Source organism: Westiellopsis prolifica IICB1 (assembly GCF_004323185.1).
In the GTDB taxonomy this organism is placed as follows: domain Bacteria; phylum Cyanobacteriota; class Cyanobacteriia; order Cyanobacteriales; family Nostocaceae; genus Pelatocladus; species Pelatocladus prolificus_A.
In genome coordinates, this window is sequence record NZ_NAPS01000002.1 from 414,052 (window position 1) to 471,722 (window position 57,671).

Annotated in this window: 56 protein-coding genes, 1 tRNA gene and 1 pseudogene (1 of these 58 running past the window's edge); 29 read left to right on the forward strand and 29 right to left on the reverse strand. The window is 40.3% G+C overall.

Going from position 1 to position 57,671, the window contains the following annotated elements; genetic code table 11:
* Positions 1 to 315 precede the first annotated feature (315 nt).
* The 5 genes from B4U84_RS16020 to B4U84_RS31625 all read left to right on the forward strand — a co-directional run bounded on the left by B4U84_RS16020 (position 316) and on the right by B4U84_RS31625 (position 5,634).
* Positions 316 to 1,590, forward strand: a complete 1,275-nt coding sequence (locus B4U84_RS16020; protein WP_017310112.1) for a glycosyltransferase family 4 protein — start codon at positions 316 to 318, stop codon at positions 1,588 to 1,590.
* Positions 1,591 to 1,886: 296 nt separating this feature from the next.
* Positions 1,887 to 3,602, forward strand: coding sequence for an Rqc2 family fibronectin-binding protein (locus tag B4U84_RS16025; RefSeq protein ID WP_131119404.1), 1,716 nt, complete (start codon positions 1,887 to 1,889; stop codon positions 3,600 to 3,602).
* Between the two features lie 597 nt (positions 3,603 to 4,199).
* Entirely contained in the window at positions 4,200 to 4,655 is a 456-nt protein-coding gene (locus B4U84_RS16030; RefSeq protein WP_242677649.1) for a hypothetical protein, read from the forward strand.
* 93 nt (positions 4,656 to 4,748) lie between these two features.
* On the forward strand, positions 4,749 to 5,396 hold the full coding sequence (locus B4U84_RS16035; RefSeq protein WP_242677650.1) for a transposase: 648 nt from the start codon (positions 4,749 to 4,751) through the stop codon (positions 5,394 to 5,396).
* Positions 5,368 to 5,634, forward strand: a complete 267-nt coding sequence (locus B4U84_RS31625) for a hypothetical protein (protein ID WP_242677651.1) — start codon at positions 5,368 to 5,370, stop codon at positions 5,632 to 5,634. Before B4U84_RS16035 ends, B4U84_RS31625 begins: the two co-directional genes overlap by 29 nt.
* Positions 5,635 to 5,795: 161 nt before the next feature.
* Here B4U84_RS31625 and B4U84_RS16040 read toward each other — a convergent pair whose 3' ends face one another.
* Complete coding sequence (locus B4U84_RS16040; protein ID WP_131119406.1) at positions 5,796 to 7,400, reverse strand: iron uptake porin; 1,605 nt, start codon at positions 7,398 to 7,400, stop codon at positions 5,796 to 5,798.
* 470 nt (positions 7,401 to 7,870) lie between these two features.
* On the opposite strand from B4U84_RS16040, the gene B4U84_RS16045 reads away from it, so the two are divergent.
* Both B4U84_RS16045 and B4U84_RS16050 read left to right on the forward strand, forming a co-directional pair.
* Positions 7,871 to 8,890, forward strand: a complete 1,020-nt coding sequence (locus B4U84_RS16045; RefSeq protein WP_131119408.1) for a metal ABC transporter solute-binding protein, Zn/Mn family — start codon at positions 7,871 to 7,873, stop codon at positions 8,888 to 8,890.
* Positions 8,891 to 9,093: 203 nt separating this feature from the next.
* Positions 9,094 to 9,870 carry a metal ABC transporter ATP-binding protein gene (locus B4U84_RS16050; protein WP_131119410.1) on the forward strand — a complete coding sequence of 259 codons (777 nt, stop codon included), beginning with the start codon at positions 9,094 to 9,096 and terminating at the stop codon, positions 9,868 to 9,870.
* Between the two features lie 139 nt (positions 9,871 to 10,009).
* Here B4U84_RS16050 and B4U84_RS16055 read toward each other — a convergent pair whose 3' ends face one another.
* On the reverse strand, positions 10,010 to 10,330 hold the full coding sequence (locus B4U84_RS16055) for an ArsR/SmtB family transcription factor (RefSeq protein WP_017310117.1): 321 nt from the start codon (positions 10,328 to 10,330) through the stop codon (positions 10,010 to 10,012).
* A gap of 84 nt (positions 10,331 to 10,414) precedes the next feature.
* Between B4U84_RS16055 and B4U84_RS16060 the strand changes: the two genes are divergently transcribed.
* The 3 genes from B4U84_RS16060 to B4U84_RS16070 all read left to right on the forward strand — a co-directional run bounded on the left by B4U84_RS16060 (position 10,415) and on the right by B4U84_RS16070 (position 11,900).
* Entirely contained in the window at positions 10,415 to 11,284 is an 870-nt protein-coding gene (locus B4U84_RS16060) for a metal ABC transporter permease (protein ID WP_131119412.1), read from the forward strand.
* A gap of 76 nt (positions 11,285 to 11,360) precedes the next feature.
* A tRNA-Phe gene (locus B4U84_RS16065) sits at positions 11,361 to 11,433 on the forward strand.
* A 200-nt stretch (positions 11,434 to 11,633) separates the two neighbouring features.
* Positions 11,634 to 11,900, forward strand: coding sequence for an Arm DNA-binding domain-containing protein (locus B4U84_RS16070; protein WP_510650806.1), 267 nt, complete (start codon positions 11,634 to 11,636; stop codon positions 11,898 to 11,900).
* Here B4U84_RS16070 and B4U84_RS31200 read toward each other — a convergent pair.
* Positions 11,857 to 12,234: a hypothetical protein gene (locus tag B4U84_RS31200; protein WP_207390960.1), complete on the reverse strand. Its 378-nt coding sequence runs from the start codon at positions 12,232 to 12,234 to the stop codon at positions 11,857 to 11,859. The genes B4U84_RS16070 and B4U84_RS31200 overlap by 44 nt on opposite strands.
* 25 nt (positions 12,235 to 12,259) lie before the next feature.
* The gene (locus B4U84_RS16075) at positions 12,260 to 13,240 is read right to left on the reverse strand and encodes a transposase (RefSeq protein WP_207390961.1); all 981 of its coding nucleotides are present in this window, start codon (positions 13,238 to 13,240) and stop codon (positions 12,260 to 12,262) included.
* A 93-nt stretch (positions 13,241 to 13,333) separates the two neighbouring features.
* On the opposite strand from B4U84_RS16075, the gene B4U84_RS16080 reads away from it, so the two are divergent.
* The 3 genes from B4U84_RS16080 (at position 13,334) to B4U84_RS16090 (ending at position 14,376) form a co-directional block, all read left to right on the forward strand.
* Positions 13,334 to 13,534 (forward strand): hypothetical protein, encoded by a 201-nt coding sequence (locus tag B4U84_RS16080; RefSeq protein WP_242677652.1) that lies wholly within the window; start codon positions 13,334 to 13,336, stop codon positions 13,532 to 13,534.
* A 238-nt stretch (positions 13,535 to 13,772) separates the two neighbouring features.
* Positions 13,773 to 13,970 (forward strand): hypothetical protein, encoded by a 198-nt coding sequence (locus B4U84_RS16085; RefSeq protein ID WP_131119414.1) that lies wholly within the window; start codon positions 13,773 to 13,775, stop codon positions 13,968 to 13,970.
* 187 nt (positions 13,971 to 14,157) lie between these two features.
* Positions 14,158 to 14,376, forward strand: a complete 219-nt coding sequence (locus tag B4U84_RS16090) for a hypothetical protein (RefSeq protein WP_131119416.1) — start codon at positions 14,158 to 14,160, stop codon at positions 14,374 to 14,376.
* Between the two features lie 421 nt (positions 14,377 to 14,797).
* On the opposite strand, the gene B4U84_RS16095 is transcribed toward B4U84_RS16090, so the two are convergent.
* The 5 genes and pseudogenes from B4U84_RS16095 to B4U84_RS16115 all read right to left on the reverse strand — a co-directional run bounded on the left by B4U84_RS16095 (position 14,798) and on the right by B4U84_RS16115 (position 18,663).
* Positions 14,798 to 15,226 (reverse strand): type II toxin-antitoxin system VapC family toxin, encoded by a 429-nt coding sequence (locus B4U84_RS16095; RefSeq protein WP_131119418.1) that lies wholly within the window; start codon positions 15,224 to 15,226, stop codon positions 14,798 to 14,800.
* Positions 15,219 to 15,473 carry a YlcI/YnfO family protein gene (locus B4U84_RS16100; protein WP_131119420.1) on the reverse strand — a complete coding sequence of 85 codons (255 nt, stop codon included), beginning with the start codon at positions 15,471 to 15,473 and terminating at the stop codon, positions 15,219 to 15,221. The genes B4U84_RS16095 and B4U84_RS16100 overlap by 8 nt, the downstream gene beginning before the upstream one ends.
* A 145-nt stretch (positions 15,474 to 15,618) precedes the next feature.
* Positions 15,619 to 16,581: pseudogene (locus B4U84_RS16105) on the reverse strand (WD40 repeat domain-containing protein); the annotation flags it as partial.
* A gap of 395 nt (positions 16,582 to 16,976) precedes the next feature.
* Entirely contained in the window at positions 16,977 to 17,450 is a 474-nt protein-coding gene (locus B4U84_RS16110; RefSeq protein WP_207390962.1) for a protein tyrosine phosphatase family protein, read from the reverse strand.
* Positions 17,451 to 17,772: 322 nt separating this feature from the next.
* Entirely contained in the window at positions 17,773 to 18,663 is an 891-nt protein-coding gene (locus B4U84_RS16115; RefSeq protein ID WP_017310120.1) for a LysR family transcriptional regulator, read from the reverse strand.
* 166 nt (positions 18,664 to 18,829) lie between these two features.
* Between B4U84_RS16115 and B4U84_RS16120 the strand changes: the two genes are divergently transcribed.
* A complete protein-coding gene (locus tag B4U84_RS16120; protein WP_131119422.1) occupies positions 18,830 to 19,102 on the forward strand; it encodes a hypothetical protein in 273 nt (90 codons plus the stop codon).
* 6 nt (positions 19,103 to 19,108) lie between these two features.
* On the forward strand, positions 19,109 to 19,762 hold the full coding sequence (locus tag B4U84_RS16125; protein ID WP_131119424.1) for a glutathione S-transferase family protein: 654 nt from the start codon (positions 19,109 to 19,111) through the stop codon (positions 19,760 to 19,762).
* 327 nt (positions 19,763 to 20,089) lie between these two features.
* Here B4U84_RS16125 and B4U84_RS16130 read toward each other — a convergent pair whose 3' ends face one another.
* The 3 genes from B4U84_RS16130 to B4U84_RS16140 form a co-directional block, all read right to left on the reverse strand.
* A complete protein-coding gene (locus B4U84_RS16130; protein ID WP_131119426.1) occupies positions 20,090 to 20,521 on the reverse strand; it encodes a GNAT family N-acetyltransferase in 432 nt (143 codons plus the stop codon).
* Positions 20,518 to 21,339, reverse strand: a complete 822-nt coding sequence (locus tag B4U84_RS16135) for an alpha/beta fold hydrolase (RefSeq protein WP_131119428.1) — start codon at positions 21,337 to 21,339, stop codon at positions 20,518 to 20,520. Before B4U84_RS16135 ends, B4U84_RS16130 begins: the two co-directional genes overlap by 4 nt.
* A 132-nt stretch (positions 21,340 to 21,471) precedes the next feature.
* A complete protein-coding gene (locus tag B4U84_RS16140; protein WP_017310126.1) occupies positions 21,472 to 22,194 on the reverse strand; it encodes a lysophospholipid acyltransferase family protein in 723 nt (240 codons plus the stop codon).
* 661 nt (positions 22,195 to 22,855) lie between these two features.
* On the opposite strand from B4U84_RS16140, the gene metG reads away from it, so the two are divergent.
* The 3 genes from metG to lptC all read left to right on the forward strand — a co-directional run bounded on the left by metG (position 22,856) and on the right by lptC (position 26,525).
* The gene (gene metG, locus B4U84_RS16145; protein ID WP_131119430.1) at positions 22,856 to 24,451 is read left to right on the forward strand and encodes a methionine--tRNA ligase; all 1,596 of its coding nucleotides are present in this window, start codon (positions 22,856 to 22,858) and stop codon (positions 24,449 to 24,451) included.
* Positions 24,452 to 24,603: 152 nt separating this feature from the next.
* Entirely contained in the window at positions 24,604 to 25,233 is a 630-nt protein-coding gene (locus B4U84_RS16150) for a LabA-like NYN domain-containing protein (RefSeq protein WP_016864519.1), read from the forward strand.
* Positions 25,230 to 26,525, forward strand: a complete 1,296-nt coding sequence (gene lptC, locus B4U84_RS16155) for an LPS export ABC transporter periplasmic protein LptC (RefSeq protein WP_131119432.1) — start codon at positions 25,230 to 25,232, stop codon at positions 26,523 to 26,525. The genes B4U84_RS16150 and lptC overlap by 4 nt, the downstream gene beginning before the upstream one ends.
* A 250-nt stretch (positions 26,526 to 26,775) precedes the next feature.
* On the opposite strand, the gene B4U84_RS16160 is transcribed toward lptC, so the two are convergent.
* Positions 26,776 to 28,239: a flavin monoamine oxidase family protein gene (locus tag B4U84_RS16160; RefSeq protein WP_242677653.1), complete on the reverse strand. Its 1,464-nt coding sequence runs from the start codon at positions 28,237 to 28,239 to the stop codon at positions 26,776 to 26,778.
* Positions 28,240 to 28,316: 77 nt separating this feature from the next.
* On the opposite strand from B4U84_RS16160, the gene B4U84_RS16165 reads away from it, so the two are divergent.
* Entirely contained in the window at positions 28,317 to 28,922 is a 606-nt protein-coding gene (locus B4U84_RS16165) for a TetR/AcrR family transcriptional regulator (RefSeq protein ID WP_196797861.1), read from the forward strand.
* A gap of 188 nt (positions 28,923 to 29,110) precedes the next feature.
* Here B4U84_RS16165 and B4U84_RS16170 read toward each other — a convergent pair whose 3' ends face one another.
* Positions 29,111 to 30,433 carry a D-alanyl-D-alanine carboxypeptidase gene (locus B4U84_RS16170; RefSeq protein WP_131119434.1) on the reverse strand — a complete coding sequence of 441 codons (1,323 nt, stop codon included), beginning with the start codon at positions 30,431 to 30,433 and terminating at the stop codon, positions 29,111 to 29,113.
* 593 nt (positions 30,434 to 31,026) lie between these two features.
* On the opposite strand from B4U84_RS16170, the gene plsX reads away from it, so the two are divergent.
* From plsX to B4U84_RS16195, 4 genes are all read left to right on the forward strand, one after another.
* On the forward strand, positions 31,027 to 32,070 hold the full coding sequence (plsX, locus tag B4U84_RS16180) for a phosphate acyltransferase PlsX (RefSeq protein WP_131119436.1): 1,044 nt from the start codon (positions 31,027 to 31,029) through the stop codon (positions 32,068 to 32,070).
* A 113-nt stretch (positions 32,071 to 32,183) separates the two neighbouring features.
* Positions 32,184 to 33,176, forward strand: coding sequence for a beta-ketoacyl-ACP synthase III (locus B4U84_RS16185; RefSeq protein ID WP_131119438.1), 993 nt, complete (start codon positions 32,184 to 32,186; stop codon positions 33,174 to 33,176).
* Positions 33,177 to 33,317: 141 nt separating this feature from the next.
* A complete protein-coding gene (gene fabD / locus B4U84_RS16190) occupies positions 33,318 to 34,196 on the forward strand; it encodes an ACP S-malonyltransferase (RefSeq protein WP_131119440.1) in 879 nt (292 codons plus the stop codon).
* A gap of 59 nt (positions 34,197 to 34,255) precedes the next feature.
* Positions 34,256 to 34,519 carry a Uma2 family endonuclease gene (locus B4U84_RS16195; RefSeq protein ID WP_278248353.1) on the forward strand — a complete coding sequence of 88 codons (264 nt, stop codon included), beginning with the start codon at positions 34,256 to 34,258 and terminating at the stop codon, positions 34,517 to 34,519.
* Here B4U84_RS16195 and B4U84_RS16200 read toward each other — a convergent pair.
* Positions 34,460 to 35,770: an IS701 family transposase gene (locus B4U84_RS16200; protein ID WP_131119076.1), complete on the reverse strand. Its 1,311-nt coding sequence runs from the start codon at positions 35,768 to 35,770 to the stop codon at positions 34,460 to 34,462. The two genes, B4U84_RS16195 and B4U84_RS16200, sit on opposite strands and share 60 nt — an antisense overlap.
* Before the next feature lie 96 nt (positions 35,771 to 35,866).
* On the opposite strand from B4U84_RS16200, the gene B4U84_RS16205 reads away from it, so the two are divergent.
* Both B4U84_RS16205 and B4U84_RS16210 read left to right on the forward strand, forming a co-directional pair.
* Positions 35,867 to 36,430: a zinc ribbon domain-containing protein gene (locus B4U84_RS16205; protein WP_020479984.1), complete on the forward strand. Its 564-nt coding sequence runs from the start codon at positions 35,867 to 35,869 to the stop codon at positions 36,428 to 36,430.
* Positions 36,431 to 36,768: 338 nt separating this feature from the next.
* Positions 36,769 to 37,977 carry a site-2 protease family protein gene (locus tag B4U84_RS16210; protein WP_131119442.1) on the forward strand — a complete coding sequence of 403 codons (1,209 nt, stop codon included), beginning with the start codon at positions 36,769 to 36,771 and terminating at the stop codon, positions 37,975 to 37,977.
* A 43-nt stretch (positions 37,978 to 38,020) separates the two neighbouring features.
* Here B4U84_RS16210 and hypB read toward each other — a convergent pair whose 3' ends face one another.
* From hypB to B4U84_RS16270, 12 genes are all read right to left on the reverse strand, one after another.
* Positions 38,021 to 38,908, reverse strand: a complete 888-nt coding sequence (hypB, locus tag B4U84_RS16215; RefSeq protein WP_131119444.1) for a hydrogenase nickel incorporation protein HypB — start codon at positions 38,906 to 38,908, stop codon at positions 38,021 to 38,023.
* Positions 38,899 to 39,240 (reverse strand): hydrogenase maturation nickel metallochaperone HypA, encoded by a 342-nt coding sequence (gene hypA, locus B4U84_RS16220; protein WP_026081851.1) that lies wholly within the window; start codon positions 39,238 to 39,240, stop codon positions 38,899 to 38,901. Before hypA ends, hypB begins: the two co-directional genes overlap by 10 nt.
* 254 nt (positions 39,241 to 39,494) lie before the next feature.
* Positions 39,495 to 40,577 (reverse strand): hydrogenase expression/formation protein HypE, encoded by a 1,083-nt coding sequence (hypE, locus tag B4U84_RS16225; RefSeq protein WP_131119446.1) that lies wholly within the window; start codon positions 40,575 to 40,577, stop codon positions 39,495 to 39,497.
* A 270-nt stretch (positions 40,578 to 40,847) separates the two neighbouring features.
* A complete protein-coding gene (locus B4U84_RS16230; protein WP_017310141.1) occupies positions 40,848 to 41,621 on the reverse strand; it encodes an SDR family NAD(P)-dependent oxidoreductase in 774 nt (257 codons plus the stop codon).
* 9 nt (positions 41,622 to 41,630) lie between these two features.
* On the reverse strand, positions 41,631 to 42,758 hold the full coding sequence (hypD, locus tag B4U84_RS16235) for a hydrogenase formation protein HypD (protein WP_131119448.1): 1,128 nt from the start codon (positions 42,756 to 42,758) through the stop codon (positions 41,631 to 41,633).
* Between the two features lie 47 nt (positions 42,759 to 42,805).
* Complete coding sequence (locus B4U84_RS16240) at positions 42,806 to 43,060, reverse strand: HypC/HybG/HupF family hydrogenase formation chaperone (RefSeq protein ID WP_131119450.1); 255 nt, start codon at positions 43,058 to 43,060, stop codon at positions 42,806 to 42,808.
* Between the two features lie 168 nt (positions 43,061 to 43,228).
* The gene (gene hypF, locus B4U84_RS16245) at positions 43,229 to 45,628 is read right to left on the reverse strand and encodes a carbamoyltransferase HypF (RefSeq protein WP_131119452.1); all 2,400 of its coding nucleotides are present in this window, start codon (positions 45,626 to 45,628) and stop codon (positions 43,229 to 43,231) included.
* A gap of 39 nt (positions 45,629 to 45,667) precedes the next feature.
* Positions 45,668 to 46,843, reverse strand: coding sequence for an NHL repeat-containing protein (locus B4U84_RS16250; RefSeq protein ID WP_131119454.1), 1,176 nt, complete (start codon positions 46,841 to 46,843; stop codon positions 45,668 to 45,670).
* A gap of 120 nt (positions 46,844 to 46,963) precedes the next feature.
* Positions 46,964 to 47,440: a NifU family protein gene (locus tag B4U84_RS16255; RefSeq protein ID WP_044450093.1), complete on the reverse strand. Its 477-nt coding sequence runs from the start codon at positions 47,438 to 47,440 to the stop codon at positions 46,964 to 46,966.
* A 328-nt stretch (positions 47,441 to 47,768) separates the two neighbouring features.
* Entirely contained in the window at positions 47,769 to 47,993 is a 225-nt protein-coding gene (locus B4U84_RS16260) for a hypothetical protein (protein WP_017310147.1), read from the reverse strand.
* Between the two features lie 8 nt (positions 47,994 to 48,001).
* Entirely contained in the window at positions 48,002 to 48,241 is a 240-nt protein-coding gene (locus B4U84_RS16265; protein ID WP_017310148.1) for an asr0689 family protein, read from the reverse strand.
* A 19-nt stretch (positions 48,242 to 48,260) separates the two neighbouring features.
* Positions 48,261 to 49,211, reverse strand: a complete 951-nt coding sequence (locus B4U84_RS16270) for a hypothetical protein (RefSeq protein WP_017310149.1) — start codon at positions 49,209 to 49,211, stop codon at positions 48,261 to 48,263.
* A gap of 915 nt (positions 49,212 to 50,126) precedes the next feature.
* On the opposite strand from B4U84_RS16270, the gene B4U84_RS16275 reads away from it, so the two are divergent.
* The 3 genes from B4U84_RS16275 to B4U84_RS16285 all read left to right on the forward strand — a co-directional run bounded on the left by B4U84_RS16275 (position 50,127) and on the right by B4U84_RS16285 (position 53,329).
* Complete coding sequence (locus B4U84_RS16275) at positions 50,127 to 51,089, forward strand: hydrogenase small subunit (RefSeq protein ID WP_017310150.1); 963 nt, start codon at positions 50,127 to 50,129, stop codon at positions 51,087 to 51,089.
* 54 nt (positions 51,090 to 51,143) lie between these two features.
* Positions 51,144 to 52,739, forward strand: a complete 1,596-nt coding sequence (locus B4U84_RS16280) for a nickel-dependent hydrogenase large subunit (RefSeq protein WP_131119456.1) — start codon at positions 51,144 to 51,146, stop codon at positions 52,737 to 52,739.
* A 167-nt stretch (positions 52,740 to 52,906) separates the two neighbouring features.
* Positions 52,907 to 53,329 (forward strand): hypothetical protein, encoded by a 423-nt coding sequence (locus B4U84_RS16285; protein ID WP_131119458.1) that lies wholly within the window; start codon positions 52,907 to 52,909, stop codon positions 53,327 to 53,329.
* Between the two features lie 221 nt (positions 53,330 to 53,550).
* Here B4U84_RS16285 and B4U84_RS16290 read toward each other — a convergent pair whose 3' ends face one another.
* Together B4U84_RS16290 and B4U84_RS16295 are read right to left on the reverse strand one after the other, a co-directional pair.
* A complete protein-coding gene (locus B4U84_RS16290; protein WP_131119461.1) occupies positions 53,551 to 54,231 on the reverse strand; it encodes a class I SAM-dependent methyltransferase in 681 nt (226 codons plus the stop codon).
* A gap of 574 nt (positions 54,232 to 54,805) precedes the next feature.
* A complete protein-coding gene (locus tag B4U84_RS16295) occupies positions 54,806 to 56,728 on the reverse strand; it encodes a heavy metal translocating P-type ATPase (RefSeq protein ID WP_131119463.1) in 1,923 nt (640 codons plus the stop codon).
* Positions 56,729 to 56,886: 158 nt separating this feature from the next.
* Between B4U84_RS16295 and B4U84_RS16300 the strand changes: the two genes are divergently transcribed.
* A protein-coding gene (locus tag B4U84_RS16300) for an SLC5/6 family protein (protein ID WP_131119465.1) crosses the window boundary here: on the forward strand, positions 56,887 to 57,671 show its 5' portion. The gene runs 514 nt beyond the window's last position; the window shows 785 of its 1,299 coding nt (coding positions 1-785); the start codon lies at positions 56,887 to 56,889; its stop codon lies off the right edge, out of view.

Sequence of the window (57,671 nt, forward strand, 5' to 3'; positions counted from 1 at the left end):
AAAATCAAAAATATTTCCATTTATTATCAAATAAGTTCATAAATTACATTTAGTTAACTCATTTTTAGGGATTTTCTGCAAAAAAATTCTTTCCTGAGCGAAACTATCAAATAAAAATATCACCAATTATATATAAATAAAACAAATAGAAATATGTAATTTAGCAGATGACTTCTAGTCATTGGTGTATAAAAATATTTGACATATTAAATTAAAATAAAGATTACTTAAACTTTCGACATAAATAATGAGGTGAAAAAATAAACAGGACTAAAGCTTGCTTAACACCTCGTTCAAATCAAAAACCAACAAACTATGAACTCTAGAACTGAACAACGCATAGCCTTGATTTCAGTCCATGGCGACCCAGCAATTGAAATAGGTAAAGAAGAAGCTGGAGGACAAAATGTTTATGTGCGCCATGTGGGCGAAGCTCTAGCCCAGCTAGGATGGCAAGTAGATATGTTTACCCGTAAAATCAGTCCAGAGCAAGATACTATTGTTCAACATCATCCAAATTGTCGAACAATACGTTTGGAAGCGGGTGCTGTTGAATTTGTCCCTAGAGACAATTTATTTCCCTATTTACCAGAATTTGTAGATAATTTTCTTGATTTCCAAAGAGAAAATAATCTTAATTATCCATTAATTCACACAAACTACTGGCTTTCTAGCTGGGTAGGAATGCAGTTAAAGAAAATAAAAGGTAGCAAGCAGGTTCATACATACCACTCATTAGGGGCGGTCAAATATAACACTATAAAGACTATTCCTCTAATCGCCAGTACACGGTTAGCAGTGGAAAAAGAAGTATTGGAAACAGCAGAACGGATTGTGGCGACAAGTCCACAGGAAAAAGAACATATGCGATCGCTCGTTTCCACAAAAGGTAACATCGATATTATCCCCTGCGGTACTGATATTGAGCGGTTTGGTTGTTTTGATCACAAAACAGCAAGAGTTCAGTTAGGTCTTAATCCCGAAGACAAAGTAGTTATGTATGTGGGGCGTTTTGACTACCGTAAAGGTATAGAAACCTTGGTACGTGCTGTAGGACAGTCTCGATTCCGTGGTGAGAATAATGTTAAGCTAATCATTGGCGGTGGTAGTCGTCCGGGACAAAGCGATGGTATGGAACGCCAACGAATTGAAGGTATTGTTGCTGAATTAGGAATGAGCGACTTTACCATCTTTACAGGTCGTCTGAGTCAGGACATCCTACCTACTTATTATGCTGCGGCTGATGTTTGCGTTGTTCCCAGTCACTATGAACCATTTGGATTGGTAGCCATAGAAGCGATGGCGTGCTATACACCAGTTGTAGCAAGTGATGTTGGTGGACTTCAGTTTACTGTCGTGTCTGAAGAAACTGGTTTGCTAGCACCACCACAGGATGAAGAAGCTTTTGCTGTGGCGATTGATCGAATTCTTGCCAATCCCCTATGGCGAGATAAACTAGGTCAAGCTGCGAGAAAGAGAGTTGAAACCAAATTTAGTTGGAATGGTGTAGCAACTCAACTGAGTGAACTCTACACCCAGTTATTACAACCAAAAGTTCAAGAGCAAGAACCAGTATTACTGAGTTCGTAGTTTTTCAGTAATTCATCATATACAGGACTTACGCAAAAATTGCCAAAAAGGTTAATTTATCTAACGGCCAAGACGCCAACAAGCCAAGAATTCGTAGAGTGTGCGTAAGTCCTAATATAGCCTTTCTGAACTACAAGATCTCCGACTTCTTCTGTGAAGTAGGGGATCTGATTCTCTTAAAAGTCAATTGCCGTTACCATAAAAGATGCACGTCGATACGATATCTCTATCTATGTGCATCTCTTGTTTTCAAGAGCTATGTCAACCATTTAAAGTTAATTGAGCGAAAAATTGTTGTGCAAACATTTGATTTTACCACTCTCAGCGCTGTTTGTAGCGACATCCGCGCTCACTGGTTACCATCGCGCTTGGAACAAGTTTATCAGCGCGATCGCCATACTATTTGTGTTGCGCTACGTACCCTCAAACAGCGCGGTTGGCTAGAAATTTCTTGGCACCCCCAAGCTGCGCGTCTGCATATCGGTGATCCACCACCGCGATCGCCAGACACATTTACTTTTAGTCAACAGCTAGTTCATCAGTTGGGTAATTTAGCCTTAATCGCAGTTGATGCGATCGCACCTTGGGAACGGGTTGTTGATTTACAATTTGCTCGTCGTCCGGGAGAGGAACCTCTGTATCACCTGTATGTAGAAGTCATGGGTAAATACAGTAATGTGATTCTCACTGATGCGAATAATATTATTATTACTGCTGCTCATCAGGTCAACCAACAAAAATCGAGTGTTCGTCCCATCCTCACCGGACAACCTTATGAAACCCCACCTAGTCTGACTAATGCTATACCTAGTTTGAGCGAATCCCAACAACGTTGGCAAGAACGAGTGAGTTTAATTCCAACAGCGATTAAGCGACAGTTGTTGAAAAACTATCGTGGTGTTTCTCCAGCTTTAGTACAGTCAATGCTGTTGGCTGCGAATATAGATCCAGAAACAAATACTGACACTCTGACACCCCAAGATTGGCAAAAATTGTTTACACTTTGGCAAGAATGGTTGCAAAATCTAACAGACGAGAAATTTCAACCAGCTTGGACAACAGAAGGATACACTGTGATTGGTTGGGGTGGAATTGAGCCAGCAACGGATATTCAAGAATTACTCAACCGCTACTACACAGATCAACTTAATCAACAAACCTTCTCACAACTGCGTCATCAACTGAGTCAGAAAGTCAGTAATCTTTTAGAAAAACTGCGGCTAAAAGCACAAACTTTTCAACAACGCTTACAGCAATCGGATCGAGCCGATGAGTATCGTACCAAAGCTGATTTGTTAATGGCGTACCTGCAAAACTGGGAACCAGGAATGAAAGAAATTACCCTTCCTGATTTTGAAACTAGTGAGCCAGTACAAATTGGACTCGAACCAGATAAAAATGCTGTACAAAACGCCCAAAATCTGTATAAACAACACCAAAAACTCAAACGCGCTCGTGCTGCTGTCGAACCATTACTAGCAGAAGTCAACGCCGAAATCGAGTATTTAGAACAAGTCGAAGCTGCGATCGCTCAAATAGACAATTACACAACAGCGGCAGATTTGCAAGCCCTAGAAGAAATCCGCGAAGAATTAATTCAACAGCAATATTTAGAAGAGCAAGAATACCGTAGTCGTAGTAGTAACGAAACCCCTGATAACTTTTATCATTACCGCACCCCTAACGGTTTTGAAGTCTTAATCGGTCGTAATAATCGACAAAATGACCAATTAACCTTCCGTATCGCTGGCGATTATGATCTGTGGTTCCACACTCAAGAAATTCCAGGTAGTCATGTACTATTACGACTAGAACCCGGTGCTGTTCCAGACGAAGCAGATTTACAATTCACTGCTAATCTGAGCGCTTACTACAGTCGCGCTCGTCAAAGCGACCAAGTACCAGTAGTTTACACTCAACCAAAACACGTCTATAAACCCAAGGGAGCTAAACCGGGAATTGCTATTTACAAGCAAGAACGTATTATTTGGGGACAACCGCAGTTACTGTAGAGACGCGATATATCGCGTCTGGTACAAAATTTATGTGTATCGTGATTAACGTGAAATGGTATTAGCTATTAGCCAATCTATTGAACCTATATTTTCCAGATCCACAAAATAATCAATCAGAAATCAACTTAACAAATCTTATTCTGGCATGATGCGACAGAATCCTTTTCTCAAATCCCGTTTTCTGTTGAAAGTGTTTCTTCAGAGTTAAATTATTCTTAAAGATAGAAGCTAAATTTTTTGGTCTATTTCTTTTTTTGATAAAAATTAACTAAAAATCTGTGTTGGCTGCTACAATCTTGTTAAGAAAGATTGCTCGTTGCGTTTTAGAAACGCAATGTTTGGATTTCACTCTACATGAGAAGAGAACATAAAGGATAGCCTTGTTTATAGACCAGTCTGTTACGGCTGGTCTTTTTTTATATCAACAAGTAAAAATTTTTCAGTAATTCCTACATTATATTTATAGGACTTACGCACACACCTGGAGTTTAGACTAAATTAGGTAACCTCAAAAAAAAAATAGAGGGTGTGATTGAACACAGTCCCCCTATTAGCAGAAGCTGAGAGAAGAACCACCTACTCTCACCTGCCAATATGAAACGTGCCAAATTAGAAGAATTTCGTCAAGCGGCGTACAAGCATTTAGGTAGAGCGCATGATGTGACTTTTGAACTGATGGATGCAATATTACTGACTCGGAACGCCTACAGTTTGGCAGATTTATCGCTATCACCAGTATTTAGACGTAAGTGGCCAAGCATCTATGAAGCATTACAAGATAGCAGACCACAGCGACAGAAATTGATGCAGTTATACATCAAACAAATACCAACCCAGGGTAGTCCGTTGTTAGCAGGCGACCACACTGCTTGGTCACGCCCAGATGCGGTAACTCTACAGGAGAGGACAATTGAACACAGCAGTGTGACAATAGCAGGCAACAAACCAATTACCATAGGTCAGGGATATAGGCACTTACTCGTAATAAAAGCAAGCGCCGTATTAAATATATTTTGGCATCCGCCCAAAGTAGAGCGCGCTTTCGCCTAAGAGGCGAAAGCGACGGCTGGGCATTTTATTATTTGGAGATCCCATAGCACCATTGCTTGGATACCAGAAACTGAAGGCAGTTGGGCATTACCCTTGAGACATGAGCGAATTACCAGTTGGGAAAACCCGATACAGAAGGCAACATGGCAATTACAACAAGTGTGTGAGAATTTACCAACTAGACCAATTTCTGTTTGGGATAGTGAGTACGGGTGCGCCCCTTTCGTTTTGAAAACAGCCAACATCAAAGCAGATATTCTTGTCCGTTTGCGTTCAAACCTGTGTTTATGGGGCGCACCACCACCATATTCTGGCAAGGGACGACCAAGGAAACATGGTGACAAATTCAAACTAAATGAACCGGATTCATGGGGCGAAGTTACTCAAAGTATAGAAGTTGGCGATGCAAAACTAGGTCGAGTCAAAGTGAGCTTATGGTCAAATTTACACTTTCGCAAAGCTGCTAGACGTCCCATGTCCCTCATCAGGGTTGAACGCTTAGATGAGCAAGGAAATTCACGGGTATCAAAACCTTTATGGTTGGCTTGGGTAGGAGAACAAATGCCTCCACTATCTGAAGTTTGGCAACTCTATTTGCGTCGCTTTAGTGTTGACCATTGGTATCGTTTTTTGAAGCAACGTTTACACTGGACACTGCCGAAATTCAGTACTCCTCAGCAATGTGAGCGTTGGAGTGACCTGATGCCTAGGCGTGACTTGGGAATTGTGGCTGGCGCGTGATATCGTTGCCGATAACCCTTTACCTTGGCAAAAGTCATTAGACAAAATGACCCCTGGAAGAGTTGCCCAAGCGATGGGGAGCATTTTTGCAGTGATTGGTACTCCTGCCCGCTCACCTAAACCTCGTGGAAAGTCTCCAGGCTGGAAACCAGGAAAACCACGACAACGTAGAATTCGCTATCCGATAGTCAAAAAAACTACAAATAAGCCCCGCAAAGAGCAACCAAAATCTGCTTAGGATTGTAGATTTTCATGTCTGAAGTCTGTTTGTTTTCAACTCAGCTTTGCTGGGTCGTTTCTTGTTGCTTAGTCTAAACTCCAGACACACACAATTATCATTTTTCGTTTGTAGTGAGGACTTTAGTCCTCAGAATAAGGACTAAAGTCCTCACTACAAACTTAGAAACTAAAGGTAGTTCTCAGTGCGCCAATGATAACGTTATCATTGTCACTGTTATGATCTGGTGCAGTTAGCCAAATCACACCGGGGGTAATGGTGATGTTCTCGCTTAACTGATACTGGTAAAAAGCTTCGACGTGATATGAGGTATCTTCGTCCTCATCGATTTCATTGATGCTGGAATTAGTAACTTTCGGCTCCATACCAACAATGATACCCGCTACGCTACCTTTACTACCGAGGTCGGGAAATCCTAGAGTTACTGCCCAGTTCCAGATATCCAGTTTACCACGGTCAATTGTTCCTCCTTCTGTAGATAGGTTCTGAGCATTGGTGTAACCAACCCAACCACCCAAAATAAAATTATCGTTGAGTTGATAAGTTGCTTCTAGACCATAGGAATTGCTGGAGAAAGGTACATCTACATTAAAATTGGAGTTAAAGAAGGATATTGGATTTGCTCGATTGCTACCAGCACCCAATTCTTGATTGTAAGCATTGATGTAGGTTAAGCCAACGGTTAAGCGATCGCTCGGTTGAAAGGTTAGCTGTGCTAGTGCGCCGTAAGGACCATTAAACAAACCGTTACTACCGGATGGATCATTGGGTGAACTCGCCAAATACCCTAAACTGAGCGCTAATGTATCGCCAAAGTTTTGCGTGACACCCAAACCCGCACCATCCATTTGGTAATAAATTGGGTTGCGTGTACCAAAGGTTGATAACGCACCAAACGCACCGTCTCCATCAAACTGGTTGATTGTATTTGTAATGTCGTCTGCTGCACCTGCGTTAGCGATCGCAATTACTTCAGTACTATCACCAAGAGAGAATCTATACCATAATGCATCTATGAAAGCATCAGTCGTGCCATCTTCACCAGCAAAGAACAGACTACCTTCTGGTGTGCCAATATCTGGATTGAGGATATTATTAGCTTGAATCCTGGTAAACAGAGTATCTTTCCCTGTGAAGCTGGTGTTTAATTCTATACGCGCTCTTACCCCAAGGGTTGTATTGTTTCCTTTAGCATCCACACCATTGACATCATCTCCTCCCAGAACATCGGTAATCGCCATTACCACTTGTCCAGTTAATTTGGTTGTGGTAGAAAATTGATTGGCTACCAATTCTGCGGTATGTGCTTCTAATGTATCCACACGACCCCGCAGAGTTGCCAACTCTGCTGAAAATTCTTCTTGCAGTCTTTGGAGTGCGGCTAAATCTTCTTTTGTCACCAACTCTGATGTAGCGGTAGCGATGATTTCGTTGACCCTATCCAAACATGCATTCAAACCTGCGGCGAACTCATAGCGCGTCATCGGCCGATTACCGCGATAAGTACCATTTGGATATCCAGCGATACAACCATAGCGTTCTACCAGTGATTGTAAAGCTTGAAAAGCCCAATCTGTGGGTTGCACATCTGACAATTGAGAAACCGAAGTTACTTGACCAGCGCTTTGGTTTGGAGTGACTACCAATTGCGGTTGAGTATTTTCTGAAGTTTTTATTGTTTCTTCTGCGAATGCAGTAGCATCAACCAGTAAGATAGCGCCGAGAATTGCTGGACTTACCAACAGAGATTTCCAAAATTTTTGCATTTTTCCTCACACTAATTAAAAAAAGCCATAGTGACAACCACTAGCTCCCTAGCCTGAATCGTCACCAGCCTAAAGTGCTAACCACAAATTGAAGTATATTTTTGATAGATTACCACTATGCTTGTTGAAAGCAGCTTTATTAAAAATAATTCTCAAATAATCTACCAGTTATTAGGAATTTTTTTAATACAACATTTGTCAACCGCCCCACCCACAAGGGGATGGGTTTTACGCGCGATCAATAAAATACAGTTCACACAAACATAATTTTGGGGTTGTACCAGACGTGCGATGGCACGTTTCTACAGAATTTAAATGTCAATTGATTTATTTTATCCGAACCATATTCTTATAGTGTGTCGTTTTGCGTTAGTTCTCAAATATTTAATGAGAATGATACTTATTTTAGTCTAGAAGAGGTAGAATAAGTCTCATTGTCAAGTTCAAATCCCTGGGGAGTTAGCAGGACTGTGACTCAGATTCCTAGAGAAAGTAAAAAAAATAAACCCAAGAATAGTATTATCTCTTTAATTACTTTGGTAATATTGATTGCTGGAACTGGTTGTACTCAAACAAATACAACAGGCTCAGTCAATACGGAACAATCACCTCAAGCGCAGGAAGCAGCATCCACACCTGCACAAAAATCAGGAAAAATTAAAGTAGTGGCAACGTTTTTACCGATATATTGGTTTACGAAAGCGGTAGCAGGGGATACAGCAGATGTGACAATTTTAGTACCTCCAGGAACAGAAGTACATGAGTATCAAGCAACACCAGAAAATGTGAAAGCGATCGCCACAGCGAATATATTAGTTAAAAATGGCTTAGGTTTAGAAGAATTTTTAGAAGCAACAGTTAAAAATGCTCAAAATCCGAAGTTAACACAAATAGATGCCAGTAAAAGCATTCAACCTATAGAAAAAATATCACCCGTTGTAGAAACAGGAAATCATGAAGAAGAACACGACCATGAACATGCTGGAGGGAATCCACACATCTGGTTAGATCCTGTTTTAGCAAAACAGCAAGTTATTAATATTCGAGATGGTTTGATAGCAGCTGATCCTGCTAATAAAAATACATACCAAACAAATGCAGCAGCTTATATAAAACAATTAGATTCTTTAAATAATCAATATCAGCAGACTTTACAAAAAAATCCTAACTGCACATTTGTCACGTTCCACGATGCTTATCCATATTTAGCTAAACGGTACAATCTCAAGCAAGTTGCAGTCGTAGAAATTCCCGAAGACCAACTGACACCAACAGATGTACAAAAAGCAGTCAACGCGGTGAAAAAGTACAAAGTCAAGGCTTTATTTGGTGAACCAGGAATAGATAACAAATTATTGACAAGTCTTTCTAAAGACCTGAATTTAACTTTACGTGAACTAGATTCATTGGAAACAGGCCCAACAGATCCACAACATTATTTTCAGGCAATGCAAAATAATTTGCAAACTTTAGAAACAGCTTGTAAATAAATGTCATTGGTCATTAGAGACGCGATGAATCGCGTCTGTACAATGGTCATTTGTATTTGTTATTTGATCAAAAAACTATTTTTTATCACCTTTTCCCGAATTTAAAATCACCAATAATTAATTTTTTATGAGACCAATGGCTATTGTACAGACGCGATTCATCGCGTCTCTACCAATGACCAATGACTAATGACCAATGACCAATGAATATTGAAATTCCGATTCTGAAAGTAGAAGAATTAAGTGTCAAGAAGGGTAATTATCTAGCTATTCTTGACGTTTCTTTTGAATTATCACCAGGGACAAACACTGCTATAGTTGGTCCCAATGGTGCGGGTAAAAGTACTTTAGTACAAGCAGTTTTAGATTTGATTCCACGGACTACCGGCAATATAGAAATATTTGGTCGTCCAGTAAATAGGCTAGGAAATTTGTGTCATCAGTTAGGATATGTGCCACAACATTTTATTTTTGACCGTAGTTTTCCAATTTCTGTGAATGAGTTGGTCGGTTTGGGATGGGTGAAGCAAAGCAAAAGAGAAAGGGTATTTTCTCAAATCTTATGGCAGCAAAATCAGGAAAAAGCAATAGCTGTAACCTCTGCTTTACGACGAACTGATACTTATCATTTGCGAAATCAAGCAATTGGTACTTTGAGTGGTGGTCAGTTAAAACGAGTATTGCTTGCTTATTGCTTGGTTATGCCGAGAAGATTATTAATATTAGATGAAGCTTTTGCTGGGGTAGATGTGCAAGGTGCAGCAGATTTTTACACGCTGCTAAATGAACTAAAGCAAGAAGAGGGCTGGACAGTCTTACAAGTTTCCCACGATATTGATATGGTTAATCGTTATTGCGATCGCGTGATTTGTCTCAACCAAACCATCGTTTGCACCGGAGTCCCAGAAGTTGCGCTTTCACCACAAAACCTATTAGCAACCTATGGTCCAGGGTTTAGCCGTTACCAACATAATCATTAAATTGGGGATCGGGGATTGGGGATTGGGGATTGGGGATTGGGGATTGGGGATCGGGGATCGGGGATCGGGGATTGGGAACAGTTATAAAAGAATAGCAACTGATAACTGATAACTGATAACTGATAACTGATAACTGATTTTACTCATCTAAGTGTTCAGCAACGGCTTGATAAAGATGCAAAACATGGTGATCGTGGAGGCTATAAAATACACGACGACCTTGCTTACGATAATTGACTAAGCGCATGACTCGTAAATTTCGCAACTGATGAGATACAGCAGATTCGGTCATCTCCAGTGTTGCTGCTAAGTCACTCACACAAAGTTCTTTTTCTGCTAAAAGAGATAGAATTCGCAGACGATTTGCATCCCCTAAAAAGCTAAAAAATTCTGCCATTCGTTGAGCTTTTTGGCTGCTGAGAACCTGAATTGAAGGGGGTTGCAAATCTTTTGTAAACATCTCGTTTTTCTGGCAATTGAATTAGTGAATAGAAACTAAACTTATATACTTCACAGATTGATGATTCTATGTAAATAATATTGCATGAGTTGCTTTAATGATTATCATTTTTATTTGTTAACCGTCACTACAGTTAGTGACCTGTTAACTTTGCTACAGTTTCCCTTTATGCAGCGAGCGATCGCAGGTGCTGTATTAATGGGAATACTTGGCGGTTTGCTTGGCTGTTTTGTCACCCTGCGCCAGTTGTCTTTTTTTAGTCACGCTGTTGGTCATGCGGCATTAGTCGGCGTAGCATTAGGTGTATTGCTACAGTTAAATCCCACTTGGATGCTGCTACCTTTCACATTGGTGTTTGGGGTACTCGTGATTTACTTTATCGACAAAACTGATTTAGCTAGCGATAGCGTACTCAGTATAGTATTATCAGGGGCCTTAGCGATCGGCATAATTTTAAGTAGCCTGATCCAAGGATATCGCGGTAACTTGATGGGAGTTTTGTTTGGCGATATTCTGGCGATCGATCTCACAGACCTGATTTTAACCATGCTGGTGCTTGTAGGAGGGAGCATATTTCTATTATCAACCCTGCGCCAGCAAATTTTGTTAACTCTTAATCTTGGTGTGGCAAAAGTCCAAGGAATTCCAGTACAAATTTATCGATATGGGTTTGTAGTTTTGCTCTCATTAGCTGTTGCTGTAGCGATTAAGGCTGTTGGCGTATTACTGGTGAATGCATTTTTGGTAATTCCCGCTTCCACAGCTAAATTGATGAGTCATCACTTTAGCCGCTTTCTGCTGCTGTCGGTGATTGTTGGTTCTACAACGAGCATCGCTGGCATAATTGCATCAGGTCTTTTTAACCTGGCTTCTGGTCCAAGTATCGTACTGCTACAATTCATCGTGTTTATAGCTGTTTTCAGCTGGATCAAGTTGATCAGCAAAGGTACATAATTTTTTTTTTAATTTACCTATTGCAATTTGAGAAAAAGTTTGCTAAATTTATTAATCGTTAAAAACAAATGTTTTCGCCGGGATAGCTCAGTTGGTAGAGCAGAGGACTGAAAATCCTCGTGTCACCGGTTCAAGTCCGGTTCCTGGCATCATAAGCAAAACCCCTGGTAAGCAAGACTTCCAGGGGTTTGCTGTTTCCATAAAAAACCCATTTCAGCCGTTTTGGGTGGTGTAAATTTGGTGTAACTTTATGCCACGTTGGACATTTTTGGACGGGGTTAGTCAAATTATTGGGGTAAAGTTGGGGTAAATCAGGGCGCGCTGATTTACCTATCTCAAGAGTTACCTGATGAAAACCCAAATGTCTCAACGCAAGGCTTCTAAGGGAACTGTCCAAATTAAAAACTCGAACGAACGCCTGCAACTCGTTTTTAGCTATACCGGAAAACGTCATTATCTTTCGACAGGTTTTACAGATACGCCAGCTAATCGCAAGTTGGCGGAAATGAAGGCTAGGCAAATAGAGCTAGATATTCTCTCTGGCAATTTTGATCCAACTAGGACTAGCCCTTTCAAGGTGTGTTATTTTGCAGCTTTTTCTGGTTTAGAATCTTAAAAGTTGAGACATGGGGCTTGCTCTTGAGGTAAGTTCGTTTTGGTCGAGCTTTCTTCGGATCTCGGGGATGACGGCGAAAAGTTCTCAGTTTAACAAGGCCTGCCAGATGTTTGAGAGTTTGTGATAATTCTGTGAAGGTCATGTTCTGAAAAACACACCACTCATCAGGGGAAATCGCAATCATCATCCCTCTGTAAGTACCCTTGATTTCATCGGCTAAATAGTAGCTAGAAACTTCGGCTTCTATCTTCTCGCTTCCATAAACACTTCTAAGAGCTGCCTGAACGGTAGACAGCACGTTATAGGCGACTAAAGCGATACAGAAGGTAAACAAAGCCGCTTTTGGATAACCTAGTGTATTAATCTCGCACTTCTAGATTTTCTGTCAGAACTTGGAATAAGGTTTCGAGTTTCCAACGTTTGCGGTACATTTGGGCTATCAAAATTGCATTTGCTACCTCAAACGGCAGATTTGTCAGAATAAAAATTTCTCTGTCCCCTTCACGATTAGGCTGCTTCAAGCAGACCTTAATTCGTCGTGCCTTTAACAGTTGACCATCATCGGCGCTCAAGATGATGTTTTGCTCAAATACAGTACCACTATCGCTTTGACCTACTAATCGGAAATCATCGGTTGCTTGCCAGGGAAGACTTTGATGTTGCCGGATAATAAAGTAGCCTTGGCCTGCGGCAACACCAAATAAGAACTTGAGTGTACAAAAATTCCGGTCTGCGATCCAAACATCATCTTCTTCAGCCGTTAATAGTACCTCATCAAACAAAGAACGCTCTTGAGCATGACCGTCTTCACAAGGAAATACATCTATTGCCAGCATTAAACTTGGGTCAAGTACAACCAAAGATTGTCCTGGTAAAGGGGCGCTACTAATTTCACGTAATGCTTTTAAGCGATGTTCGGTTGCTGCGATCGCATTCCCATCAATAATTTTTACTCGATAACCTGGTAGCAAATCAGGTATTGTAGCATTGAGGTGGCGAATCGTCGCTTCCATTTGACCTGCAACCTCTCTAACTAGCTCCCCACTGGTAGTCGGTTCGATGCCATTGATTTTGTTATAGACCGAGGTAACTGAAACACCTATTTTTTCTACTGATGCTTGGTGTGCTGCGTGTACTGATGGATGGACTCCGCAGACGACAAGGCTCATCAAATTAACTACCGTGGAGAATAATAGCTCACGAGTGTATTGGGTTTTGGCACTACGTTCAAATAGTTCATCAAGAATTTGGGCAGATAATGCTTTCTCTAATAGCCCACGAACCATCACCGATACTGGACTCTCTTTTACAAATCGCTCAAACACCTGCCCTAACAACATTGTTTTCTCCACTCAACAAATTTGCACCTCTTTTTACCAAACTACAAATTAGTCCATCACACAACACCTTGAAAGGGCTAGTCCTATCTAAATGTGAATGATAGGTTATTATCAAAAACAGATGGTAAATGCCAATCTATTGTTGACCCAACACTATACTTTGTAGGCTTTGAGAAAATTGTGGGTGCATCCGCAACTTATGGATATTATGGCTGGTGTACAGGTAAAAGAATTGCTTTTCAATTGCTGGAAAAACAATTTTCATCGCGTCAAGAATTCAATGTTTTACTCTAGAGGTCTGTTTAATTAATTGTAATAGTCAAGTTAAACTTGTTTGTAGTAAGGACTTTAGTCCTTATTTTCTAAGCATAAAATACTGACTACAAACTTATCAATATTTTTTGATGCCATAAAAGTTAAGTTTCGAGTTAAGTTACCTTCCAGTTTTAATTCCTTAACTTTTCTGTATCGACTTTTATATTTGCAGATTCTATAAAGATAACATCACACCTGAAATCAAGGAGTTGAACTGATGAATAGTATAATTAATTCTCTGAACAATATGCGCTGGAACAAATTTTTGACCATTGCTTTACCAATCAGCATATTGTTATTTACACAAGCTTGTGCACCACGAAGAATTTTGAGCGATAAAGACAATCCTTCTAATCCTACATCATCTATTGCTCAGAATTCTGTTAAATCTCTACTCAATCATGGTGGTAATTAAATTCTTCTAAACTTCTGGTATTAGTAAGATTAATCTATCATCAAAAATTGCTGCAAGATTCAATTTACCGATTAATTTTTCAAAAATCCTAGAACTTACACATAGAAAGTTTACTTGTGTAAGTTCTTTCCTTCATTCTGTTTTATTAAGCGACAACACAAAAAGTTTTGCGCTATTACGCGCTGCTATGAGAGACTACTTCGCTGCTGCCAGCAAAGAAGAGAATGTAATTTACGAAATTGATCAAGCTCTCTATAAAGAAAATTCCATTTTTAGACCAATCCGATTAGTCTGTCTGGAAACTCCTAGATATAAACTAGTGGTTCTTGGTTTGCATATATTGATTGATACATTAATACTGATTGCACTGTGGAGCGATAGCATTTGGGTGTCAGTACGTCAATGACTCTATTTCAGGTGATGTTGGAACAGTAAAAATGCTCACTTCATTAAGGACATGAAGCTTCACAACATCAACAGAGAGACAAGGGCGATCGCACATGACATGGCTTGTGAATTAGTGGCCGATCAATACCTAGCTAATACCATTTCACGTTAATCACGATACACATAAATTTTGTTCCAGACGCGATATATCTATCGCGTCTGGAACACCATTTGTATTTGTATCAGGGTTTTAGTGAAATGGTATAACTCAAGATTTTAGCGATCACTCCAAATTCTGGCGTTGCTGAATTTAGTTATGAATTATGTTTACATACATTTTTGTAGTTTGATGCCAAATCCTTGTACAGACGTAGCATTGCTACGTCTCTACATACCCGTAAATTGTAAATTCATATCTTGATTCCAAGGTCTTTTTCGTTCTATTCTCCCAGTCTGTAGACGTAAGCGGGTCGAGGAGAACATAGATTGAGCATCGCATCATCTGCTGTCCAAAAGTCGGCGGATTCTGTTTTGGCACAGGCTAAGAAAACGGCATCATACAACGTAGGCATCCCGTATTGTTCAGCAAGTTGCCAAGCTTCGAGTCGCAGAATTTCGCTGTCAATGTAGTCAATCGGTAGGCTGATGTAGGCTGTGTAAAGTTGTTGGGCTTCAGTCGAAGTCAATAGCTTAAGTCTCACTTTTTTACGCAGCACAGAACCCACCTCCGCCCAGGCAAAGTACGGTGCAACCAGTCTGGTTTGTTGAGTTAAGGCATTTGTGATCAAAGCGATCGCTTCTGATGTTTGTTCATCTGGGCAGAGGTACTTCATCATCACACTGGTATCGATACACAGTGCCTCAGTCACGTCTACCTTCTCCTTCACGCAGTTGACGAATCAACGGTACTGGATCGGGATGCACCCCAGTGCGCTGTTTGACTTGCTCTCGAACGGTTTGAATTTGTTTGTGGGCTGTCCAAGAACTACGCCACTTCATTTCTTTTTCCAGGGCTTGAACGACTAGATCATTGAGAGATTCATCTTCTCGCTTCAATGCCCGGATTTTCTGAAGTAATTCCGCCGGGAAGCGAATTGTTAAGGCTTCACGTTCCATGATTACACCTTTTGCAACCAATTTATGATACCATGCTATATAACCATTTTAACTTGGGTAAACAATTCGCAAAAGTAATACACGCTCAGGTTGAAATGAGCGGCGATCGCTTCCGTAGTTGAGGTTGAGTTATAAACACAACTCTCTATCGCTCTTCCACCACCGCACCCAACGCTTGTAAAGTCAAAATCGTCGCTTCTGTTAACCCTTTCACACCAGTAATATTCATCCCCTCGTAAAGTCTTTTTGCCCTCAACATGCTTATATATTCCCCCGTTTTCACATCCCAAACCCTCACCGTCTGGTCTTGGGAACCACTAGCAACAAATTGCCCATCTGGACTAAAAGCCACAGCAGACACCAAATGAGTATGTCCAACACAGATATGACGACATTCCCCAGTTTTCACATCCCAAATTCTCACTGTTTGGTCATGGGAAGCACTGGCGAGAGTCTGTCCATCTGGACTGTAAGCTATAGAAAAAACCCAGTTTGTATGTCCTGTGAGAGTTCTCAGACATTTTCCTGTCTGCCAATCCCAAAGTTTTATTGTTTGGTCTGTGCTGCAAGTCGCTAAAATCTGATGATCTGGGCTAAATATCGCAGCGTAAATCCTGGCATCATGGGCTGGTAAAGTTTGCAGAAGACCAGTTTCACAATTCCACAATCTCACAGTTTGGTCAGCACCGCTACTAGCGAAAATTTTTCCGTCTAGACTAAAGGCGATCGCAAAAATTTTATCTCGATGACCAGTAAAAGTTTGCAGGCATTGCCCGGTGCGCCAGTTCCACAGTTTAATTGTACAATCAGCACTGCCACTAGCAACGATCTCACCTTGGGGGTGAAAAGCCACAGTATAAGCCCAGTCTCTGTGTCCTTGTAAAATTTGCAAACATCGCTCTGTGTTCACATTCCACAATCGCAGTGTGGCATCAGTACTAGCACTAGCTAATATATCTCCATTGGGATGAAAAGCCAGCCCGTAAATAAAATCTGTATGCCCTTCTAGGCTGACAAGACATTTGCTCGTTTGCCAGTCCCATAGTTTCACAGTTTTGTCATTACTACCACTAGCAATAATTTGCCCATTGCGACTGAATATTATAGGAGTCCGATTTGATTTATGAAAAAATCTAAGTATCTGTAGTGGCGTGTCTAGACTAAAATAGTGCATTAATAAACCGCAGAGGCGCAGAGAACACAGAGATAGAATCAGAGATTTATTGCATCATTTTAGCCTTGACAGTCCAGTAGGGTGTGTTATAGCGTAGCTATCACGCACCTAAACCCTTAATTGGTGCGTTAGCCTTTGGCGTAACACAACGGCAACAAAGGGGGAAGAAAATCTACACCCCTTTTTGCCTCCCCTACGTGTATTTCAGAAATCAAATATCAGTCCTATACTAAATTATTTGAATGATTTTACGAAGTAATAAATAGCATTACCCGGATAAGTTTATGGATAAGCGATCGCAAATTAAATCCCCGTAAATCAAATTTTTGTTAGACCTTCAGGTATTGTCTATAATAATTGATTACCTGTTCAATAAATTTTTGCCAATGATCATCGGGAATCCAAATTTTATGTAAATCTTTCTTTGCTTCTGTATCATTGACTCCTTTACATAGGTGACGGTAAAGATACATAAAAGCAGAAACTCTTTTATTGGCAGCACAATGTACAAACACCTTTTTATTTGTGTTAGCTTCCATGACTTGGAAAAAATCTTTGACATTATCAAAAGTTGGTTTTTCCCAAACCACAGGAATATAAATATATTCCATCTCTTGAGATTCCACTATTTCTTTTTCATGAGTTAAAGCATTGGGAGAATCTGGTAATGCTAGATTTACCACTAGTTGATATCCTGCTTCTTTGATTAGCGTAAATTCTTCTTCACTCAGTTGTCCTGATGTCGCAATCAAATCTGATATTTGCAGGAAATTGTAAATATTCTCAATACAATTGTGGGACATTTTTAAATGTGTGAGGCAAGTTGTTAATTTTCAATAACTGAGTCTCAGTTATTTACTTAATTCAGGCTGACAGCTATGATGTCCGTTGAAATACTCTTAATAATAATTAATTAACACGTCTAGCGTGGTGAAGTGAAAACGCAGAGAAATTGTGATGATGAGTAATTAGACGGACAACATGTGAGATAACGAGTTCTCACAAGAGCTTTGCTAAGAATATATTATCGATGAATTCTGAGTTTTGAATGGGGTACAAAACCCCACAATTATCAAATGACCAATAACGATAAATCGCGTCTCTAGCAATGACCAATGACCTTACTTAAGTTGAGTCAGCTAAACTTTGAAAATCAAATTTTTTTAACAATTCTAAAAATTTAAAAACCGCAGGGATATGTAAAGTGTTAGATAAAACTGCAACAGCCATAACTCTTTTTACTGGTACTGGTAGTTTGTATACCTGCACTTCTGGAGGAATTGGTACTGCTGCTAAACGTGGCAGAATAGCAGCTGTGAGTCCTTGATTAACCATGCTGACAATGGTGGAGTCTTCTTGAATATGGCTAGCAGTATGCAAAAAAGGTGCTAAATTTTTGATGTGTTCGTGTAGAGGTCTTCCACAGGGTAAGCAAGCCAGCATGACTGGTGAATAAACTGCTAAATCTTGCCAAGTAATTTGGGAATTCTTGATTTTGGCATGGGGTGGTAATAAAGCAACATACTCATCTCGGACAATTTCCCAAGTTTCAAATTCTTCACCTGTAGGTAGATAAGTAATACCTATATCGGCGCGTCCCTCACGTAAACATTGTTCGACATCTAAGTAAGCGAGGCGTTCTATGATGGTGACAGCGATTTCTGGGAATTGATGGTGAAACTTGGCGATCGCTTGTGGTAATAAATGAGTGGCGACACTGCGAAAAGAAGCTATGCGTACATGACCACCATGTAAACCTTTATGCAGATTTGCTTGTTCTTGCATCATTTCTAAATGTTGCAGAACTGTTTGAGCATGATACAAAATGCGCTCCCCTGCTGGTGTCAAAACTGCACCGTAGCGACCTCTAGCAAATAAAGGTACACCTAATTCTTCTTCTAAAGTAGCAATGGCATGACTAATTGCTGGTTGAGAAAGCTGTAACTCACTCGCCGCTTCACTAAAGTTACCACACTCCGCCACTGCAACTAAGGCTCGGATCTGGGAGAGTTTCATCGGTAATTCCAATCGAGAATCTGATTTGTTTTTCCCAAATAGATTGTATCAATAGATTTTTACTATCTATAAATCACATTTATATAATCTATACAAGCCATGATTTGATTGCTCAGTGAGACGTTGCTACAGTTTTGATTGTGGATGATCATTCAGGAGCAATTTTATGACAAATAATAGGATGCGTCTACAAAGTCATGACACAAAATTAGAACTAAAAATTGGCTCTCAGCATCTGTCATTTTTCCAAAAAAACTTGCAGAAGATTTGGCAAGAAATCATTAATTATTTCGTAGCTAGTCAAGAATTACAAGTTAAACAGAAAATAGATCGTCACGGTAATCATTATTGGCAAGCCTACGATCCCATAACGGGCAAATCTTTTATGTCAGGTTCAGAATCTGATATGCTTGCATGGATTGAACAACTTTATCGGTAATGTAAAATGCCAGATTTAACTCTTGTCATCGGTAATAAAAATTATTCATCGTGGTCACTTCGTCCTTGGTTGGCGATGAAGCAATTCGGTTTAGAATTTCAGGAAATTCGTATTCCTTTATATACCCCAGAAGCTGCATCACAACTTAGTCAATATTCTCCATCCAGGAAAGTACCTGTTTTATTACACGGTAATCAACAAATATGGGATTCTCTGGCAATTTGTGAATATTTAGCTGAAGAATTTCCCGATTTTAATTGGTGGCCAGAAGATAAAAATGCTAGAACAATTGCTCGTTGTATAAGTGCCGAAATGCATTCTAGCTTTCAAAATTTACGTCAAAATATGCCGATGAACTGTCGTGCTAAACTTCCTGGTAAAGGGATGGCACTCGGAGTACAAAAAGACATTGATCGCATTACCACTATCTGGCGAGATTGTCGAGATCAATTTGGGAGTGGTGGCGATATGTTATTCGGTCAATTTACCATTGCTGATGCCATGTTTGCCCCAGTTGTTTTAAGGTTTGTGACCTATGATGTGCAATTAGATCATATTTCTAAAAATTATGTAGAAGCCATCTTAGCAATCCCAGCATTACAAGAATGGATCACAGCAGGAAAAGCAGAGCAAGAAGTTATTCCTGCTTATGCATTTTAGAAATTAGTTTATTTGAAATAAGGGAACAGGGAACAAGGAACAGGGAACAGGAAAAACTAAATAGTTATTATTGTGAGCGATCGCTTGACTCTCTAATCTACACAATCTTGTTTCGACAATTTTTTCACCCATTCTTTTTTGCATAAAATTTTAGCATTTTTAAACGCAGAGTTTTTCTGTATAGAATTTGTTACGAATTAATTAGACATATGCGTGAAAATAATGTAGAGACTAGCAGGTGCAACGTCTCTACAGGGATTTTGGGTAACGCATAGTTAATTATCACCAGATGTCTATTCTAGTGTGTACTCATTTTTCATCACTCATCTAAATATTTTCAATTTGAATTTTATTTCCATAGAACATTAGGTGAAACTCACCGACATCAGCCGTAAAACCCCTACGCTCATAAAAAGTTATCATCTCTGGTAAACAATAAAGAGAAATCAGTTCAACAGAGCTTAATTTAGGATGATTAGTTACTAATTCCATCAATTTAGCCCCAAGTCCCATATTTCTATGACTCGGTTTGACGATCACATCATAAATAATAGCTCTATATATATAATCTGTGAGAACACGAGTAAAAGCAACCAAGCAATCGCATTCATCAACTAATCCAATTACAATATCTGATGCTGCTAGCATCTTCTCGACTTGCTCACGAGTACGCTTGTGACTCCAGAATTCATTTTTGTATAAATCTAATAAATCTAAAATCTGAATTTCAGTTAGTTGTTCTACAACTTGATAATTCATGAGAGAATCGCTTCAGCTGCTTTGACACTATTATCCAAAAAATTATATTTTTTCATAACTTCGTAGAGATTCATATCTGTTTCCAATAAACAAGCGTGTCCACTTTCAGGCAATACTACAATTTTAGAATCAGGTAAAATCTTTGCTAACCTTTGCGCTTCCGCCAAAGAAGGTAAAAGTCGATCTTGACTACTCGCGAGTAGTAAAATAGGTTGAGTTAGTTGACGTAATTGTTTTTCATCAACACCAAATTCTCGAATTAAAGATAATCGCCACAGAACAGTTTCTGAAGGTATAGAACGCATGGTTTTCAGCAACTCTTGGCGGTCGCTTCTGGAAATACGTGATAATGTTGCTAAAAATGGTAACAAGCCCAAAGCACCAATATCGAAAAAGTATGATGGTACGAAATAAGAAAATTGTGACGCCCAATCGTAAAAAGGGCGAAGATGAAAACTAGAAGCAGGATTGATCAGAATAATTCTTTCAAATAAATGTGGTGCTGCTACAGCTACTTTTTGAGCCAAACAACCCCCAAAAGATTCACCACATAGATAAACTGATCGTTGGGAACTTTTTTCTAATTCTGTGTGGATCAAGTCCAAGACATTATTAGTTAATACTTCCCAGCTAGTTAAATCTTCCCGTGGAATTGCCAAACAACGAACATCAAAACCAGCTTCTAAACCTGCTGTTTGCGATCGCAATAATTGACCAGTGCCATCCATCCCAGGTAAATATACAAACAAGGGATATTCTGGTTGCAGACGTTTGGGAGTCAAAAAACACGGCTGTAGTGATACTTTTGGGATAGTCATTGGTTAAGAGTTAATGGTCAAGGGTCAATGGTCAAGTGTCAAGGGTCAATGGTCAAGTGTCAATTGTCGATTTGAAATTCTCTGTACTCTTGACTATGGACTCTTGACACTGGACTCTTGACTCTTGACTATTCAATAACATCCTTCATGTAATAGATTAGCAATTTCCCCATGACAATGTTCTGTTAGTTCAGCGACAACAGTTTTAGCTTGTTTGCCTTGATATAGTTGTTGGTGTTGGGGTTTAATCCAATAAGGATGGCCAACCAACACTGCAACACGATTGTATATCACCAAAGGATGCCAACCAGGTTGATTAAACAACGGTTCCGAAGGATCAAACAAGTTCAATAGTTTGAGAGGAACAGCTGAGGTGTTAATTTCTTCTATGGAGGCGATCGCAACTGGTAAAATTGCTAAATCTTGTACATTTGCTCGCAATGCTAAATGAGCAAATCCCCTTTGAAATTCACCCACCCAGTTCGGTTGGGTAAACTTCACCATCGGTTCTGTCCCTTCAGGAAAAACTCCAACCAATTGTTTTGATTGCAACAAAAGTTGTGCTTGCTTAAAAAAACTTTGTTGACGTTGTTGATTTGCCTCTAGTGGAAAACATCCCAACCCTGCTACTATCTCTCGCATGATTGGTACTTGTCCCATGTAATGATGGCAAGCAAATCTGATTGAACTCGAAAGTGCTGCCATCAAAATTGGTGCATCCATGAAGCTACGATGATTGCTCACTACCAACACGCTAGCATCTTGAGGGATGCGATCCTCATAGTAGCGAAACATCTTGGTTGAGAGTGTCGCCAACAACCAGTGAGAAATATCTAGGGGGCTGTTTACACTCATAACTCTTCAATATAAATATTTCACAAATATATGTGTTTATCTACATGCTATCTTTACATTTGTTTACTATCTCTGGGACTGCCTTAAGGTAGAGATGTTTGATCTATAAACTTCGGAAAATCTTTGCTCCAACAACGGCTGATTTATGATGTCACCAGATAAAAAATGTGAAAACTCTTTTGATTAGAGTTTACACCTCTTGTTTAAGATAGGCGCGATAAACAAACTTCATCACAAATTATGAAAATATTTCTGTGCGTCACCAGATCTCAACGTTTATTTTTTGTAGAAGTCAGCTATGAGAAAATCTCATGAACATTATTTGCAAATCTTTCTCCCCCAATTCCCCTTGCACCTTCTTTGAGGATCACAGACCCGACCTTCCCCTATTTGTAATCCCTATTTCTAGGAAAATATATATATTTCTATTGTCACAAGCAATTAAACCAAGAAGTTTCGGGGAAATCAATAGCTGCGAATTTCTGTCTTTTTGGCAAAAATTAACTGAATTTATACCTACAAAAAACAAATTATAAACTAAATAAATTTGTTAATATTCTAGTAGAAGTTGAAAATTAGGTGCTTATGTTATATAATTGCGTGGTTTTACCTGAATAAGTAAGATAGAAAATAGTTTTAACAACTTATAGTATTATTGTGCATGAATCTAGTGGATAAAACAGAAAAAACATTTGCACTTACAACACCGCTATATTATGTAAACGACTTGCCTCATATTGGTAGTGCATATACAACTATCGCCGCCGATGTGGTGGCACGTTTCCAAAGACTTTTAGGGCGTCCAGTACTACTAGTAACTGGTACAGACGAGCATGGGCTGAAAATTCAGCGAACAGCCGAAAATAAAGGTATATCGCCACAAAAGTTCTGCGATGAAATGTCTAGTGGCTTTGTTTCTTTGTGGCAAGTGCTAAATATTAAATATGATCGCTTTATCCGGACTAGCGATTCTCGTCACGAAGCAATAGTTAAAGAATTCTTCCAACGAGTATGGAAAAAGGGTGATATCTACCAAGGACAGCAAAAAGGTTGGTACTGCGTCTCCTGTGAAGAATTCAAAGAAGAACGAGAATTACTAGAGGGACATCGCTGTCCAATCCACACTAACAAAGAAGCAGAGTGGCGAGACGAGAAGAACTACTTTTTCAAGTTATCTAAGTATCAAACCCAGCTGGAAGCGCTCTACCAATCTCAACCAGATTTTATTCAACCAGAAACTCGTCGTAATGAAGTTCTCAACTTCGTCAAACAAGGGTTGCAGGATTTTTCAATTTCACGGGTCAATTTAGATTTGGGTTTTCGAGTCCCAACTGATCCGGAACATACCCTTTATGTTTGGTTTGATGCGCTCTTGGGTTATGTAACAGCATTGTTGGAATCAGACGCAGAACCAACACTAGAAAACGCTTTAACAAAATGGTGGCCGATTAACTTGCATTTAATTGGTAAGGATATCTTGCGCTTTCATGCAGTTTACTGGCCTGCCATGCTAATGTCAGCTGATTTACCTCTACCAAAACAGGTTTTCGGACACGGCTTTTTAACCAAAGACGGTCTGAAAATGGGCAAATCTCTTGGTAATACTGTTGATCCCGTCGCTTTAACCACAATCTACGGTGCAGATGCTGTTCGTTATTACTTTCTTAAGGAAATCGAATTTGGCAGAGATGGCGACTTTAATGAAGGTAGATTCATTGATGTTCTAAATGCAGATTTGGCAAATGACTTAGGAAATTTGCTCAATCGTACTTTAGGCATGGTGAAAAAATATTGTGCTGGTAATGTGCCACCAATTACAAATGAAGATATACCTAATGATAGTGCTTTGAAATCAATCGGTTTATGTCTAGGGGAACAGGTAAAAAATGCTTACGAAGCGTTAGCGTTCGATAAAGCTTGTGACACAATCTTGAAACTGGTACGAGCCAGCAACAAATTTATTGATGAACAAGCTCCTTGGTCTTTATACAAACAAGGACAGCAACAAGCTACAGAAAAAGTATTGTACTCTGTCTTGGAATCAGTGAGATTGGCTGCTTACCTCCTATCTCCAGTGATCCCAAACATCAGTAACAATATTTATCAGCAACTAGGTTTTGAAATCGACTTTAATAACCAAGCACAAACTTCCATTACCGCTCCTTTTGCCATTCATGGCACATGGGGAGTGCTAACTGACAAACAAAAACTGGGTGAACCCTCTCCAGTGTTTAAACGCATAGAACCATCTAAATAATATTAGCTAGTTCTTTCAATCTCTGATTTTGTTTACTTGGTCAGGGCTGATGCAATTAGCCCTGAAAGCTTATCATAAGTTCTTCAAACTCTATGTAAATCTCAAAAATTCAGTATCAATTATTTTTTTGATAAAAATGAGGTATGACAATAATGTTGAATAATCTGGAAAACGACTCGATCTTCACGCCAGAGCAAGTTTTAGAGAATCGAGGTCGTGTTGCCATTTTTATTGATGGCTCAAATTTATTTTATGCAGCACTTCAATTAGGTATTGAAATCGATTATACCAAGTTGCTATGTAGATTAACAGGCGGCTCTAGATTGTTACGTGCTTTTTTTTATACTGGTGTAGATAGAACCAACGAAAAGCAACAGGGCTTTTTACTGTGGATGCGTCGTAACGGGTATCGGGTCATAGCCAAGGATTTAGTCCAACTACCAGATGGTTCTAAAAAGGCCAATTTAGATGTAGAAATTGCGGTAGATATGATGGCTTTAGTAGATTCCTATGATACAGCAGTGTTAGTCAGTGGAGATGGGGATCTGGCCTACGCAGTCAACTCCGTGAGTTATCGTGGTGTGCGGGTAGAAGTAGTCAGCTTGCGTTCAATGACTAGTGATAGTTTAATTAATGTGAGCGATCGCTACATAGATTTAGAAGCCATCAAAGAAGATATCCAAAAAACTCCACGCCAAAGCTATCCCTATCGACCCCTAACAGGTATAGATTTTTTAGACCAACCCAGAGAAATTGAGGGACAGTTGGAAGTTCAAGAATGAAGCAGCAACATCAAGGACAAAGAGGACACGGGGGACACGGGGGAGATGGGAGCAATCTTTCCTCCTTGTCTTCCCCCTCTCCCTTGTCCTCCTTGTCTCCCTCCTCTCTCCCCTCTCCCTCGTCTCTACTCTCCCTTCTACGCACCCGTCCCAGGATTGTATTTTTGACTCTCTCGCTTGTAATTGGACTGGTTTCCTGTAGCGCTCAACCTCGCACATCAAATAAATCACCTGCGGAGAATGTATCTCCTCAAGATGCAGATAGCAAATTAACTTTTTTTGATGTCACTTTAGAACAAGCAGATGAAGTTGGGCGACCAATTTGGAAAGTCGTAGCAAAACAAGCAAAATACACCAAAGAAAAACAAATTGGTCAGGTTGAAACTCCCTATGGTGAGTTATACCAAGATGGAAAAATAGTTTACCAAGTACAAGCAGAAAAAGCAGATATTGAACAGAATGGTAAGCAATTATTTTTGAAAGGTAAGATAGTTGCTACAGATCCCAGCAATGGTGTTGTCTTACACGGTAATGAATTAGAGTGGCGTCCTCAAGAAGATTTATTAATCGTCCGCAACCAAATTAATGGAACTCATAAACAACTAAAAGCAGTAGCAAGGGAAGCACGAGTTAAAACCCGAACTCAACGCATAGATTTTTCTGGGGGAGTAGTTGCGAACTCTCAAGATCCACCATTACAAATGCGGACAGAACACTTAATTTGGCAAATTAAAGATGAAAAACTCATCGCTGATCGTCCAGTACAAATAGACCGTTATAAAAATAATCAAATTACCGACCGTGGTAGCGGAGATACAGCCGAAGTTAATTTAAAAACTAAAATTGCCAGCATTACAAAAAATGCCCAGATAGCATTACTAGAACCGCCAATGCAAATTGTCAGCAACTCTATGAACTGGAATATGAACACAGAAATTGTCACGACAAATGCTCCTGTGCGTGTATTTCATAGGGCTGAAAATGTCACAGTTACTGCTAATCAAGGTGAATTGAGAATTCCCCAGAAAACAGTTTATTTAACAGGTAATGTCAACGGTATAGGACAAAAACGCCAGTCCCTCAAATCTAATACAGCAACTTGGTATCTTGATCAGAAATTAATTGATGCTCAAGGTGATGTAGTTTATAAACAAGTTGATCCGCCGATGACATTTATGGGTGAAAAAGCTGTCGGTAATATTCAAACAGAAAATATAGTTGTTAGTGGTGGTAATTCTCAAGGTAGAGTTGTGACGGAGATTATTCCCAAAGAAAAATTTAAGAGTCAATAGTTAATAGTCAAGCAATGAGTTTAGTGCGTTAGTTATTTGGTGATGTAATCCTAAAAAATAAGTTTTCTTCGTGCCTTGGTGTCTACCCTGCGGGTAGGCGCGTAGCGACTTCTGCAAGTAGCCGCTAGCGCGTCTATGTGGTGAAAAAATAAATTTTATTTAACCACCAAGACACTAAGACACCAAGTCGAATCAGGAAAAACCAGCTAGTATTTAGTTGTGCCGCTTAAACATCGGTAGGGCGAATGCTTCAAGTTGTTCGATTGGACTTTGACAGAATTTCGTGAGCCGCACGGATTCCACTCTCCAAAGCACCGTGAACGAGCGATGCGCGGGTCGGGTGAGTCGCTTCTCCTGCAAAGAAAAGAACCTGATCAAGCGGCTGGGCAAGCTGCGATCGCAATCCTGCACCATTGACGGGCACGTAGGAGTAAGCCATGCGTGAATAGGGATCAGCTTGCCAATTCACAAACATTGCATCGCGTAATCGATCTCCAAGTTCAACTCCAAACATCTTTTCTAGATCATTTAATGCTGACTGGATTGCTCCTTTTTTCCCAAGTGAACCGAGTTTTTCTGCACCCTTCGCTCCCGTGTACGCTGTTAAAATTGCTTGCTCATTCTGCTGTCCCCAGCCCGGTCGCCACCACATCTGAGTATCGAGAGTCGTCAGAAAAATTTCCTGTTTTCGCTCCCAGAATGGGCAATCAAATTTCAAAATGAGCTTGGTGATCGAACCTGAACCGAGTCCGTGAATCGCGCTCAGTTTGGAATCAGGTAATTCTGGTTCAAATGCCACTGCATTTTGCTGAAGCAAGGCAAGCGGAAGTGTGATCACAACTTGTTTTGCCGTGTAAGTTGTGCCAGCTTCCGTTTGAACCTCAACTCTTGCTGCATTCCAGCGAATTTGGGTGACAGGTGTTTGATATCGAATATTCAAGCCTGCGGCAAATTTTTCAAACAAGCGAGTGTAGCCATCTTTAAGCCGGAAAAAGCGATCGCCATCTCCATAGGTTAATTCCATCATTCCGTAAACGCCGAGTTGATCAAGGTTGATCGCAGCGCTTGCACTGACGTAATGATCGGCAATGCTATAAATCTCAGGTGGTAAAGCGATCTGATGTGTAGAGAGAAACTGCGCTAAAGAAAGGTCAGGCTTTCCAGACTGAATCCAATCGGTCAATAACTGGTAGAGGGTATTGTTCTTCAACGACCGGAAATCGAGAAATTTTATTCCAGGCAGCGAAGACCATTGGTTGAAGGAGAGTAGTTTTTGATTGACATACATGAACAGGCGATCATCTCTAGCAAACGTCGGAATGGTTTGCATCCAGTATCGTCGCACCCATTTCCAAGTCAACACCTTTTCGCCTTGGATGTACTCCGCACCGTACTCAATCGGATGGGGTGCAAAGTCATAGTTTGTATGAACTCTTCCACCCAAGCGTTCACGAGCCTCAAGAATCAGAACCGACCGTTTGGCAGTCTGCAACGTTCGAGCGGCGGCTAATCCTGCTGCACCCGCACCGATCACAAGGGTATCGAAATGGGTTTGGTGGGGAGAAACTTGGACAGTCGCTGATTGACTGGTTCTCCTCAGAAACGGAATTTCAAACGGTAAAGACAGCAGCCTATCTAGCGTTCTCATGGGACAAAAATTTGCTTGGATGGAGGTAAAATATGAACACCGTTCATATATTGATAATATGAACAATTTTCACGTTTTGTCAAGCTCAGAAACCAAAGCCAATGTCTCAACCTCATTCCTCACGCTCCCCAAAATCCAATAAAATGCGGCGGCAGCCTCAGCAAGCCCGCAGCCAGGAGCGAGTGAAGCAAATCTTGGATGTTGCAGAACAAATGTTTTTGGAAATTGGATACGAGGCAACCACGACTAGAGCGATCGCGGCTCGTGCAGAAGTGTCAGTGGGGTCGCTTTACCAGTTTTTTCCTGACAAAGAAGCAATTCTCAAGGCGTTAGCAGTTCGCTATCTACAGACTCAGTATCAAAGGTTTCTCGATCTGCACATAGAACAGTCACTCACGCTGCCGCTGCCGAGTTATGTCGATCAGATGATTGATGTCTTCGATCAGTTTTATACCGACTATCCTGGCTCTCGTGCAATCTTTGAGCAATTGCTGGATACGATTACTTGGTCTGCGATCGAGAAAATTGATGAAGTGGAGTATCAAGTCGTAGGTGAACTAGCAAGGTTCTTCCATGTTCGTCAACCCAGTTTGCCGCTGACTAAATGTGAACGCATTGCGCTGGTGATCACCAAAACGATTACTGAGCTTTTATGGTTGTCTCTCAGCCGGGATCAGGAATTTCGTCAAGAGCTTGTGTTAGAAACCAAGCTTCTGACTCTGAGCTATCTTCAACAGTACTTAAGCTAGGAAAACCATGTTGAAGAATGAACAGGAACAATCGATGCTAAAGGGAATCTTTGCTTATATGTTTCTGGCAACCCTAGTTCACTTGTCTTACTGCAATGGGACGGAGCAGGGGATCAACGTCACGCAAGACCTTTTGCGATCAATTCTTAGCACTACCGAGGAACTCTTGCTCGGTAGTCTATAGTTGACTAACCTCTAAACAAAATCTCATTACGATTAGCTGCACCTAGTTTTGGTACATAATTAATACCTAAATGAGGCGTAAGAACACTAGGAACGCTTTCAGTTATTTGCAGTTGCTTGATCAGATGTTGGAGAAACTTATCTTGTTCAGAACGGAATGTGGGTACATAGGGGCCACGGTTAATGATCGCGAACCAAACCAAACCGCGATCGCGTGTAGGCATGACTCCCGCTAAAGCACTCACTTCGTTAAGAGTACCAGTTTTAATCACAGTAGCAACAGGAATGTGTCGGGCGTGCAGCGTTCCTCGGTGATCGAACCCAGAGGTAGGAAATAAGTCTGCTAAATTTAAGCCGTGTGTGAGTGCTTCTTGTTGAAGTGCCATGAACATTGCACAAGCGGCTCTAGGGGAAATGCGATTTTCAACACCTAAGCCGGAACCATTGATTAACTGAATTTCTGATGCTGGAACCCTGGCTAATTGGGCTGCTGTTGACTGGACAACAAAATGACCCCCCACCAAATCTGCTAGCATTTGTGCGATGTCATTGTTGCTGAAAACATTCATCTCCTTAATAATTTGCTTTAAAGGCAAAGAGTAATGACGCACGAGTAAAGTTTGTTGTGGGTTTGGTTGGGCTTGCACTTTCACAGTACCTGCGATCGCAACTTGTGGTTTAGGTGTGCCTTTAGCCATTCGCGAGTATTGAAAAGTAATCCCACGAGTCCAACTGGTGTGATTAAATGCTTGCTTAAGTAACTGTCCTGCTAACAGTGGATCTCGTTGGAAATTCATGGCGAAATAACCAGTAATCACTAAATTACCTGTCACTCGCTTGATTCCCATTTTGTTGAGAGTGTTACCAACAGCGATCGCTTCTTCCCAAACAAACAAAGGATCGCCACCACCAATAATGACTAAATCACCTTTTAACACTCCGTTTTGTATGGGCCCAGTAGCGCTGACTAAAGTCTCAAATTTATGGTTTGGTCCCCAAGTTTTAAAAGCAACTAAAGAGGTTGCTATCTTAGTTAATGAGGCAGCAGGTAAAGGAATTGTACCTTGGTGATTTGCCATCAACATTGGCCCTGACTGTATCCAAATCCCTTGACTCTGGACTGTATTCGCCGCTACTAGTCTTGATGTTGCTAGACCTTGAAGATACTGTTGAACTGTAGTGATTCCAGCTGGATTTGGGTCAGGGGCAACAATTAAGCTAGGGCTACTTTGCAAAGTCAAAACATCTATCGGTTCCAAAGGCTTGATGTGTACTCCAGCCATCTCCAACCACATTGAAACTAAACCTGAACCAATTAACTCCAGCATGATTCACTCCTCATAATTTCTGCAAAGATACTACTGTAAGCAAAAGGCTGTAAAGCATTTATTTTAGGCTTTTTAGTTCTTTTTGACAGATTACCTAGTCCTCTGGCAAGTCAACGCCTGCTTAGTGAAGCAACTTGGACTATTAGCCATCAGTTTACGAAGACATAAAATGTCAAACAAAAGTAGATTACTTTGTTTTCTAGTTTTTCCGAAAATCAATTTCAAATCAGGTAATTTTTCTATTAGGAAACACAAGGGTAGCACATTGGGCATGAGGCATAGCTACAAACTACTAACAACCAACCATGAATCAACAAAGTCTTAAAAAATAAGTCTAGTACGTAATTTATTCAGTATGTATAGGGAGTAATTCATGTTATGTTGGGCTTGTTAGTTGCTTAGTTGAAAGTAGGAAAGATAAAAAATGAAGGATAAAGTAAATACAAACACTAGGGTTTATCCTGATGTTGGTTTGATATTTTATACTTTTTTCTTCTGTATTAAATTGACGGATGCAATTTAGTAGCCACGAATCTACTACTTTCAGCAGAGGCATCTGGTAAAATTTGTAAGGTTTCTAGAAGCTCTGAGCAATGGGATCGACTTGCGTACGAATCGCAATTGACGCAATGGGAGGGGATCACGCACCCGGTGAAATCGTCGCTGGCGCACTACGAGCTAGGGATGAGTTGGGTGTGGAAGTTTTGTTGGTGGGTGATCCCCAACAAATTGAAGCAGTACTGCCACCAAAAACCAACTTGGGGCAGGTGCAGATCGTTCCGGCTGAGGACGCGATCGCGATGGATGAGGAGCCTTTAAGCGGCGTAAGACGCAAACCCAAGGCTTCGATTAACGTGGCGATGGATTTAGTCAAGCAGGGACAGGCAGATGCTGTGATTTCTGCCGGTCACTCAGGCGCAGCAATGGCCGCAGCATTGCTCCGCTTGGGACGACTGCCGGGAATTGATCGCCCAGCAATTGGCGCGGTTTTTCCCACAATGATAGCTAGCAAGCAAGTACTGATACTTGATGTCGGCGCTAATGTAGACTGCCGTCCAAAATTTTTAGAGCAGTTTGCTGTTATGGGGTCGGTTTATAGTCAGTATGTCTTGGGTGTTCCGGAACCGAAAATAGGTTTATTGAACATCGGTGAAGAAGACTGCAAAGGCAATGATGCAGCGGTTCGCGCCCATCAAATGCTGCGGGAAAACTCTCAGATTGCCTTTGTTGGCAATGCTGAAGGACGCGATGTACTCTCTGGTCAATTTGATGTGATCGTCTGTGACGGCTTTGTAGGCAATGTCTTGCTGAAATTTGCCGAAGCAATTGGAGAAGTAATGCTGCAAATTGTCAGGGAAGAGTTACCCCAAGGATTGCATGGTCAACTCGGTACAGCAATTTTAAAACCCAACCTGAAGCGAATTAAACAGCGGATGGATCACGCTGAACATGGAGGTGCTTTGCTTTTAGGTGTAGACGGCATTTGCATTATTGGTCATGGCAGTTCTCAAGCACCTTCAATTTATAATGCCATTCGATTAGCAAAAGAAGCCGTGGATCACCAGGTGCTGCAAAGAATTCAATCTAAATATCAAAGTAAATCCTCCGGGCAACTGTTGCCCGAAAACAGTCAATAGTCAATGGTCATTAGTCATTAGTCATTGGTCAGAAAACAAGACAGGTGACAAGTGACTATTGACAAGTGACTATTGACTATTGACAAAATGCTAATAGCTTGGGAGAACCCGGAGTGCAACACGTAGGAATCGCAATTACAGGAAGTGGTTCAGCAGTACCAGCTACTTTTCTGGATAATCAAAGACTCACAGAACTGGTTGAAACCTCAGATGAATGGATAACTACAAGAACAGGAATTCGTGAACGCCGTTTGGCAAAAGCAGGTGAATCTTTAACAGAACTTGCCACTACTGCCGGCACTCAGGCGATCGCCATGGCTGGAATTACACCACAACAGTTAGATCTGATTCTACTGGCAACCTCTACGCCTGATGACTTGTTTGGCAGTGCTTGTCAAATCCAAGCCAAATTAGGAGCAACAAGAGCAGTAGCATTTGATATGACAGCTGCCTGCTCAGGCTTTATATTTGGATTGGTAACAGCGGCCCAATTTATCAAAACTGGTGTATACCAAAATGTTTTGCTCATCGGAGCAGATGTTCTCTCTCGTTGGGTAGACTGGGAAGACCGACGTACCTGTGTATTATTTGGTGATGGTGCCGGAGCAGTAGTATTGCAGGCAAATGAAAGCGATCGCTTACTGGGATTTGAACTCAGAAGCGATGGCACTCAAAACGATTGTCTCAACCTTCCCTATACACCTGACACTACAGAACTACTCCCAGGTGTTGTTGTTGGTAGAGGTAACTTCCAACCCATAACCATGAACGGCAAAGAAGTTTACCGCTTTGCTGTCCAACAAGTGCCAGAAGTCATCGATAAAGCCTTGTTTCGTGCAAACCTCACCATTGAGGAAATAGACTGGCTACTATTACATCAAGCTAATCAGCGTATTCTTGACTCTGTTGCCCAGCGCTTAAATATTCCGGAACAAAAAGTTATTAGCAATCTGGCTTACTATGGCAACACCTCTGCCGCTTCTATTCCCCTTGCCTTGGATGAAGCAGTGCGGCAGGGTAAAATCAAACCCAATGATATCATCGCCACATCAGGTTTTGGTGCTGGACTGACTTGGGGAGCTGCAATTTTTAAATGGGGACGGTAACATTTGTCAAAAGTTCAGTGTCAAGAGTCCATAGTCAATAGTACAGAGAATTTAAAATTGACATTTGACCCTTGACCCTTGACACTTGACCCTTGACACTTGACCCTTGACACTTGACACTTGACACTTGACTGTTGACTAATGACAAAAACCGCATGGGTATTTCCTGGACAAGGTTCCCAATCATTGGGAATGGGAACAGATTTGATACATCTACCTTTAGCAAAGGAAAAGTTTGCTCAAGCCGAAGAAATTCTAGGCTGGTCTGTAATTGAGATTTGCCAAAATGATGCCGACAAGCTATCACATACTCTCTACACTCAGCCTTGTTTATATGTGGTAGAAAGCATTCTGGCTGATCTCCTACGAGAAAAAGAACAACCAGATTTAGTTGCTGGTCACAGTTTAGGAGAATATATTGCTCTTTACGTTGCTGGTGTGTTTGAATGGTCTGCGGGGTTACGCTTGGTAAAACGCCGTGCCGAACTGATGGATAGTGCTGTTGGTGGAATGATGGCGGCTTTAATGAATTTTGACCGAGAAAAACTAGAAAAAGTCATTGCCGAAAATCCTGATGTTGTTGTCGCAAATGATAACAGCCCTGCCCAAGTTGTAATTTCTGGCACACCGACAGCGGTACAGGAAGTTATATCTCAAGTGAAGGCAAAACGTGCAATGCCTCTGAAAGTGTCTGGTGCATTTCATTCACCTTTGATGACAGAAGCTGCAAACGAGTTTCAAGAAATCTTAGCCTCAGTAGAATTCCATAAAGCAAGAGTGTCAGTTTTATCTAATGTAAAACCAACTCCAGCGACAGAAGCAGAAGTTTTAAAAGAACGCCTGATCCAGCAAATGACTGGGGGAGTACGCTGGCGAGAAATTGCACTAGCACTACCAGAAAATGGAATTGAGAAAGTAGTGGAAATTGGCCCTGGTAACGTCTTAACTGGCTTGATTAAACGCACTTGTTCAAATTTAGTTTTAGAAAATATCCGTAATTTAGCTGAGTTACCTGTTTAGCTTTTGCAATTTGGAGAATTAGGAGAAGCGATCGCTTCTCTTCAAATTCTGTCTGAATTATTTTACTATCAGGTAGGGTTGATGTTCGCTTCAATAGACCTGTAACGCTGTCTGACTCTGAACCCGAACCTGATGTAGCGATTGTGCATCTTCCAGAGTCTGCTTACACGGCTCGTCATCCCGTCCCTAAAGATATCTTCTGGATTATAGAAGTAGCGAAAACAAGTTTGAACAAAGATTTAGCTTATCCCTGTTGTGTCACTTTAGGCAGAGGAAAAATAGAATTCAGGGTGAGCCAGGAAGGTGAAAATTGGAGAAGTTAGCCTATAAGCAATAGATTGAAGTTTAGAAAAACCTAAAGAAAGCTGAGGAATGGGAAAAATTGTTAACCAGGGATATATGAGGTTAAATAAAACGAAAGGTTGAATAACTAAACGCAGATTGTTGAGAATATTCTTCCAACCTTTACCATTATCCCACCAGGGGTGAGAAGCGAATGCTGATTGAGGATCTGGAGGAGAAGGACGCAGAGATTCTGAATGAAGGCTAACCATGAGGTAGGCACTACAAACAATCTCCCACCAGCGTTCAATATCTTCATAGCGAGTAAAACGATAATCAGCCCAACCTAATTCATTCTTACTTTGTTTTAAACCATATTCTACCCATGTTCTTAACCCATAAAAATTCCCAACCTCTCTAGGTGTAATGTCGGGATATTTGCTCATCACATACCAGGTAGAGTTTCCAGGTAAGTTATCCGTATCTGTAGTAATTTGCCAATACCTATGTTCTCCACGTTTGCCGTGAATTATTTCTCGAATAAACCGATTCTCACTGCTTAAGTCAGAGAAAACTCTTTTAAATCTTTGCCACTTTAAGTATTGAGTGTAATGCCCTTTAAGTAAGTCTACAGAATGATTTGAGCGAATTGCCACTAAATAATTTAACTCAAGTTCATCTAACACTGATATGAAATTCGTCCCGCTCTCTCCATATAAACTATCTGCCAGCACTAAGTTGAATTTGAAACCCATTAACTGTAGTTTTCTGATTAGCATCGCCCCGATTTGAGGCTTGGTAAGATACTTATCTCCTGGCTTTAATTTTTCTCTTGGTTTGTATACTTCAAACAGTAGTGGGAATGTCATTCCACAGAACACACCATAAGCTGTGACTGCCACAACTCCATTTTCTACTTTTCCTAGATTGCCTATATACTGGCGTTTCACATAATCTGTCTTATTACCTTTCTTTTTATCTCCGGTTTCATCAATAATTAAAATGATTGGTCTTCCTTTTAGTACCTCTAAAATTAGTGACAATCGCAAAGCTCTTAACTGTTCTACTTCCCAAGATGATGTAGTTAAGAAATGGTGCAGTCCTTGATAGTTATCTAGCCCGACAATTTTCGCTATTTCAGGTAGACTTTTCCGTTTTAATTCAGAAATACATCCTATATGCAGATACTTAAAAGCTTCAAAATTTCTGACATCTGAAAACAGCCTTTTATACCAAAGACAATATTCATCCACAAATTTAACGGTTTCTTTGGGTGGACGAGGCTCTACCATGCTCTGTGTCTTCGTTCTGGGCTTTGTACATCCTTATACTACCGCGATAGTGACACAACAGGGTTATTCAATAAGGTCGAAAACAAAAAGATAAAAATGAAAACTTCATACCAATACAAAATTAAACCCACTAGAGAGCAAGCAGAAAAAATCGATAAAACACTGGAAATGTTGCGTTGTCAGTATAATTATTTGCTTGCTCAGAGGTTTGATTGGTATGAAATGAATCGTTGTTCTATTGATAGATGCCCGTTAATTTGCCATATATCAGAATTAAAAGAGCAACCTAATTACTACAACCAAAAAGCGTCTTTAGTTCAACTTAAAATTGACAGACCTTGGTACAAAGAGATTCACTCCCAAGTGCTGCAAGAAGTCCCTAAAAAGGTTGAGTTAGCTTTTGATAGTCAGTTTGTAACTATACTTTCAAACAAAGCCGTAAATGCTGGTTTAAAGGTAATAACTGTAAATCCAAACGGTACTAGTCAAGAATGTTCCAACTGTGGTCACAAAGTTAAAAAGCCGCTATCTCAAAGAATGCATAATTGCCCAGTTTGTCATACAAGTTTGTGCAGGGATTTGAACGCGGCTATAAACATAAAGGCGCGTGGGACGCACGCCCTTAAAGCTCAGATTATGTCTTCAAAGAAGAGTCTCTGAGAAGCCCGCGCTGTACACGAAGTGTCAGCGTCGGGTACGTCACAAGTATAGCCTCATGTTCTGAGTTAAGCACTTTGGCGATCGCTCATAATAAAATTAAAGGCGTTACTGAATTTGGTCATGAATGATGTTTGTGTACATATTTGTCGTTCGATACGAAATCCTTGTAGAGACGTAGCAATGCGACATCTCTACATAAGCGTGAATTATAAATTTATATCTTGATTCAGCAACGCCGGATTAAAAGTCTCTGTCACCCTCTAGCATTTCTTTACCAAATACTTTTATACAGCAACGAAGAGCTAATTTCACCAATCTTAATATTTTAGGAAATAAAAATGCAAACAAATACAAATTGGCGAATAGGATCTTTATTTGGCATTCCTCTATTTTTAGATCCCTTGTGGTTTGTGATTTTAGGGTTAGCAACCCTCAACTTTGGTGTAGCTTACCAGGAATTAGGGACTGTTTGGGCTTGGAGTGCAGGAGTAGTTATGGCACTACTGCTGTTTGCTTCGGTGTTGTTACACGAGTTGGGTCACAGCTTGGTGGCGCGATCGCAAGGTATTAAAGTAAATTCTATTACTTTGTTTTTGTTTGGTGGGATTGCTGCGATTGAAGAAGAATCGAAAACTCCCGGTAAAGCCTTCCAAGTGGCGATCGCTGGGCCAGCAGTGAGTATTGCTCTATTTTTACTATTGCGCTTGGCTGCTGATGTATTACCTAATACTAGCTCGCTACGAATCATGATTGGAGATTTAGCGAGAATAAATTTAGTCTTAGCCTTATTCAATTTGATTCCTGGCTTACCTTTAGATGGGGGACAGGTGTTAAAAGCAGCAGTATGGAAAGCTACAGGTAATCGTTTTCAAGCTGTACACTGGGCAGCAAAAACAGGACAAATTTTAGGTTATGCTGCGATCGCTCTGGGCTTGGCAGTAGACTATTTTACAGGTGAACTAGTTACGGGTTTGTGGATTGCTTTGTTGGGTTGGTTTGGTATCCGCAACGCCACGACTTATGATCGCATCACGATTTTACAAGAAACATTGTTAAAAGTAAAAGCTAGTGACGCCATGACTCGCGATTTTCGCATAGTCGATGCTAACCAGACTTTACGTTCATTCGCCGATTTATATTTATTAGAAACAACTCCTGTACAGGTTTATTTTGCTGAATCCGATGGACGTTATCGGGGTATGGTTGCTATTGATGACTTGCGAACAGTAGAAAGAAGTGAATGGGAAACCAAAACTGTGAATGCGATCGTGCATCCCTTGACAGAAATTCCCACAGTTGAAGAGTCAACTAGTATTGCGGAAATTATTAACAAGCTGGAAAACGAACATTTACCCCGCGTTACCGTGCTTTCCCCTGCGGGTGCTGTTGCGGGTATCGTTGACCGAGGGGATATTGTCCGAATACTGGCGCAAAATCTAGGTTTGCGGATCACTGATGCTGAGATTAAGCGAATTAAAGAAGAAGGAAGTTATCCACAGGGTTTACAATTACAGGCGATCGCAAAATCAACCACGAATTCACAGTGATCAGTTAGCTAGAGACGCGAGGAACATCGCGTCTGTACAGTTATCAGTTAGATAAGTATTCTCTGTTAAGAGTTAAGAGTTCCCTATTTTGAGTTAGCCATTTATACCAATTTTCTAGCCCAATTCCGGTGAATGCTGAAACTTGAAAAATCTGAATCTGGGGATTGACCTGCTGGGCATATTCTATACATTTTTGCACATCAAATTGCACGTAAGGCAGCAAATCAATTTTAGTGAGAAGCATAACTTCACTAGCGCGGAACATGTGAGGATATTTAATTGGTTTATCTTCTCCTTCTGTCACAGAGAGAATTACGACTTTGAGGTTTTCTCCTAAATCAAATAAAGCTGGACAAACCAAATTACCAACGTTCTCAATCATCACAACTGAATCTAGTGATGGATTAAGTTGTTGCAGTCCTTTTTCGATCATGGCTGCATCAAGATGACAGCCTGTACCTGTGTTGATTTGAACGACTTTACAGCCTGTTTCTTGAATTTTTTTAGCATCATTTATAGTTTCTTGATCACCTTCTATCACACTAATATTTAACTGTGTTTTTAAATCATTGATAGTACGAGTTAAGAGGGTAGTTTTACCAGCACCGGGAGAACTCATAAGATTTAATGCGAGGATATTTCTGCCTTTAAACCATCCCCGATTTTGGGCTGCAATTAAGTTATTTTTAGCTAAAATATCTTGTTCTAATGATATTGTTGTGCTATGGATTTTGGCATGAATATGTGATGCTGTTTGGTGAGAATGATCGTGACTGTGAGAATGAGTAATGACAGTGCCATCGGGTAAAGTGTGGGTGTGATGATCATGATGATGGTTATGTCCGTTGATATCAATTGACGTGACTGTACCTGTTTCCAAATTAGAGATTTTGGCGTCATCATCATCTGAACAACCGCAAGTTACACACATACTTCCTCAATTTCAATTTCTTTAATTTTCAGTTCTTGACCAGCGATTAAATCTATATGTTTACTACCACATTTACATTCACCAAAGAGTTGTTCTAGAGCAATTTCGGCATCACATTGGCGACATTTACCTAAGCCTGCTATTTCTAAAATTTCTAATTTTGCTCCTTCTAAAACTGTTCCTTGGGAACAAATATCAAAACAAAATCGGATTGCATCTGGCATGATAGCTGAAAGTTTGCCTATTTCTAATAGTACTCGTTTTACTTTTGAGCCGTGGGCATGTTCGGATACAATTGCTACGATATTTTGGGTAATTCCTAATTCGTGCATTTTGAGTTTGCTTAAAGTTTTTAATTGTGAGTTGTGAATTTTTTTGATTAACAAACCGCGTTCGACAAAGTCCTTCCCGGAGGGTAGACGCGTAGACGCACCTCCTTCGGCTTCTCGTAGAATAGTACGCAAAGAAAGATATAAGAAAGTAAAAAGAAAACCACTGTAGGGTGTGTTAGGCGCCTAATTTAATATCGTTTTTCATGAAAAACATGATTTGAGCGCCTAACGCACCCTACATAACATAAATATTATTAACAAATACGTGGGAGTTGCTCGCCGACAAGCATATCAACAATTCGTTCAGTACCAAAGAGAGTTTTTAATAAAACAATTCCTGCGGGTGAGGAAATTACTTCCGCGATTATACAAGCATCTTTTCCGGCTGGGTGGGATTTCATGGCTGATAAAACTGTGTCAGCATGTTCGTTTTTGACTACTACAACTAATTTTCCTTCATTCGCTAAATACAACGGATCTAAACCTAAGATTTCGCAAACTCCTTTGACTTCTTCTCGAATTGGAATTGATTGTTCATCAAGGCGAATTGCGACATTTGAACTGAGAGCAAATTCATTTAATACAGTAGCTAAACCACCGCGTGTAGCATCCCGCATTGCATGAATTTCGGGACAAACATCAAGGATAGTTTTGACTAAATCATGTAATGGCTGACAGTCACTTTCTATATTCGTTTCTAATGCTAATTCTCCACGGGCGATGAGAATGGCTGTACCATGATTACCTATTTCACCATTAATTATGACTACATCTCCAGGTTGAATATTATGGGCAGAAATAGAAACATCTGCACGAATTACACCAATACCTGTTGTATTAATAAATAATTTATCAGCGGCGCCACGATGCACAACTTTGGTGTCACCAGTGACAATTTGTACGCCAGTTTTATTGGCTGCAATTTTCATACTAGTAACAACACGGCGTAATGTTTCTATTGATAAGCCTTCTTCTAAAATGACGCTACAGCTAAGATATAAAGGTTTAGCACCACTTACCGCTAAATCATTGATAGTACCATTAACGGCTAATTCTCCGATGTTACTTCCAGGAAAAAACAAAGGATCGACTACATAAGAATCAGTTGTAAAAGCGAGTTTATTTCCTTGTTGAATGAGACTTGCTAAATCAAAAGTTGCTTGGTCTTCTAATTGTGAAAGAATCGGATTATCAAACTTACTGACAAAAACATCATCGATTAAATCGCGCATTGCTTTCCCACCACTACCATGTGCGAGAGTGATGTGAGTATCCTGGACTTTGGTGCGACGACGAACTGATTCAATTTTTTGAAATAAGGAATTAGCGTTTGTCATTGGTCATTTGAGACGCGATGAATTGCGTCTGTACAATGGTCATTGGTTAATATAGCAATCCTAATTGAGTTGTGAGAAAATACGGAATCCCAGATCCCCGACTTCGCATGAGTTGTCGGGGATCTTGCCTCTCACGAATGATTTAGGATTGCTATAGTCAGGTAAGAGTTAAATCTTGAAGTTCTCGTTTGAAACCTCAAAGTTCAAGCTTTAAGGCGATTTCTTTTCCCTTATCTCCCCCCTCTCCCGTGTCTCCCTTGTCCTCTTTCTTCAAGCTGCTGTGTATCCACCATCTACAAATAAAACAGCACCAGTAATATAAGAAGATGCATCGGAAGCTAGAAAAACTAATGGCCCAATTAATTCTTCTGGTTTTCCACGACGCGCCATTGGTGTAAAGGTGATAATTTGTTTTTGCTTTTCGAGCTTTTCATGCTCTGCATTTGCACCGAGCATGATATTTTCAAAATAACCAGGCGCGATCGCATTCACTCGAATATTTTTCGAGGCCCATTCTACGGCCATTACACGTGTCAGTTGGTTAATTCCACCCTTCGCAGCACTATAAGCAACTAACCCAGGAATACCCACAACAGAAGCAATTGAGGAAATATTAATAATTGAACCACCTGTTTTTTGCTTCATCATCTGGACAGCAGCAAATTGTGAACAGTGAAAATGTCCCTTCAAATTCACATTCAAAATTTCATCCCATTCCGATTCAGAAACTGCTTCTGCGGGTTTAATAATATCAATTCCAGCATTATTCACCAAAATATTAACTTGTCCAAACTCATTAACCGCAAACTGAATTAAATCATTACAACTATCACTCTCAGAAATATCAACAAAAGTTGCGCTTGCAACTCCTCCAAAAGCTGTGATAGTTTGGGCGGTTTGTTTCGCTTCCTCAAAATTGCGATCGCCAACAATCACTTTCACACCCAATTCAGCCAAACCCACAGCCATCACTTTTCCTAAACCCCGTCCAGAACCAGTGACAATTGCTACTTTTTCAGACAAATCAAATAGATTTTTTTGCATATTTTATTACTAAATCCCTACTCCTTCTTTCCCAAACACAGAAATACGACCATATTTGTAATAAGCTGCACACGCACCTTCTGAAGAAACCATACAAGTTCCTATTGGTGTTTCTGGAGTACAAGCAGTACCAAATACCTTACATTCCCAAGGCTTCATTACACCTTTGAGAATTTCTCCACACTGACAAGCCTTGTGATCTGCTACTTTGAAATTAGGAATAGTAAACTTCAATTCTGCATCAAACTGAGCATATTCTGAACGAATTTTTAACCCAGAATAGGGTATCTCACCCAAACCACGCCACTCAAAATTTTCTCGTGTTTCAAACACCGTATTCATAGCAATAAGCGCTAATTGATTACCCTTATTTTCTACTAATCGGCGATATTGATTTTCCACTTCACAGCGATTTTCGATTAACTGTTGTACCAGCATCAAAACTGATTGGAGAATATCTAAAGGTTCAAATCCAGAAATGACAATTGGCTTGTGATAATGTTGAGAAATAAACTCATAAGGTTCAGTACCAATTACCATACTGACATGACCAGGCCCGACAAATCCATCGAGTTGTAAATCGGGATTATCTAACAAGGATTGTAAAGCAGGAATCACGAGGACATGATTACAAAACATGCTGAAGTTATTAATATTTTCTGCTGCTGCTTGGAGGATAGTAAAAGCAGTACTAGGGGCTGTAGTTTCAAAACCTAACGCAAAAAATACAACTTCTTTGTTGGGGTTTTCTTTAGCAATTTTGAGGCTATCTAAGGGTGAGTAAACCATGCGGATATCTGCACCTGTAGCTTTCGCTTGTAGCAGACTTGTTTGCGAACCAGGAACCCGCATTGCATCGCCAAAGGTAGTAAAGATGACATGAGGATTTTGGGCGATCGCGATCGCATCATCTAACCTACCTTTTGGCATAACACACACCGGACAACCAGGCCCATGAATTAATTCTATTGCCTTGGGTAGGACTGCTTCAATGCCATATTTAAAAATCGAGTGGGTATGACCTCCACATACTTCCATAATTTTAATATGTTTATCTAGCAGGCAAGATAATTTTTCTATTTGCCATACTAGTGCTTTTGCTTTCTGAGAATCACGAAATTCATCTACATATTTCATATAAATGTTAGTCTTTGGTAGATAATATTAGTAATAATTCATTAAACCTAACTTTTAACCATAATTTCGGAAATTTCTTGTAGTATTTGCAAAGTTTCTGTTGCTTCTTTTTCGTTAATACGGTTCATAGCAAAACCGACATGAACTAATACCCAGTCACCAATACATGATTCAGGAGGATGTTGATCATCCACGATACAAGCAATGTTAATTTGGCGTTTTACGCCAGCGACATTGACAATGGCTAGTTTGTTATTTTGATCTGTAATTTCAATAATTTGACCTGGGATACCTAAACACATTTTTTGTTTTCCTGTTTAGTGAATTGGAAAGATAGTAAGCTTTAGGCAATATATAATATAGTTATTAAGTAGAACGGTTAAAAAAAACGAACTATGTGAATTAATAGTTTGTAGTAAGGACTTTAGTCCTCAAATAAGGACTAAAGTCCTTACTACAAACTGTTCTACTTATTTGATGAAATTAGCTGCTGCAATCACTGCTTGACCTAGTGATAATCCACCGTCGTTACAGGGAGTTAAGCTATGAGTCAGTGTGTTAATGTCTGAGTTTTTTAGATATTTAGTGATTTGTTCTAATAAGATACAATTTTGAAATACTCCTCCGCTTAAAACAATAGTCTTGATATGATGTTGTTGAGATAGATAATTAATCATTGTGACTATCGCTTGAGCTAAACTTATGTGAAACTTTGTAGCTATGACTTCTAGAGCAGTTTGCTGTTGTAGGTCATTTAATAACGCTTGCCACATTGGGCTTGGGTCTATACAGTAAATATTATCTAAAAATTTTATTTTAAAAGGATAATTTTGGTTATATTCATGATTATTTAAGATATTTAGATCAACTAAAGCTTCGATTTCCATTGCTGCTTGTCCTTCATAGTTACATTCTTCTCGGCATATTCCGATGGCAGCAGCTACGGCATCAAATAAGCGTCCAACTGAGGAAGTTAAGGGAGAATTGATGCTTTTTGATACCATTTGTTTGAGAAGTGGTAGGGGTTTATTTTCTAGGAATTTGATGATTTCTAAGTTATCATATTTACTTGTGATTTCTTCCCAGGTAAAGGCTGATATCAATTGGGCATAAGTGTTACGCCAAGGTTGGTAAATTGCCTGTTCTCCACCAATCATGGCTACTGGTTTAAATGTTGCTAATCGTTGGAATTGGTAGTAATTTGCCAACAGAAATTCACCACCCCAAAGTGTGCCATCTTCACCGTAACCTAAACCGTCTAAGGCGATACCTAATACAGGTGATGAATTTAAAGGAAGATTATTTTCAGCCATGCAAGCAGCAATATGGGCGTGATGATGTTGGGTAGAATAAATAGGAATTTGATTGGCTGATGCTAGTTCTTGACCGAGTTTTGTGGATAGATATTCGGGGTGTTTATCAATTGCGATCGCTTCTGGTTGATGCTCGAATAAATTTAAGTATAAGTTGAGCGTATTTTGATAGGCTGTAAAGGTGGCTGCATTTTCTAAATCTCCCAAGTGTTGAGATAAAATTGCTTGTCCATTCTTTAATAAACAAAAGGTATTTTTTAACTCGCCACCCATCGCTAAAATTGCTGGTGCTTGCTCAAATCCAGGTGGTAATTTAATCGGTGCTGGTGCATATCCTCTAGCGCGACGAATAGTTTGTATTTGATTACCAATTACCCGCACTACCGAATCATCAACGCGGTTAACAATTTCTCGGTTATGTAAGAGGAAATAATCAGCAATTTGACTTAATTTTTCTCGCGCTTCATCATTATCTATACATTGTGGTTCATCAGAAAGATTACCGCTAGTTAGGACTATTGGGCGGTTCATGCGCTTGAGAATTAAGTGATGCAAAGGTGTGTAAGGTAGCATGAAGCCAAGGGTTTTTTGTCCCGGAGCGACAGAAGGAGACAAGGAGGAAAGGGAAGTGTGGGGAGACAAGGAGGAAAGATTGCTTTTTTGTCCCCCATGTCCTTCTAGTTTCTTCGCCTGCAACAATACAATGGGTGCTGCGGGACTTTGCAATAATTCTCTTTCTTTGTCGCTGATAGTACAGTATTTCTCAATGACTTCTAAATCCCGCGCCATTAAAGCAAAGGGTTTGTGATACCGTTGTTTGCGCTGGCGAAGTTTTTGCACAGCAGTTTCATTCGTCGCGTCGCAAGCAAGATGAATTCCGCCTATACCTTTGATGGCGACAATTTCGCCTCTCTGCAATAAAGTACACACAGCATCAACATCATCTAACATGGAAAACATGGAAGCTGTAATTGGTTTACCATCAGCACGTTCTAATGTTGCTTTTGGTCCGCAGACATGACAAGCTACAGGTTGAGCATGAAAGCGACGATTTTCAACATCGTTATATTCTTTGGCACACTCTGCACACATAGCGAAAGCTGCCATACTGGTGTTGCAACGATCATAAGGAATAGCACGAATAATACTTAGGCGGGGACCACAATGGGTACAATTTGTGAAAGGATAGCGATACCAGCGACTATAAAAATCAAAAATTTCAGCTTGACATTGAGGACAAGTCGCAGCATCGGGGACAATTTCTGTTTTTACAGTACTACTAATACTGTGAGAAATGACAAAATCATGGAATACAATTTCTGTTTGATAACGCTTACGTGTGAGTTGATTAATTCTTGCCAAAGGTGGACATTCTTGTTTTAATCTTTTGATAAATTCTTCTATCGATACATCAGTTCCAGAAGCACGAATTAAAACGCCTTCACCATCATTACAAACATCACCACGTAATCCACAAGCTTTTGCTAATCGATATACAGTCGGGCGAAATCCTACCCCTTGAACAGTACCACGTACTCGAATTTCTTCAGTAGTCATTTGTTATTGGAGACGCGATTCATCGCGTCTGTACAATGGTTATTTGTGTATTTTCCACAGCAAAACTCGGTTATTCCCAGAGTCAGCGATTATTGCTGTGTTACCAAAAACTTTGATTCCATAACACCAGTTGAGACTATCTCGCTTTGGTTGTCCAAAATCGCGGTTTTCTCCTTTGCTTGTAAAATTATTTTGTCCTGCGATCGCATCAGCCGCAGCTCCTTGTAAAGATAAAATAGACTCAGGCTTTCTCCAACCTAATAACCGAGAATTAGCAGTATCGGCTACTAACAACCAATCATCAACAACATCAACACCATAAGGCATACTTAAACTACTCGCATTAGGAAAATAAACTCCTTGATTAATCTCAACAACATCAAAAGTTTTTTGTCCTAATACTACCGCACAAGGAGTATTATTTTCTCTAGGCATTCCCTCCCAAATCATCACACGATTATTTCCTGCATCTGTGATAACTAGATTCTCTCCCCAAAAGGTAATATCGTGACACCAACGCATACTAGAAGCAGAAGGACTACCACCGCCATTTTCATTACGTAATGTCATATCCGGTTGTCCCAAAACTAAATCCGCTGGTTGATTATTCTCTACAGGAATTTGATTCCAAACTAACACCCGGCGATTACCTGTATCAGCTACAAATAATCTTCCTTGGTGATAGAAAACCCCATAACACCAATTGAGAAAATTTGCTGCTGCTTCTTGCTTACCTTGATTTGCTTCGTAATCACTAAAATTTACTTGTCCTAAAACTAAATCTGCTGGAACATTGCTATCTTCTGGTACTTTTTTCCAAATCAAAACGCGGTGATTCCATGCATCTGCTACCGCTATTCCTTCACCACAGCGACAAATTCCAGTTGGTACACTCAAAGTTGTATTTCCTGGCGTACCTTTAGCATTTTGTCCTTCACTATTAAAATCTGGTTGTCCAATTACCCAATCAGCAGGTTGACTATCTTGGGTTGGTAAATTTTGCCATCCTAATAAACGATGATGTCCCGTATCTGCAACCCACAAAGGACCATTTTCTGATATTAAACAAGCTGCACGAGGACCAAACATTTCAATCGCGCTAGGTACAAGAGGAGTTGCTAATTCCTCCGGTTTCATGATTTTACCTAAAATGACTTCTGCACCGTTAGGTGATAATGGCAAATTGTGAGTATCTAATGCTGATGAAAAATTCATTTAAAAACCAATAAATAACAACTAACTATTAATACTAATTCAATTAATTATTGCAACATATCCTTGGGAAAGACGCGATAAATCGTGTCTATACAAATTATCTACTAACCACTAACATAATTAACTTACCGCAATCACATGATTGATTTCTGGACAATATATTTTAATTGTTTGTTCAATTCCTTGAGATAAAGTTAATGTCGAAGCTGGACAATTACTACAAGTACCGATTAATCTCACTTCTACTGTATCTGGTGCTTTAATTGCCACTAATTCTACATCTCCATTATGGCTTTTTAAACCAGGACGAACTTCTTCTAAAGCTTGTTGGAGACGTTGTTTTAAAGGTGGTGTTGGTGATTTGACTAGTTCATGATAAAGCAGTACGCCATAGACTACTTCGTCTTGAACTGCATTACGTAAAGCTGATATTGATTCTTGTTTGACACTTTTAATTAAACGGGTTAGTGCTTCTTTATGTAAGTCTTCGATAGCGCGTTTTAATCCTATCGCTACACATCTCTGGCTTTCTTCCCAATCGGAAATTATCGCTTCAAAACGGCTAATTTCTTGTACTAATTCTTCCAGGTTTGTCATTAGTTGGTGATTGTGTAAATCATAATTGTGTAGAGATGCTCCCAAAATCGTGTCTCTACTTCAGAGGTCATTGATAAAGTAAAAATAAAATCACGGTAGGGTGTGTTAGGCGCAGACTTCAATATAATTTGTAATGAAAAATACTTGAAAAGCGCCTAACGCACCATTTAGATGGCGGTGCGTGATAGCAAAGCCGTAACACAACGGCAATAAAGCGGGAGGAACATCCACGCCGCTTTTTGCCTCCCCTACTTAAGATTTACTTTATAAATGATCTCTCATGACAATAAATGAAATGATAATATTAGAGACGCGAAATTTTGCGTCTCTACTTCATGCGGAAATCTTGAAGCAAGAAAGGCATAATAGTACCCGTGGTTACACTCGACATTATTACTGTTAACCACAAGGGAAAATGTAAAAATAATGGTACTATTAGTAAGAGTAAACCAATGCTAGCACCAATAGCGGTTTGCTGCCAAAAATACTTATGGTCACGTATTAATTTACCCTTCAAAAATAACTTAGCAGAAAACCAGCCGATTTCTAACATATAACCTCCTAAAATTTGGGACAAAAATTCAGCAATAATAATCCTAATAGCATGGCTGGAATGACTCCAGCAGGGGCGAATAATCCACCTATTGTGGCAGCAAATTCATAACCTAATTCTTCTCCGGCTAAAAGTATGCCGCCAATTGCACCCCCGATTACAGAGAATACAGTTGCTATTAATAGCCATAGCAATCCTGTGAATATATTCACATCACCAGATGCTAAGATTGTAAGTATATCTGTCATAATTTTTTATCCTTTTTGTTCATAATTCTTCTAAAACTTGGGCTACTACTTCTGCTTGTTCTCGATATCCATGGTGAGTAAATATTTCCCAAGCTTGTTGATAATAATTACGCGCTTGTATGAGATTTTGATGATTACCTATTTCTGGTTGTTTTAAGTCATCAGGTAAGTTTAATAAGGCATTTGCTTTGTTAGCAATGGTGTTAGCGTATTCTATTGGTGTATCTTTGGAATTACGCACTTTCAACGCTTCATCATAAGCTGCGATCGCTCGCATCAAGTTATCCAAAGGATGGGATGATGGTAAATATTGCAGCGCATTACCCAAATTATTCTGCAACATCGCATATTCTCTGGGATGATCAATCAGATAAATGTGCTTCAGTGCAGCTTCAAAAGTTTGTACCGCTAACCCTTCAAACAAATATTGCTGTTGGGAACCTCCTGACATAGAAAGATATGCGATCGCAATATTGTTATGTAAAATTGCATATTCCTGCGGGTATTTTTCCCAGGTAAATACTCGCAAAGCATCTTGATATACCTGAATGCTATCTCCAATCCTTACCAAGTTGAATGGTACTAAAGACTGTAGCACCAAGCCATAGTTCATTTGAGCTTCCGCAAGTTCTTCTGGTGAGGCGAATTCTTGTAAAACAGGTAATGCTTCTGTGTACAAAACTTGCGCTTGCAATAAAAATTCTTCTGTATCACTCGGTATTGATCTTAGCGCTCCAGCCTTTGCTATTTTCGCTCGTGCTTTGAGCAAAAAGTCGTCATCATTACATAAATTTTCTGCTTCTTGATATAATGCGATCGCATTCCACAAATCTTGAGTAGTTTTGGGTTTTTTGACAAATCCATGTGCCATCTCAATCAGCATCTCAATTTTATCTTTTGTGGATGCGGATTCAGAATTAATAGCAGCAATTGCTGCTTTGACTGCGGTATCGCTAATACTTGGAGTCATCCGATTTGGGATTTTAGTTTGGATTTTAGATTAATTCCATAGATGAATCCGAGGGTTTATAACATCATGGAATTATCAACCATAGGTAATAATGCAGGAGACTGAAGTTAGTAATGGTCAATGGTAAATCTTATCTTGCTCCAACCAACAACCAACTAATAAACAACTACTCTCAGCTTTCACTAATATAAATTAGCTGCTCCTAAAAATCTAGTAGATGGAGATCACGATTTATCTCAATCTTAATCTATTAATTTTTTATTAACGATTTGTTGTTTAGCAATAACTACGTTATTGATATATAATTGCAGCCTATACATAAACCAAATGTTAATTATGTTGCAAAATAAATTATTAGAAATGTTTTTTATTAACTTTTCATGACTTTTATGAGTATAATTTCACTGTTTATTTGTTGAAATAATCAATAATATATCTATCTAACATAAAAAACAAACTAACATATCTATTTTTAATCTAGAGAAAATGCGGATATTATATGTTGTTAATCAATATCATATTCAAGTATTTATTTTTACTAAAAAGCTATATTTTGATTATTGATTTAGATTGATTAAATACATTAATTTTTATTTAAATATATAGAATGGAAACTGAATGTATTTGATATTGAAAATTAAATTGTTCCTTAAACTTGAAACTCTACAAATCTTTTAAGTGAGCATCATGAGCTGCGTACACCAAAAAGAATGAAAAACTGACCACAGATGCACACCGAGAAACACAGAGAAACATAGATGGGTTATAAGTTTGCTACTAACTTAATCCCCGTTACCCCTTATCCCCGATCCCCAATCCCCGATCCCCGATCCCCGTACTCTATGAGAAGCCGCTGACGCGTCTACGCGAAGCGTCTCCTCTGGAGAATCCCCAATCCCTACAAACACACAGCTAATGACTAACGTATTATGGTTACAAGGTGGTGCCTGTTCGGGCAACACCATGTCATTTTTAAATGCAGAAGAACCAACTGTCTGTGACTTAATTTCCGACTTTGGTATCAACGTATTATGGCATCCTTCCTTGGGACAAGAACTAGGAGACCATCTGCAAGGAATGCTATGGAATTGCGTTTTAGGTAAAATCCCTGTAGATATCTTGGTATTTGAAGGTAGTGTAGTTAATGCCCCCAATGGTACGGGAGAATGGAATCGCTTTGCCCATCGTCCGATGAAAAATTGGGTTAGCGATTTAGCAAAAGTCGCTAAATATGTTGTAGCGGTAGGCGATTGCGCGACTTGGGGAGGAATTCCGGCTATGGAACCTAACCCTAGTGAATCTAAAGGTTTACAATTTCTCAAACGCCAAAAAGGTGGTTTTTTAGGGGCAGATTACCGTTCCAAAGCCGGAGTACCTGTAATTAATATTCCTGGATGTCCCGCCCATCCTGATTGGATAACGCAGATATTAGTGGCGATCGCCACTGGTAGAATTGGCGATATTACCCTTGACGAATTCCATCGTCCTCAAACCTTCTTCAAAACCTTCACTCAAACCGGTTGTACCCGCAACATTCACTTTGCGTATAAAGCCAGTACTGCGGAATTTGGTCAACGTAAAGGTTGTCTGTTCTACGACTTGGGTTGTCGTGGTCCCATGACGCATTCTTCCTGTAACCGCATCTTGTGGAACCGCGTTTCTTCCAAAACCCGTGCGGGAATGCCTTGTTTAGGTTGTACCGAACCAGAATTTCCCTTCTTTGACCTCAAACCAGGAACCGTATTTAAAACTCAAACCGTCATGGGAGTTCCCAAAGAACTACCGCCAGGAGTCAAACAAAAAGACTATGCTCTACTGACCGTAGTCGCCAAAGACACAGCCCCACCTTGGGCAGATGAAGACTTTTTCTTAGTTTAGTTCGTAGTAAGCACTTAAGTGCTTACTACAAACCAATCATCAAAAGGACAAATCATGGGAACTCAAATATTAGACATCTCACCCGTGGGGAGGGTCGAAGGCGATTTAGATGTGCGGGTGGAAATCGAAGATGGACAAGTAGTTAACGCCTGGACTCACGCCGAACTCTTCCGAGGATTTGAAGTTATCCTGCGTGGCAAAGACCCCCAAGCCGGATTAATTGTCACACCCCGCATATGTGGAATTTGCGGTGGTTCTCACCTCACCTGTGCATCTTGGGCATTGGATACCGCCTGGGAAACAGAAGTTCCACCCAATGCAATTTTAGCCAGAAACCTCGGTCAAATAGTCGAAACAATTCAAAGTATACCCCGCTATTTTTACGGTTTATTTGCGATCGACCTCACCAATAAAAAATATCAAAATAGCCGTTACTATAGTGAAGCAGTCCGCCGCTTTGCTGCCTTTACTGGCAAACATTACGAAATCGGCGTCACAATTTCTGCAAAACCAGTAGAAATCTACGCCCTCTTAGGTGGTCAATGGCCCCATTCTAGTTACATGGTTCCTGGTGGCGTGATGTGCGCCCCCACCCTCACCGATATTACCCGCGCCTGGTCAATCCTAGAATATTTCCGCACCAATTGGCTAGAACCTGTATGGTTAGGTTGTTCCTTGGAACGCTACGAAGAAATCCAAACCTATGATGATTTTATGGCTTGGTTGCATGAAAATCGTAACCATCGCCAGTCCGATCTGGGTTTCTATTGGCGTATGGGTTTAGATATTGGTTTAGATAAATTTGGTGGTGGTGTAGGTAAATACGTCACTTGGGGATATTTACCCCATGAAGATAAATACCAAAAACCAACTATCACCAGCCGCAACGCTGCCATGATCATGAAAAGTGGAGTGTACGACAGTTACAGCGATACTCACACCTTGATGGATCATACCTTTGCCCGTGAGAATACAACTCACTCTTGGTACGAAGAAGGTACAGGAGATATTCACCCGTTCGATCGCACCACCAACCCCATCGCTAAAAATCATAAAGACTTCAATGGCGCTTATTCTTGGTCAAGTGCAGTCCGCCACACCGAATATGGACGGTTAGAAGCTGGTCCCTTAGCAAGACAATTGGTCGCAGGTGGTACACATGGCGAATCTTGGCAACATTATGATGGATTTATCCTTGATGTTTTCAAGCGGATGGGCGGCCCCAGCGTTCATCTTCGTCAACTCGCACGGGTTCACGAAATTGTCAAGTTGTATCGCCAAGCCGAACGCTGTTTGCGCGAATTCAAATTAAATGAACCTTGGTACATCAAACCCAAACAAAAAGATGGCCGTGGTTGGGGTGCAACAGAAGCAGCGCGGGGTTCCCTGTGTCACTGGGTTGAACTAGAAGATGGCAAAATCAAGAACTATCAAGTCATCGCCCCTAGTACTTGGAACATTGGCCCCCGTGACGCCGAACAAAAGCTTGGCCCCATTGAGGAAGCTTTAATGGGTACACCCATTGCTGATCCAGCTGACCCTATAGAAGTAGGTCATGTCGCCCGATCATTTGATTCTTGTTTAGTGTGTACAGTTCACGCCCATGACGCGAAAACAGGCGAAGAACTGGCGCGTTTTCGGACAGCATAATCTCGTTTTAACTTGGAGTCTTTGTGTCTTGGTGGTTAATAAAATTAATTGTTGAACCACCCTTCGGGTTCGCCAGTCCCCCATCGTGACGGAAACCGCCAAGACGGGGGCTGGTCTCACTAAGGCACGAAGACACGAAGAAAACTGAAAATTTATAAGGTAAGCTAGTGTCTAATTCTGAATTACACAATCATCTCGCCGGTCTTCCTGAAGTTGTACTGCAAGAGTTCACACAATGGTGTGTGCTGGAACAAGCAACAGCAGCAGGATACGAATTTACTCCGGATTTGGTGAAGTTAAAGAATCTGGAGACTGTAGATTATATTCATGAACTGGTTGGTCAATTTGCTGATGCTACCAGAAAATCGATTGAGGGAAGTATGGCGATTATGGTAGCAGGTAAGCAAGCTGACAATCATGCTTTACCTGGGATTGCTGCGATCGTTGATTTTATTTCTCTCTACGTCAGATATTTAGTCCCTAAAGGCCCAAAAAATGAATTACCAACAGATGAGAAGCTAAATTTAGCATCACAAGAACAGTTTGAGCAACTTTGTCAAATTGCCAAAAAACACAGTGTAGAAATTTAGTTGGTGGTTGGTGGTTGTGGGAACATCCTAATTTTTCCAATATACCTCTTTGAAAATAATGTAGACACGTGGCAACGCAACGTCTCTACAAGGATTTTCGGTAAGTAGTAGTTCACCACATTGATTTTGACAAGTTGGCCAGATCCCCGACTTTTTTAAAAAGTCGGGGATCTAACCCCTCGCAACCTGTCAAAATTTGCGTGGCGAAGTAGTAGTTAGTCTCAAAACCGCACTTTGTACAAGTCGAAGAATTCTCCTGATTGCCGTGCAATTACTTTACCATCAGCAGCTTTGATGATTTTTTCCCATTCTGCGATCGCCTCTAAAAATACTTCAGCGTCCAAATAAGTTTCTAAAACCGCCCAATCTTCAGCTAACGGTTGTTCTGGATTGAGGATGTCAAACACAAAATATCCGCCTGGTTTCAAGACTCGTTTGACTTCTGCTAATACAGCACTCCAATATTCCAGTGGAAAATAGCAGCTAAATCCTGTGGCGATCGCTAAATCAAACTGATCATCAGAGTAGTTTAACTGATGTGCAGGGCCTAATTCGACACCTTTGAACAGCTTCGAGTTCAACTGCGAACCACGGGAATTGAGAGCCTCTCGTGCTACAGTACTGATTTCTTGTCCATAAAAATACGCTTGCCAATCTCGCCAAGGATAGATCAAAAAGCTGACACCGCAGCCTATATCCAAACAGTGCTGGTTTTTTTGTGGTTGAGCTATTTCCCAAAAACTAGAAACTATTTTTGCTGCTAATATCCCACTCACCCACTCCCGATATATTGGCATTGTCTGCACTTCTGTTGGCACGTCAAAAGATTGATTTTCATACTGTCGGTTAAAGCGATATGCTACTTGCGCTAACCTCACCTGCCATTTATCTGAGTAATACATATTTTTTGTGTTGGGCTTTTGAGATGCTTTATATCATGTCAGCTTGAACACTTGTATTATCCGCCCGTGTCGGTAATGGGTAAATCTAATTTCTGAGTCCTAAATCTAATTTCTGAGTCCTAAATCTAATTTCTGAGTCCTAAATCTAATTTCTGAGTCCTAAATCTAATTTCTGAGTCCTAAATTTAATTTCTGAGTCCTAAATTTGATTTCTGAGTCCTAAACTGATATCTTGCACCAACCTTGTATCCCGCCTCAGCCTCAGAATTAATTCTGAGGCTAGTAGCATAAGTCCGTTAAAACGGACTCAAACATCGTCCTAGTCAGATTTATCTGACTTTAGCTATTAGCCAATAAATTTATTTCTTGGCGGGATGAAAAGCTGATGCAAGATATGAGCCGACCACTAGCGCGGCGACGCACTAGCAAAATATGAAACAAGCACATTTTTATCATCTTTCTAAAAGTCTTACTGTATAAGGGTTATAAAATGTGCAAGTTAAGAGTAAACCAATACGGTTCAGATTTGTGTAGAGACGTGCCATGGCACGTCTGGTACATTTTTATTGGTTGCTCAATTTTTCAACAACCGTAAACCACTCAGGGTAACTAACACAGTAGATCCTTCGTGTCCGACTACACCAATGGGTAAGTTAATATCACCCAAAAAGTTGCCAATTAACAGTAAGAGAATAAATCCTAAAGCAATGGTAACATTCTGTTTGACTATTACTTGCGCTCTTTTACCCAAGCGCATCGCTACTGCAATTTTCTCTAATTTATCTGCCATCAAGACAATATCCGCCGTTTCTAATGCTACATCACTTCCTGCTTTCCCCATGGCAATCCCTACAGATGCTTGAGCTAGGGCTGGTGCATCATTGATCCCATCACCTACCATGGCGACTGTTTGATACTCTTGTTGTAAACGACGAATTACATGCAGCTTGTCTTCTGGTAGTAATTCTGCATACACTCGATCTACTCCCAACTCCCGCGCTACACTTTCAGCAGTTTGTTGATTATCTCCTGTCAACATGACTATTTGCTCAACTCCCAATTTTTTCAGATGAGAAATAGTTGCTGCTGCTTGCGATCGCACTGTGTCAGCAATAGCTATAATACCTAACACTTGATATTGCTGTGATTTTTTTTCTGCTATCCAAACAACTGTTTTCCCTTGTAACTCAAAGTTGGTAGCTATCTCAATTAAGTTTTTAGGTAAATCAACAACATATTTTTGGACAAAATTATCTTTCCCGGCGATAACTTCTTGGTGATTTACAATACCTATAATTCCCTGTCCAGGGAAAGCTTGTACTTCTGTTGCAGCTGTCCAATCTAGGTTTTTTGCTGCTTTGACAATTGCTTCACCAAGGGGATGTTCGGAACGAGATTCTACAGAAGCGGCAGTTTTTAATACATATTCTTGTGTATATTCACTAGCAGTAATTATTTCACATACTTCTAAGACTCCTGTTGTGAGAGTACCAGTTTTATCAAAAGCGATCGCTCGTACTTTCCCCATCATTTCTAGTTGAGAGCCATTTTTAAACAAAATTCCCTGTTTCGCACCATTCGCAATTCCCGAAAGTAAGGTTGGCATAATTGCAGCCATTAATGCACAGGGAGAAGCCACCACCAAAAAAGTCAAAGCCCGATAAATTGCTGTTTCCCAGTCCCAATTCCACAGGAATGGTGGCAAAATCAACAGCAGTACGCCAGCAATTATAATTACCAGTGCGTACCCTCGTTCAAATCGTTCAATAAACTGTTGGGAAGGAGGTGTTTCTGTTTGTGCTTGTTGTACTAAACGAATCACCCGTTGAATTAAGCTACTTTCTGGTGCTTGATGCAGCTTTAACTTGAGCGCCCCATAGCCATTTAACGTACCTGCAAATACTTCATCACCGACTGTTTTCTCGACGGGTAAAGACTCGCCTGTAATTGCAGCTTGGTTGAGAGTACTGTAACCTTCCACAATTACCGCGTCTGTGGGAATTAATTCTCCTGGCTTGACGATGATTTCATCTCCTAAGTGTAACTGCGCGATCGCAATTACTTCTTCTTTGCCTTGACGCACAACTGTTGCCGTATCTTGTGTTAAGCTCATCAAACTCTGGATACTGCGTTCAGTTCGCCGCATTGCATAACCTTCTAGGGCGCCACTAATAGCAAAGATGAGAATCAAAATAGCCCCATCGATAATTAAGTAATATTCTCTTCGCCATAAACCCAACCCCGCTGCACCAAGGGCCGCTACTATCATCAGCAAATCTACATCCAGTTCTTTTTCTTTGATTAAAGTCGTGAGTCCTTCACGGGCGCTTTCGTAGCCACCAACAACATAAGCGATGGGTAACAGCAACAACGCCCATCCCAAAAAGCCAAGATGTAAGGCGAACCATCCGCAAAATAAAAACAACCCACACACGAGGGCTGCTAAAGTATCTGCATGTTCTTTGGTTAGTTGATGCAACCGTTGTGGATAAAGCATGAGAGTCGATTAGTATTGACTCTCTTACGCTAAACTTTGACATCAATGTTAATGTCAAGTTTGTTTAGTTGATCAGGATGGCTGAAAATCCATGAGGTATATCGCCGTAGACTGAAGTTGAGATTGCTTGAGTTGGTACAAGATCAGAGAAAACACATATGAGTGAAAACCGCAGACTGGACGCCTTTTCCCTAGCGGCTTTGCTGGTATCTGCCCATTACGGCTTGGGGTTTATTTTGGGAACTGCTGAACAATCATTGACTTTGGGTGTAGCTGGTAGCCTTTACGCCGTCTGCATTGCTGTGGGTACGATTGCGATGATGGGGTTGGCAAAGTTTTATTGGACAAAAGTTGAGCAAATCTGGACTTTGCTCGGTTCCTACTATGGGAATAAAGTAAAAATCTTTGTCGGATTGATGTCGTGGGCCTCTCTGATTGGAATAGCAGCCGTCCAGTTGATTTCTGGGGCGTTCATTCTCAAGGTCTTGGGACTATCAACGCTACCCACAATGTTGGGAATGGCTATTTTAATTACAATTATTTCTTTGCTACCTATCGAAAAAGCTAGCTGGATATTTCGAGGGCTACTGGTTCTGAATTTTTTGTCTCTACTCTATGGACTTTGGGCATTGCACGCAATACCCGATTATATGCGATCGCCTTTAGAATTCACTACCTCACTTGAACTTGTAAGCCCAACAAAAAAAATCGGCATTTCGCTATCTACAATCCTGCTACTTCTAGTAGACATGAGGTATCAGCAATTTATTGTCCGCACAAAGGATATGGCAAATGTATATCGAGGTTGTCTGTTAGCAGCAATTTCATTGTTTTTACTTGCCTTATTACCTTCCTCGGTTGTGGTAGCAGCCCTAAAGATGGGAATTTTGCCTGCTGGTATTGATGGTAAACAAACCCTTCCCTTTATCTTGTCGTGGATTGG

What these genes read in the sequence shown, in the direction of transcription:
- B4U84_RS16100 (WP_131119420.1), bottom strand. Translation starts at nt 15,473, where the DNA reads ATGGAACGTGAAGCCTTAACAATTCGCTTCCCGGCGGAATTACTTCAG.
- B4U84_RS16290 (WP_131119461.1), bottom strand. Translation starts at nt 54,231, where the DNA reads ATGTATTACTCAGATAAATGGCAGGTGAGGTTAGCGCAAGTAGCATAT.
- B4U84_RS16295 (WP_131119463.1), bottom strand. Translation starts at nt 56,728, where the DNA reads ATGCTTTATCCACAACGGTTGCATCAACTAACCAAAGAACATGCAGAT.
- B4U84_RS16140 (WP_017310126.1), bottom strand. Translation starts at nt 22,194, where the DNA reads ATGAGTGTAAACAGCCCCCTAGATATTTCTCACTGGTTGTTGGCGACA.
- fabD (WP_131119440.1), top strand. Translation starts at nt 33,318, where the DNA reads ATGACAAAAACCGCATGGGTATTTCCTGGACAAGGTTCCCAATCATTG.
- B4U84_RS16115 (WP_017310120.1), bottom strand. Translation starts at nt 18,663, where the DNA reads ATGAAACTCTCCCAGATCCGAGCCTTAGTTGCAGTGGCGGAGTGTGGT.
- B4U84_RS16075 (WP_207390961.1), bottom strand. Translation starts at nt 13,240, where the DNA reads ATGTTGTTAGGGCAGGTGTTTGAGCGATTTGTAAAAGAGAGTCCAGTA.
- B4U84_RS16260 (WP_017310147.1), bottom strand. Translation starts at nt 47,993, where the DNA reads ATGTTAGAAATCGGCTGGTTTTCTGCTAAGTTATTTTTGAAGGGTAAA.
- B4U84_RS16090 (WP_131119416.1), top strand. Translation starts at nt 14,158, where the DNA reads ATGAGAGACTACTTCGCTGCTGCCAGCAAAGAAGAGAATGTAATTTAC.
- B4U84_RS16030 (WP_242677649.1), top strand. Translation starts at nt 4,200, where the DNA reads ATGAAACGTGCCAAATTAGAAGAATTTCGTCAAGCGGCGTACAAGCAT.
- B4U84_RS16250 (WP_131119454.1), bottom strand. Translation starts at nt 46,843, where the DNA reads ATGAATTTTTCATCAGCATTAGATACTCACAATTTGCCATTATCACCT.
- B4U84_RS16270 (WP_017310149.1), bottom strand. Translation starts at nt 49,211, where the DNA reads ATGACTCCAAGTATTAGCGATACCGCAGTCAAAGCAGCAATTGCTGCT.
- B4U84_RS16055 (WP_017310117.1), bottom strand. Translation starts at nt 10,330, where the DNA reads ATGTTTACAAAAGATTTGCAACCCCCTTCAATTCAGGTTCTCAGCAGC.
- B4U84_RS16040 (WP_131119406.1), bottom strand. Translation starts at nt 7,400, where the DNA reads ATGCAAAAATTTTGGAAATCTCTGTTGGTAAGTCCAGCAATTCTCGGC.
- B4U84_RS16130 (WP_131119426.1), bottom strand. Translation starts at nt 20,521, where the DNA reads ATGAATTATCAAGTTGTAGAACAACTAACTGAAATTCAGATTTTAGAT.
- hypA (WP_026081851.1), bottom strand. Translation starts at nt 39,240, where the DNA reads ATGCACGAATTAGGAATTACCCAAAATATCGTAGCAATTGTATCCGAA.
- B4U84_RS16240 (WP_131119450.1), bottom strand. Translation starts at nt 43,060, where the DNA reads ATGTGTTTAGGTATCCCAGGTCAAATTATTGAAATTACAGATCAAAAT.
- B4U84_RS16070 (WP_510650806.1), top strand. Translation starts at nt 11,634, where the DNA reads ATGAAAACCCAAATGTCTCAACGCAAGGCTTCTAAGGGAACTGTCCAA.
- plsX (WP_131119436.1), top strand. Translation starts at nt 31,027, where the DNA reads ATGGGATCGACTTGCGTACGAATCGCAATTGACGCAATGGGAGGGGAT.
- B4U84_RS16230 (WP_017310141.1), bottom strand. Translation starts at nt 41,621, where the DNA reads ATGCAAAAAAATCTATTTGATTTGTCTGAAAAAGTAGCAATTGTCACT.
- B4U84_RS16150 (WP_016864519.1), top strand. Translation starts at nt 24,604, where the DNA reads ATGTTGAATAATCTGGAAAACGACTCGATCTTCACGCCAGAGCAAGTT.
- B4U84_RS16255 (WP_044450093.1), bottom strand. Translation starts at nt 47,440, where the DNA reads ATGACAAACCTGGAAGAATTAGTACAAGAAATTAGCCGTTTTGAAGCG.
- B4U84_RS16125 (WP_131119424.1), top strand. Translation starts at nt 19,109, where the DNA reads ATGCCAGATTTAACTCTTGTCATCGGTAATAAAAATTATTCATCGTGG.
- B4U84_RS16170 (WP_131119434.1), bottom strand. Translation starts at nt 30,433, where the DNA reads ATGCTGGAGTTAATTGGTTCAGGTTTAGTTTCAATGTGGTTGGAGATG.
- B4U84_RS16110 (WP_207390962.1), bottom strand. Translation starts at nt 17,450, where the DNA reads ATGTCCCACAATTGTATTGAGAATATTTACAATTTCCTGCAAATATCA.
- hypF (WP_131119452.1), bottom strand. Translation starts at nt 45,628, where the DNA reads ATGACTACTGAAGAAATTCGAGTACGTGGTACTGTTCAAGGGGTAGGA.
- hypD (WP_131119448.1), bottom strand. Translation starts at nt 42,758, where the DNA reads ATGAAATATGTAGATGAATTTCGTGATTCTCAGAAAGCAAAAGCACTA.
- B4U84_RS16205 (WP_020479984.1), top strand. Translation starts at nt 35,867, where the DNA reads ATGAAAACTTCATACCAATACAAAATTAAACCCACTAGAGAGCAAGCA.
- hypE (WP_131119446.1), bottom strand. Translation starts at nt 40,577, where the DNA reads ATGACAAACGCTAATTCCTTATTTCAAAAAATTGAATCAGTTCGTCGT.
- B4U84_RS16200 (WP_131119076.1), bottom strand. Translation starts at nt 35,770, where the DNA reads ATGGTAGAGCCTCGTCCACCCAAAGAAACCGTTAAATTTGTGGATGAA.
- B4U84_RS16165 (WP_196797861.1), top strand. Translation starts at nt 28,317, where the DNA reads ATGCGGCGGCAGCCTCAGCAAGCCCGCAGCCAGGAGCGAGTGAAGCAA.
- metG (WP_131119430.1), top strand. Translation starts at nt 22,856, where the DNA reads ATGAATCTAGTGGATAAAACAGAAAAAACATTTGCACTTACAACACCG.
- B4U84_RS16210 (WP_131119442.1), top strand. Translation starts at nt 36,769, where the DNA reads ATGCAAACAAATACAAATTGGCGAATAGGATCTTTATTTGGCATTCCT.
- B4U84_RS16085 (WP_131119414.1), top strand. Translation starts at nt 13,773, where the DNA reads ATGAATAGTATAATTAATTCTCTGAACAATATGCGCTGGAACAAATTT.
- B4U84_RS16265 (WP_017310148.1), bottom strand. Translation starts at nt 48,241, where the DNA reads ATGACAGATATACTTACAATCTTAGCATCTGGTGATGTGAATATATTC.
- B4U84_RS16020 (WP_017310112.1), top strand. Translation starts at nt 316, where the DNA reads ATGAACTCTAGAACTGAACAACGCATAGCCTTGATTTCAGTCCATGGC.
- B4U84_RS16050 (WP_131119410.1), top strand. Translation starts at nt 9,094, where the DNA reads ATGAATATTGAAATTCCGATTCTGAAAGTAGAAGAATTAAGTGTCAAG.
- hypB (WP_131119444.1), bottom strand. Translation starts at nt 38,908, where the DNA reads ATGTGTGTAACTTGCGGTTGTTCAGATGATGATGACGCCAAAATCTCT.
- B4U84_RS16135 (WP_131119428.1), bottom strand. Translation starts at nt 21,339, where the DNA reads ATGACTATCCCAAAAGTATCACTACAGCCGTGTTTTTTGACTCCCAAA.
- B4U84_RS16060 (WP_131119412.1), top strand. Translation starts at nt 10,415, where the DNA reads ATGAGTTGCTTTAATGATTATCATTTTTATTTGTTAACCGTCACTACA.
- B4U84_RS16120 (WP_131119422.1), top strand. Translation starts at nt 18,830, where the DNA reads ATGACAAATAATAGGATGCGTCTACAAAGTCATGACACAAAATTAGAA.
- lptC (WP_131119432.1), top strand. Translation starts at nt 25,230, where the DNA reads ATGAAGCAGCAACATCAAGGACAAAGAGGACACGGGGGACACGGGGGA.
- B4U84_RS16275 (WP_017310150.1), top strand. Translation starts at nt 50,127, where the DNA reads ATGACTAACGTATTATGGTTACAAGGTGGTGCCTGTTCGGGCAACACC.
- B4U84_RS16280 (WP_131119456.1), top strand. Translation starts at nt 51,144, where the DNA reads ATGGGAACTCAAATATTAGACATCTCACCCGTGGGGAGGGTCGAAGGC.